This window comes from Desulfosporosinus sp. Tol-M2, from assembly GCF_059735615.1.
Window position 1 is genome coordinate 1 of the sequence record NZ_JCAIJG010000035.1, and the last position, 57671, is coordinate 57671.

55 protein-coding genes and 2 tRNA genes (1 of these 57 running past the window's edge) are annotated in these 57671 nt (G+C 45.7%); 18 read left to right on the plus strand and 39 right to left on the minus strand.

The window, feature by feature from the left end:
- The 17 genes from AC6I5A_RS01345 to AC6I5A_RS01425 form a co-directional block, all read right to left on the minus strand.
- Nucleotides 1-437: PIN domain-containing protein (locus tag AC6I5A_RS01345; RefSeq protein WP_052167821.1), on the minus strand; the 437-nt coding region annotated here is incomplete at its 3' end.
- Complete coding sequence (locus AC6I5A_RS01350) at nt 428-673, minus strand: hypothetical protein (protein WP_034610849.1); 246 nt, start codon at nt 671-673, stop codon at nt 428-430. The genes AC6I5A_RS01350 and AC6I5A_RS01345, both read right to left, overlap by 10 nt.
- A 389-nt stretch (nt 674-1062) precedes the next feature.
- Nucleotides 1063-1884, minus strand: a complete 822-nt coding sequence (gene mutM, locus AC6I5A_RS01355) for a bifunctional DNA-formamidopyrimidine glycosylase/DNA-(apurinic or apyrimidinic site) lyase (protein WP_034610853.1) — start codon at nt 1882-1884, stop codon at nt 1063-1065.
- A 16-nt stretch (nt 1885-1900) separates the two neighbouring features.
- Complete coding sequence (polA, locus tag AC6I5A_RS01360) at nt 1901-4525, minus strand: DNA polymerase I (RefSeq protein ID WP_034610855.1); 2625 nt, start codon at nt 4523-4525, stop codon at nt 1901-1903.
- Nucleotides 4526-4607: 82 nt separating this feature from the next.
- Entirely contained in the window at nt 4608-5249 is a 642-nt protein-coding gene (locus AC6I5A_RS01365) for a DUF1287 domain-containing protein (protein WP_497900412.1), read from the minus strand.
- 240 nt (nt 5250-5489) lie between these two features.
- Nucleotides 5490-5575, minus strand: a tRNA-Leu gene (locus AC6I5A_RS01370).
- Nucleotides 5576-5631: 56 nt separating this feature from the next.
- Nucleotides 5632-6618 (minus strand): acetyl-CoA carboxylase carboxyltransferase subunit alpha, encoded by a 987-nt coding sequence (locus AC6I5A_RS01375; protein ID WP_034610859.1) that lies wholly within the window; start codon nt 6616-6618, stop codon nt 5632-5634.
- A 1-nt stretch (nt 6619) separates the two neighbouring features.
- Nucleotides 6620-7528: an acetyl-CoA carboxylase, carboxyltransferase subunit beta gene (gene accD / locus AC6I5A_RS01380; RefSeq protein ID WP_034610861.1), complete on the minus strand. Its 909-nt coding sequence runs from the start codon at nt 7526-7528 to the stop codon at nt 6620-6622.
- 3 nt (nt 7529-7531) lie between these two features.
- A complete protein-coding gene (locus tag AC6I5A_RS01385; protein ID WP_034610862.1) occupies nt 7532-7732 on the minus strand; it encodes a putative signal transducing protein in 201 nt (66 codons plus the stop codon).
- 70 nt (nt 7733-7802) lie between these two features.
- A complete protein-coding gene (gene coaD / locus AC6I5A_RS01390) occupies nt 7803-8309 on the minus strand; it encodes a pantetheine-phosphate adenylyltransferase (protein WP_034610865.1) in 507 nt (168 codons plus the stop codon).
- A 79-nt stretch (nt 8310-8388) separates the two neighbouring features.
- Nucleotides 8389-11937 carry a DNA polymerase III subunit alpha gene (locus tag AC6I5A_RS01395; RefSeq protein ID WP_052167822.1) on the minus strand — a complete coding sequence of 1183 codons (3549 nt, stop codon included), beginning with the start codon at nt 11935-11937 and terminating at the stop codon, nt 8389-8391.
- Between the two features lie 249 nt (nt 11938-12186).
- The gene (locus AC6I5A_RS01400) at nt 12187-12363 is read right to left on the minus strand and encodes an alpha/beta-type small acid-soluble spore protein (protein WP_034610867.1); all 177 of its coding nucleotides are present in this window, start codon (nt 12361-12363) and stop codon (nt 12187-12189) included.
- Nucleotide 12364: 1 nt separating this feature from the next.
- Nucleotides 12365-12508, minus strand: coding sequence for a cleavage protein (locus AC6I5A_RS01405; RefSeq protein ID WP_497900400.1), 144 nt, complete (start codon nt 12506-12508; stop codon nt 12365-12367).
- A 190-nt stretch (nt 12509-12698) separates the two neighbouring features.
- A complete protein-coding gene (locus tag AC6I5A_RS01410) occupies nt 12699-13658 on the minus strand; it encodes a glycosyl hydrolase family 18 protein (RefSeq protein ID WP_034610868.1) in 960 nt (319 codons plus the stop codon).
- A 92-nt stretch (nt 13659-13750) separates the two neighbouring features.
- Nucleotides 13751-14800: a glycosyltransferase family 4 protein gene (locus tag AC6I5A_RS01415; protein WP_034610871.1), complete on the minus strand. Its 1050-nt coding sequence runs from the start codon at nt 14798-14800 to the stop codon at nt 13751-13753.
- A 14-nt stretch (nt 14801-14814) separates the two neighbouring features.
- Nucleotides 14815-15285, minus strand: a complete 471-nt coding sequence (locus AC6I5A_RS01420; RefSeq protein ID WP_034610872.1) for a tRNA (cytidine(34)-2'-O)-methyltransferase — start codon at nt 15283-15285, stop codon at nt 14815-14817.
- A 16-nt stretch (nt 15286-15301) separates the two neighbouring features.
- On the minus strand, nt 15302-15508 hold the full coding sequence (locus tag AC6I5A_RS01425) for an FmdB family zinc ribbon protein (protein ID WP_034610875.1): 207 nt from the start codon (nt 15506-15508) through the stop codon (nt 15302-15304).
- Between the two features lie 216 nt (nt 15509-15724).
- Here AC6I5A_RS01425 and AC6I5A_RS01430 point away from each other — a divergent pair, with 216 nt between their 5' ends.
- The 3 genes from AC6I5A_RS01430 (at nt 15725) to AC6I5A_RS01440 (ending at nt 19501) form a co-directional block, all read left to right on the plus strand.
- On the plus strand, nt 15725-17644 hold the full coding sequence (locus AC6I5A_RS01430) for an aconitate hydratase (protein ID WP_034610877.1): 1920 nt from the start codon (nt 15725-15727) through the stop codon (nt 17642-17644).
- Between the two features lie 193 nt (nt 17645-17837).
- Entirely contained in the window at nt 17838-18335 is a 498-nt protein-coding gene (locus tag AC6I5A_RS01435; protein WP_034610880.1) for an Lrp/AsnC family transcriptional regulator, read from the plus strand.
- A complete protein-coding gene (locus AC6I5A_RS01440) occupies nt 18332-19501 on the plus strand; it encodes an aminotransferase class I/II-fold pyridoxal phosphate-dependent enzyme (RefSeq protein WP_034610883.1) in 1170 nt (389 codons plus the stop codon). Before AC6I5A_RS01435 ends, AC6I5A_RS01440 begins: the two co-directional genes overlap by 4 nt.
- A 13-nt stretch (nt 19502-19514) precedes the next feature.
- Here AC6I5A_RS01440 and AC6I5A_RS01445 read toward each other — a convergent pair whose 3' ends face one another.
- The 5 genes from AC6I5A_RS01445 to AC6I5A_RS01465 form a co-directional block, all read right to left on the minus strand.
- Entirely contained in the window at nt 19515-19898 is a 384-nt protein-coding gene (locus AC6I5A_RS01445; protein WP_034610884.1) for a YbgC/FadM family acyl-CoA thioesterase, read from the minus strand.
- A gap of 248 nt (nt 19899-20146) precedes the next feature.
- A complete protein-coding gene (gene queG, locus AC6I5A_RS01450; protein WP_052167825.1) occupies nt 20147-21103 on the minus strand; it encodes a tRNA epoxyqueuosine(34) reductase QueG in 957 nt (318 codons plus the stop codon).
- 106 nt (nt 21104-21209) lie between these two features.
- Nucleotides 21210-22802 (minus strand): tRNA nucleotidyltransferase/poly(A) polymerase-related protein, encoded by a 1593-nt coding sequence (locus AC6I5A_RS01455; protein WP_034610886.1) that lies wholly within the window; start codon nt 22800-22802, stop codon nt 21210-21212.
- Nucleotides 22803-22838: 36 nt separating this feature from the next.
- Nucleotides 22839-23720, minus strand: a complete 882-nt coding sequence (locus tag AC6I5A_RS01460) for a diacylglycerol/lipid kinase family protein (RefSeq protein WP_034610888.1) — start codon at nt 23718-23720, stop codon at nt 22839-22841.
- A 37-nt stretch (nt 23721-23757) separates the two neighbouring features.
- Nucleotides 23758-24876, minus strand: a complete 1119-nt coding sequence (locus AC6I5A_RS01465) for an aminopeptidase (protein ID WP_034610889.1) — start codon at nt 24874-24876, stop codon at nt 23758-23760.
- Between the two features lie 144 nt (nt 24877-25020).
- On the opposite strand from AC6I5A_RS01465, the gene AC6I5A_RS01470 reads away from it, so the two are divergent.
- The 7 genes from AC6I5A_RS01470 to AC6I5A_RS01500 all read left to right on the plus strand — a co-directional run bounded on the left by AC6I5A_RS01470 (nt 25021) and on the right by AC6I5A_RS01500 (nt 29964).
- Nucleotides 25021-25959: an RluA family pseudouridine synthase gene (locus AC6I5A_RS01470; RefSeq protein ID WP_034610891.1), complete on the plus strand. Its 939-nt coding sequence runs from the start codon at nt 25021-25023 to the stop codon at nt 25957-25959.
- A complete protein-coding gene (locus AC6I5A_RS01475; RefSeq protein ID WP_497900401.1) occupies nt 25934-26293 on the plus strand; it encodes a GIY-YIG nuclease family protein in 360 nt (119 codons plus the stop codon). Before AC6I5A_RS01470 ends, AC6I5A_RS01475 begins: the two co-directional genes overlap by 26 nt.
- 423 nt (nt 26294-26716) lie before the next feature.
- Complete coding sequence (locus tag AC6I5A_RS01480) at nt 26717-26932, plus strand: acyl-CoA carboxylase biotin carboxyl carrier protein subunit (protein WP_034610894.1); 216 nt, start codon at nt 26717-26719, stop codon at nt 26930-26932.
- Between the two features lie 94 nt (nt 26933-27026).
- Nucleotides 27027-27842: a TerC family protein gene (locus AC6I5A_RS01485; RefSeq protein WP_034610896.1), complete on the plus strand. Its 816-nt coding sequence runs from the start codon at nt 27027-27029 to the stop codon at nt 27840-27842.
- Between the two features lie 60 nt (nt 27843-27902).
- Complete coding sequence (locus tag AC6I5A_RS01490) at nt 27903-29153, plus strand: sodium ion-translocating decarboxylase subunit beta (protein WP_497900402.1); 1251 nt, start codon at nt 27903-27905, stop codon at nt 29151-29153.
- Between the two features lie 47 nt (nt 29154-29200).
- Nucleotides 29201-29338, plus strand: coding sequence for an OadG-related small transporter subunit (locus tag AC6I5A_RS01495; RefSeq protein WP_497900403.1), 138 nt, complete (start codon nt 29201-29203; stop codon nt 29336-29338).
- Nucleotides 29339-29535: 197 nt separating this feature from the next.
- Nucleotides 29536-29964, plus strand: coding sequence for a hypothetical protein (locus AC6I5A_RS01500; protein WP_034610898.1), 429 nt, complete (start codon nt 29536-29538; stop codon nt 29962-29964).
- A gap of 191 nt (nt 29965-30155) precedes the next feature.
- Here AC6I5A_RS01500 and AC6I5A_RS01505 read toward each other — a convergent pair.
- From AC6I5A_RS01505 to AC6I5A_RS01550, 10 genes are all read right to left on the minus strand, one after another.
- Nucleotides 30156-30230 (minus strand) — tRNA-Gln (locus AC6I5A_RS01505).
- Nucleotides 30231-30366: 136 nt separating this feature from the next.
- Nucleotides 30367-31305 (minus strand): TIM44-like domain-containing protein, encoded by a 939-nt coding sequence (locus AC6I5A_RS01510; protein WP_034610945.1) that lies wholly within the window; start codon nt 31303-31305, stop codon nt 30367-30369.
- A gap of 71 nt (nt 31306-31376) precedes the next feature.
- The gene (locus AC6I5A_RS01515; RefSeq protein WP_034610900.1) at nt 31377-32063 is read right to left on the minus strand and encodes a PspA/IM30 family protein; all 687 of its coding nucleotides are present in this window, start codon (nt 32061-32063) and stop codon (nt 31377-31379) included.
- Between the two features lie 505 nt (nt 32064-32568).
- Nucleotides 32569-32817: a hypothetical protein gene (locus AC6I5A_RS01520; RefSeq protein WP_497900404.1), complete on the minus strand. Its 249-nt coding sequence runs from the start codon at nt 32815-32817 to the stop codon at nt 32569-32571.
- Between the two features lie 220 nt (nt 32818-33037).
- Entirely contained in the window at nt 33038-34000 is a 963-nt protein-coding gene (locus AC6I5A_RS01525; RefSeq protein WP_034610902.1) for an acetyl-CoA decarbonylase/synthase complex subunit delta, read from the minus strand.
- Nucleotides 34001-34190: 190 nt separating this feature from the next.
- Nucleotides 34191-35522 carry an acetyl-CoA decarbonylase/synthase complex subunit gamma gene (acsC, locus tag AC6I5A_RS01530; protein WP_034610904.1) on the minus strand — a complete coding sequence of 444 codons (1332 nt, stop codon included), beginning with the start codon at nt 35520-35522 and terminating at the stop codon, nt 34191-34193.
- A 51-nt stretch (nt 35523-35573) separates the two neighbouring features.
- On the minus strand, nt 35574-37754 hold the full coding sequence (gene acsB / locus AC6I5A_RS01535; RefSeq protein WP_034610907.1) for an acetyl-CoA decarbonylase/synthase complex subunit alpha/beta: 2181 nt from the start codon (nt 37752-37754) through the stop codon (nt 35574-35576).
- Nucleotides 37755-37779: 25 nt separating this feature from the next.
- Complete coding sequence (gene cooS, locus AC6I5A_RS01540; RefSeq protein ID WP_034610909.1) at nt 37780-39798, minus strand: anaerobic carbon-monoxide dehydrogenase catalytic subunit; 2019 nt, start codon at nt 39796-39798, stop codon at nt 37780-37782.
- Nucleotides 39777-40574, minus strand: a complete 798-nt coding sequence (locus tag AC6I5A_RS01545) for an ATP-binding protein (RefSeq protein WP_034610911.1) — start codon at nt 40572-40574, stop codon at nt 39777-39779. Before AC6I5A_RS01545 ends, cooS begins: the two co-directional genes overlap by 22 nt.
- Nucleotides 40575-40616: 42 nt before the next feature.
- Nucleotides 40617-41480 (minus strand): DegV family protein, encoded by an 864-nt coding sequence (locus tag AC6I5A_RS01550; RefSeq protein ID WP_034610913.1) that lies wholly within the window; start codon nt 41478-41480, stop codon nt 40617-40619.
- Nucleotides 41481-41694: 214 nt separating this feature from the next.
- On the opposite strand from AC6I5A_RS01550, the gene AC6I5A_RS01555 reads away from it, so the two are divergent.
- Nucleotides 41695-42180 carry a hypothetical protein gene (locus AC6I5A_RS01555; protein WP_034610916.1) on the plus strand — a complete coding sequence of 162 codons (486 nt, stop codon included), beginning with the start codon at nt 41695-41697 and terminating at the stop codon, nt 42178-42180.
- Nucleotides 42181-42345: 165 nt separating this feature from the next.
- Here AC6I5A_RS01555 and AC6I5A_RS01560 read toward each other — a convergent pair whose 3' ends face one another.
- Nucleotides 42346-42891: a hypothetical protein gene (locus AC6I5A_RS01560; RefSeq protein WP_497900413.1), complete on the minus strand. Its 546-nt coding sequence runs from the start codon at nt 42889-42891 to the stop codon at nt 42346-42348.
- Between AC6I5A_RS01560 and AC6I5A_RS01565 the strand changes: the two genes are divergently transcribed.
- Nucleotides 42817-43164: a hypothetical protein gene (locus tag AC6I5A_RS01565; RefSeq protein WP_052167824.1), complete on the plus strand. Its 348-nt coding sequence runs from the start codon at nt 42817-42819 to the stop codon at nt 43162-43164. The two genes, AC6I5A_RS01560 and AC6I5A_RS01565, sit on opposite strands and share 75 nt — an antisense overlap.
- A 345-nt stretch (nt 43165-43509) precedes the next feature.
- Nucleotides 43510-44262 carry a hypothetical protein gene (locus AC6I5A_RS01570; protein ID WP_034610919.1) on the plus strand — a complete coding sequence of 251 codons (753 nt, stop codon included), beginning with the start codon at nt 43510-43512 and terminating at the stop codon, nt 44260-44262.
- A 257-nt stretch (nt 44263-44519) separates the two neighbouring features.
- On the opposite strand, the gene AC6I5A_RS01575 is transcribed toward AC6I5A_RS01570, so the two are convergent.
- The 4 genes from AC6I5A_RS01575 to AC6I5A_RS01590 all read right to left on the minus strand — a co-directional run bounded on the left by AC6I5A_RS01575 (nt 44520) and on the right by AC6I5A_RS01590 (nt 48674).
- On the minus strand, nt 44520-45986 hold the full coding sequence (locus AC6I5A_RS01575) for a 4-hydroxyphenylacetate 3-hydroxylase family protein (protein ID WP_034610922.1): 1467 nt from the start codon (nt 45984-45986) through the stop codon (nt 44520-44522).
- A 177-nt stretch (nt 45987-46163) separates the two neighbouring features.
- Nucleotides 46164-46340: a YgjP-like metallopeptidase domain-containing protein gene (locus AC6I5A_RS01580; RefSeq protein ID WP_497900405.1), complete on the minus strand. Its 177-nt coding sequence runs from the start codon at nt 46338-46340 to the stop codon at nt 46164-46166.
- Nucleotides 46341-46471: 131 nt separating this feature from the next.
- Nucleotides 46472-47263, minus strand: a complete 792-nt coding sequence (locus AC6I5A_RS01585; protein WP_497900406.1) for a TVP38/TMEM64 family protein — start codon at nt 47261-47263, stop codon at nt 46472-46474.
- Between the two features lie 247 nt (nt 47264-47510).
- The gene (locus AC6I5A_RS01590) at nt 47511-48674 is read right to left on the minus strand and encodes a THUMP domain-containing class I SAM-dependent RNA methyltransferase (protein WP_034610923.1); all 1164 of its coding nucleotides are present in this window, start codon (nt 48672-48674) and stop codon (nt 47511-47513) included.
- Between the two features lie 185 nt (nt 48675-48859).
- Here AC6I5A_RS01590 and AC6I5A_RS01595 point away from each other — a divergent pair, with 185 nt between their 5' ends.
- Nucleotides 48860-50182 carry an aminotransferase class V-fold PLP-dependent enzyme gene (locus AC6I5A_RS01595; RefSeq protein ID WP_034610925.1) on the plus strand — a complete coding sequence of 441 codons (1323 nt, stop codon included), beginning with the start codon at nt 48860-48862 and terminating at the stop codon, nt 50180-50182.
- 58 nt (nt 50183-50240) lie between these two features.
- Nucleotides 50241-50717: a DsrE/DsrF/DrsH-like family protein gene (locus AC6I5A_RS01600; protein ID WP_034610927.1), complete on the plus strand. Its 477-nt coding sequence runs from the start codon at nt 50241-50243 to the stop codon at nt 50715-50717.
- A 3-nt stretch (nt 50718-50720) separates the two neighbouring features.
- Here AC6I5A_RS01600 and AC6I5A_RS01605 read toward each other — a convergent pair whose 3' ends face one another.
- Nucleotides 50721-51350, minus strand: coding sequence for a ribonuclease H1 domain-containing protein (locus tag AC6I5A_RS01605; RefSeq protein ID WP_034610930.1), 630 nt, complete (start codon nt 51348-51350; stop codon nt 50721-50723).
- A 146-nt stretch (nt 51351-51496) separates the two neighbouring features.
- On the opposite strand from AC6I5A_RS01605, the gene nifJ reads away from it, so the two are divergent.
- Nucleotides 51497-55021, plus strand: coding sequence for a pyruvate:ferredoxin (flavodoxin) oxidoreductase (gene nifJ, locus AC6I5A_RS01610; protein WP_497900407.1), 3525 nt, complete (start codon nt 51497-51499; stop codon nt 55019-55021).
- 235 nt (nt 55022-55256) lie between these two features.
- Here the strand turns inward: nifJ and AC6I5A_RS01615 are convergent, their stop codons facing one another.
- Complete coding sequence (locus AC6I5A_RS01615) at nt 55257-55424, minus strand: CDIF630_02480 family spore surface protein (RefSeq protein ID WP_497900408.1); 168 nt, start codon at nt 55422-55424, stop codon at nt 55257-55259.
- A gap of 122 nt (nt 55425-55546) precedes the next feature.
- Here AC6I5A_RS01615 and AC6I5A_RS01620 point away from each other — a divergent pair, with 122 nt between their 5' ends.
- Together AC6I5A_RS01620 and AC6I5A_RS01625 are read left to right on the plus strand one after the other, a co-directional pair.
- On the plus strand, nt 55547-56986 hold the full coding sequence (locus tag AC6I5A_RS01620; protein ID WP_497900409.1) for an MFS transporter: 1440 nt from the start codon (nt 55547-55549) through the stop codon (nt 56984-56986).
- Nucleotides 56987-57540: 554 nt separating this feature from the next.
- Nucleotides 57541-57671: the start of an acetyl-CoA hydrolase/transferase family protein gene (locus tag AC6I5A_RS01625; RefSeq protein ID WP_497900410.1), read on the plus strand. It continues 916 nt past the right edge of the window; 131 of the gene's 1047 nt are visible here — the first part of the coding sequence; its start codon is at nt 57541-57543; its stop codon lies beyond the right edge, outside the window.

The window sequence follows — 57671 nt, forward strand, 5'->3', positions numbered from 1 at the left end:
AGGCGTTCCGAGAATCCAGGTAATATATAAACTCTCTTGTTGTCATAAATCTCGAGTTGTTTATCATTGGTTACAAAAAAATCACAATCATTATGTTCAAAGATAGCTAATTGAAGAGCATCAGGCACCTTGAACCCAAATTCTGCCCTTATCTTTGCAGTCAATTCTGCGATACCGGTATTAATGCTCATAACAGAGAATCCCTTTGAATTGGAGAAGAAATCCTTGTAAACGTCAACTATATAATTTTGCCCAAGTTTATATGGCTTTGTCAGAACCTCTATCAGAGTAATAACTGATGTAACTACCTGTACAGTTCCTTCGGCTGTTCTAGCAAATATATCGGAAACTTCATTGATGTAAACCGGATGTTCCTCAATAAAATATATAATCGGTGCCGTATCTACAAAAAGCTTAAAGCCCTTCTTCAGCTCCATTCGTTTCTCTCCTGAGTAACGTATTTCTGAGCGTCAATATCTTTCCATATCTCTTTGCCGATTCCTTTAATACCGGAAAAATCCTTTCTTTTCCCTTCAACAACCTTCAATATTAAAACCCCATCCACTTCGTCAGATAAAACCTTTAATTCCATTCCTTCCTTCAAATTCAGCTTGTCTGAAACCTCCTTTGGAAGCTTAATGGAATTTCTATCTATAACGTATGCATAATCCATATTATCAATCTCCTTTGCTGTACTCTCTCGACTATATTATAACCGTTGCAGCCAATATTTGCCACATCAAATAATTACACACACTGCAAACCGATAATCACATTCAAGCCTGATCAAGGAAGAGTTTCAGATTCAGGAATCCATCCCTTAAAATTTAAACTCTTCTTTCTTTCTCTCAGGAAGCCTTTCGAGTACTCTCTCTAGCGTTCGAATTAATATTTCGTCATTTCTTGTCTTCGCTTTCATAAAATTTACTATGCTAATCAAAAAGAACAGTATCGAGACGAAAAATATCAAACTAATAATTTGAGCAAATGCTGTCATTTCATATCCCCCTTTTGCTTTCGTAAATTTATCTCGATTCATATACTTTCGCCACATTCCCAGCACTACCTCTGACACCTTGAACAATAAACCGTGCCCCGCCCGGCAAGGCGTTTGCGTTCTAACACCTGCCCACAGACTTGGCAGGGCTTCCCGCCCCTTCCGTATACCTGGAGCGCTTCTTGAAACGATCCTTTTTCGCCATTGGCGTCCCGATAATCTCGATAGGATGTGCCCCGGGCATCAATTCCTGCCTGAAGGACATTTTGGATCGCCTGGTGCAGTTTTGAAATTTCTTGCTCGGAAAGGGTGTCTACCCTACGGTCTGGAGATAATCCGGCGAGAAAAAGAGCTTCATCCACATAGATGTTACCCATTCCCGCGAGGACAGTCTGATCCAGTAATGCCGCCTTTAAGAAGACTTTTTTCTTTCCGAAACGTTTTTTCAGCACTGCGGGTGTGAATTCATCTTCCAATGGTTCGGGACCGAGTTTGCGCAGAGAGGATTCGCTAAAACACAATGGTGTAGGTATGGCTTGAATACGTCCAAATTTACGCACGTCTGAAAAATGCACTTCGCCGCGTTCCAACCGAAAAACCACATGCGTATGTTTTTCCGGTTCCTGATGATCCGCATAATAATTTAAATGGCCGGTCATCCGCATATGCGCGATTAACGTCAAATCATCTTCAAGCAAGATCATCAGGTATTTACCGCGGCGGTCTATCGTTTTGATCCGTCGTCCGGTAACAAGATCTTCGAACTTTTTATCTTCCCATCCATGAACCGCAGCGGCCCAGATGAGCTTGATTTCTTCGATTTTTAAATCTGTCACGTGTTCAGCCAAAGTCCTTCGAATCGTTTCAACCTCAGGGAGTTCTGGCATGTTCTTACCTCATTCCTTAATTCATCGGCTTAAACGACTGCATATCATACCAATTCGGCCCGACTTTGCAGTCTACCGTCATGGGCACTGACAAGGGAAAAGCATTTTCCATTTTATCTTTCAGCATCCGGGCGACACTTTCCAGATCCTCAGGGGCAACTTGAAGCAACAATTCGTCATGAACTTGGAGCAGCATGGCCGCCCGAAAGGGTTTCAATCCTTCAGCTACTTTAAGCATGGCTAATTTCATGATATCCGCGGCTGTACCCTGCACAGGTGTATTCATAGCAATCCGCTCTCCAAACTGACGTTGAACCCGGTTTGAATGAAGCAACTCCGGAATACGTCGCAGGCGATTGAACAAGGTACGGACTTGTCCCTCCTTTTTAGCCTGAGCAACAACATCTTCAAGATAACGTTTAACCCCGCTATAGCGTTTAAAATATTGCTCTATGTAAAATTTCGCTTCTTTACGAGGAATCCCTAAATCCCTCGAAAGACCAAACTCAGTTAATCCGTACACCAGCCCAAAATTAACCGCCTTGGCACTCCGGCGCATGTTCGGGGTGACTGCTTCAATCGAGATGCCGAAGACCTCCGCTGCCGTTCTCGTGTGGACATCCTGTCCCAGCGCAAACGATTCGCAAAGCAGGGGATCTTGCGAATAGTGAGCTAGAATTCGAAGCTCAATTTGTGAGTAATCGGCTGAGAGGAGGACCCACCCGGGTTCCGTGGGATGAAAGACTTTTCTTAATTGTCGTCCCTGCTCAAGTCGAATAGGGATATTCTGCAAATTCGGTTCCGTGCTTGACAAACGGCCTGTTGCCGTCACCGTTTGTTGAAATGTGGTATGAATCCGGCCATCTTTCACTTGTGCCAGCAACCCATTCACATAAGTTGACATCAATTTATTCAATTGCCGATAGTCGAGAATCTTCTCCACGATTGGGTGGGCTAAGCGCAGTTCCTCTAACGTCTCCGCATCAGTGGAATAACCCGTTTTGGTTTTTTTAGCCTTTGGCAGGCCTAATTTCTCGAAAAGAATTGTTCCCATCTGTTTCGGAGAATTAATATTAAAGGTTTCTTCAGCTAAGGCATAAATGTCTTTTTCCAACTGTTTTAAAGTGAGACTAATTCCTTCACCGAAAGCCGTCAATTGCTCGACGTCAACCCCAATCCCCAGACGTTCAATATCCGCCAGTACCATGCTGAGCGGTTCTTCGATGTCATGCAGTAAACCCGTCAACCCCAACGAATCAACTTCCTTCAGAAAATTGGGGGCAACTTGGGCCAACGCAGCGGCTTCTTTTGCGCTGTTCAAGAAGACTTCCTGGTTCGGCACATATTCTTTGACCAAATCCAGTGGGGCAAATTTAGTCCGATTGGATTGAATCAGATAAGCTGCTAAGCACAGATCCAGCTTAACTCCCTTTAAGGAAGCGCCTTCATTGGCCAGCAATAAAGCCACTGTCTTACTATCCGCCAAGGTTTTGGGGACCTGATCATTACCTAACAGTTCTAACCACGCTTTGATAATACCTTGCGATGCTTCCGAACGTGTCAGCGTTAAAGCCTCACCCCCAGCGGCGATTCCCCATTCTATCCAGCGGCCGCCTTGTAATCCCGTTCTTTCATAACGACAAGCTAAAGTGAGCGGAACCTTCCCTGATTGCCACTTTTCAATCTGTACCAGCCAACCTTCCTCCGAAAGTGTGCATTCAGGCCAATCCTCCAACAACTCATCAGAACTTTCCCCCGGCGATTCCAGATCGTCCTTATGGCGCTCCTGCCACAAACGGGTCACATTCCTGAGATCATATTTTTGCAGGGCGGGAAGTACTTTGGTCGCTTTGGAACGGCGATAAACAAAATCGTCGTAAGTAAAGGCCAACGGAACTTCGCTCAGCATAGTCGCTAACTTTTTACTAAGCATTGCCTGTTCAGCAAATGCATTTAAGTTACTTTGTACTTTTTTCCCAGATACTTTATCTGTATTCGCCAAAACACCCTCAACTGTTTCAAACTCCCAGAGTAATTTCAGCGCGGTCTTCTCACCGACGCCCGGAACCCCGGGGATATTATCTGAGGAGTCTCCCATAAGACCCTTCAGATCGGTGATTTGGTAAGGTCGGAGCTGATAACGTTCCCATAGGGCATGTTCGTCATAGCATTCAATCTCACTTATCCCTTTTTTAGTCAAAAAAATAATCGTCTTGGGAGATATAAGTTGAAAAGCATCTCTGTCCCCAGTATAAATCTGAATCTCCATCCCCCGGGCTTCCGCCTGTTTGGTTATTACGGCAATAAGGTCATCTGCTTCATAGCCCGCCAGTTCGAGTATGGGTACGTCCATTTCTCTCAGGATTTCTTTGAGGTAATCAAATTGCGGGCGCAGTCCCTCCGGGGTTTCTTTCCGTTGGGCTTTATACCCGTCGTATTGTTCAATCCGAACCGTGGCCTTGGTTTTATCGAAAGCTACCACCCAGTAATCCGGGTGTTGTTCTTGTTCCAATCTCAAAAGCATGGTTAAAAAACCATGTAATACATTCGTTGGACGCCCATCAGCCGTGGTCAAGGGCGGCAGAGCATAAAAGGCGCGATTCGCAAGGCTGTTTCCGTCTAAAATTACCATTCGCGGCATCATGAAAACCCCCAATCTTTCGCATTTTACTATATCATACCCCCTGTTTCCTAACAAATGATTGAGGTGCGTGTTCTAAAGCCTAAAACTTCGGGAACCGGAAATGTCCGGTTATTTGAGAAGGCCAATCTTGCAGTTGATCTGTCTCACATGCGTACGGCCCAGCATTGTGTAAAATATATGGCACGCCGTCCTTGCGTCGTTTATCAGAAACTATGGCGATATGTTCATGAGGATAGCCATAAGTAACAATATCCCCGGCCTGCCAGAGATAGAGATTAGCAACATCACCCGGTTTTATCTCTTTAGTAAGTTCCACTGCATGCTTGCGAAAGAATACAATAAGGTTAGGTACTCGGCGAAAATCAATATTTGGATCCGGTTTACCTGCAATACGAGGATAACTTGCACTATTTTCGCGAATATCTTTATCTACCAGAGTCTTTAAATCATAACCTGCATCACGCATAGCTCTCCACACAACATCGGTACATACTCCTTCGGTTTCCGGCGGAAAGCCTCCTTGGTAATAGGAACTGAGATACTTGGGTTTTCTCATGACTTCTGACCTTGCCCCCTTGACAATGTCCTCCATATCATTTACCCCATCGTTATCTTTGTCACTTGGGCAGAAAATATTTGGAATCTGAATGGCACTAGTAGGAATTGGAATCAATTCCTCAAACGGAGAGTTTGGTTGCGGGGATAATAATTTTATCCCCAGCCAAATAATAAGACCTAATAGTATTAAACTGATAATTACTGCTCTTGACCTAATAACCTTGTTAATAAAGTCCACCTCATTATCGTTCGAATTCTATACAAGAAGTATTCTCTAAACAGCGCGACAATCCCTTGTATTCTGCTGCCACATTGTTTAAAAAACCAGAGAAATAGTCATTCGATTAAGACTATTTAGGATATAAAAATAGAGCCTTCACAGGCTCTATTAATAAATTCATCTTGGTGGGCGAAGGGGGACTTGAACCCCCACATACTCACGTATATCGGATTTTGAGACCGACGCGTCTGCCATTCCGCCACTCGCCCAATTAGTTAAACCGTTGATTAAAGATGACTTAGGTATGATACATTAATTTTATGATTTAGTCAAGACCGTTAGCTGAACTTAGGGTGACATTTTCTTGATAAACCCCAATTGCCTGTAACTTCTGATATCGTTTTTCCCGCAGTGCTTCCGGAGTCTCTGCTCTCAACCGCACGAGGTACTTTGAAATAACCGGCGCTAATTCTTCCGCAGTTTGATTTAGGTTGTAATGGGCGCCGCCTTGGGGTTCTCGTATTATCTCATCTGCTACCCCAAGTCTTAACAGATCCTGAGCCGTAAACTTTAAAGCTGCCGCCGCTTCATTCGCCTTGGTCGTGTCCTTCCAAAGAATTGATGCACAACTTTCCGGGGCAATGACCGAGTAAAAGGAGTTTTCCAGCATCAAAATTACATTACCTACCCCCAGGGCGAGTGCGCCGCCGCTTCCGCCCTCACCGATAACCGTACTGATCACCGGTACATGATAGCCCGCCATCGCCAAAAGACTCCTGGCAATGGCCTCACCCTGTCCTCGTTCTTCCGCACCTAAGTCGCAGGCGGCTCCAGGAGTATCGATAAATGTTAAGACCGGTCGGCCGAATTTTTCGGCCTGATCCATCAGGCGCACCGCTTTGCGATATCCTTCCGGATATGGCATGCCAAAATTACGCTTCATATGCTCCTTAATGTTTCTTCCCTTAACCTGGGCAATCACCGTCACTGCTGTGCCTTGAAAAAGGGCAATTCCGCCCACAACCGAGCGATCATCCGCATAGTGACGATCCCCTTTGAGTTCTATAAAATCTTCAAACAGAAGCGGAGCATAGTCATAAAAATTTGGCCGCTCCGGATGTCTGGCGATCTTAACTTTTTGCCAAGGTTCAAGGTTATTGTAGATCTCCATCTTCAAAAGAGCCACTTTCTTTTCAAGGGTAGCAACTTCCTGGGACAGGTCAATACCCTTGTCAGCAGAGAACTTCTGAAGTTCCGAAATCTTCTGAACAAGTTCGGAGATTGGTTTTTCAAAATCGAACACTTTTGCCATACTAAGCCCCTTCCTGATGGTATAGCAACAAGCGTGCCAAAGCCGAGCGCATCTGAACACGTCCCACGATCAGATCAATCAAGCCGTGCTTCTGATTAAACTCCGCCGTTTGTGCGCCTGCAGGTAGTTCTTGCCTAATGGTCTGCATGATCACACGCGGTCCTGTAAAGCCAATTAAAGCATTGGGTTCAGCGATGATAATGTCCCCGAGTGAAGCATAACTGGCTGTAACCCCTCCGAACGTGGGATTTGTAAGTACCGAAATATACAATAACCGATTTTCAGCCAACCGGCCCAGAGCGGCGCTGGTCTTCGCCATCTGGTAAAGAGAGAGAATTCCTTCCTGCATCCGGGCACCCCCGGAAGTAGAAAATATGACCACCGGTAAGCGCAAACCAATTGCCCTTTCAATCGCCCGAACAATCTTTTCTCCAACCACAGAGCCCATGCTGCCCATCATGAAACTCGCTTCATTGAACGCAAGCACAACAGGAATTCCCTCTATCTTGGCCCGTCCCGTAAGCACGCCTTCCATCATACCTGACTTTTCCTGTGCCTCCAGGAGCTTATCTTGATAACCCGGAAACTCCATGGGATCCAGTGAAAGCAGCTCGGTATTCCATTCCTCAAAACTGTTTTCATCAACCAAAAGCCGCAGACGTGCCCTGGCGGAAATTCGAAAATGATACTCACACGCCGTACAAACCCGTGCGTTTTCCTCAAGATTTTTGGTGGAGAGAACTTCCCCGCACTTCGGGCATTTAACCCAAAGACTTTCATGAGGTTCTTTTTTCCTTACGGTCATAGGTTCTGGCTGAGAAACATCAGAGGGACCAGGTTTCTGCACTGGAGCAGTTGGAGTAGATTGAATGGTAACGTACTTAGTTTTTTTGAATATATCTTTAAGCATATATTAGCTCCCTATGTCGCCGGTAATGATTTCATGCGCTTCTTCGGCTTCTAATTCCGGAACGAGAATTTCGACTGAAGCATGATCACCCAGATGCGCTGAACCAATCGGGCGAAGTTGAACAAGCATCCCTTCTTCTGTGAGGATTGCTTTATACTTTTCCGCAATTAACTTATTGGGTGCAATATAAATGACGGTCCACATTCGAAAAGCCCCCTTATTAAATCCGTATTATGATACCATAGCACTTCTGATTGTGCAACAAAGGTACCTTTTAATCCTCACTATTTAAATCAGTGCGTGAGCCAGAATATTTAGAGAATAATGCCTTTTCGACATATGCCGGTACAAAATCCGAAACTCCGGCATGTAAACTGGCCGCCCACTTGATCGTGCTGGAACTAATAAAGGAGAATTCACTCTGGGTCATCAGGAATATTGTTTCAATATCTGAGGCTATCTTCTTGTTCATTAAGGCGAGTTGAAATTCATATTCAAAATCGGATAAGGCGCGTAATCCCCTAATAATGGCTACAGCTCCACATTTTCGTGCAAATTCAACTGTCAACCCTTCAAAAACACTGACCCTGACATTCGGCATGTCTTTCGTTGCATTCGAGAGTAGTTCCATTCTCTCTCCTAGCGTAAACAAGGGTGTCTTATTACTATCTGCAGCAATGGCAATAGTTACTCCGTCAAATAGCTCTGTTGCGCGGTTTAAAATATCGAGATGCCCATTAGTTACCGGGTCGAACGTTCCTGGATAAATTGCAGTACGCACAATGTGTCTCCTTTTTTCAGATTATTTTTAGAATTGAATTTCGCCTTAAAAGTCCAGAGTCCTGCTGCTCAGAACACAATTAAACGAAATTTTTTTCCGATTTCCAAACCACATTACTACGGCCCATCACTTCATAAAGTACAGTCTCCAGGTCATACTCGTCATTTACCCAAAACTTGCGTTCTCCTTCTATGACTTTCTGGGTGTCTTCAAAGAAAAAATACACCGGTTGGCTTCCGGGAAATCGTTGGAGGATGTTCATGGTCGCTTCCATCAGATCATCTTTTTCCGTGGCAAATCTTAAAAATAGACGTTTTCCAGCCGTTACCGATGGAGGGGGGAGCTTTTTCCGGACCGGGGTAGTAGTTAGTTGAGAGAACGGCGATGACTCTTTCGCGGATAATAAGTCCTCAAGGGTTGTTATTTTTTCAGCAAAGATTTTTTTCTCTTCATCCCGGATGATATACTTCCCGACAACCACGATGACTTGGTCATTGCCTAAAGCATGGGTTTGCATATAGACTCGCGGAAAAATTAAGACCTCAATCCCTCCCGTTAAGTCTTCCAGCACAAAGCTGGCCATCATCTCACCTTTTTTTGTCACATTCTGCCGAAAGCCGGTTATTAATCCGCCGAGAGCAACTTTCTTTTCCTCCTCGCCTTCAAGACAGGTCAAAATATCGGATGATATAAAGGGCTGAAGTTGAAGCAGAACTGAGGAAAGAGGATGCCCACTTAAGTAGAGCCCAAGGTATTCCTTTTCCAGGTCCAGGATCTCTCGCTCTGAAAAATCCGGAAGTTCAGGCAATTTAATCCCTTCATTCAGATCTTCGTCCAGATCGAAAAGAGAAAATTGACCAGAAATTCGATCTTTTTGTCTACGCCCGGCCATATCTAAAACCTGATCAAGAACTGCTAAAGCCTGAACCCGGGAACAAATCGAAGCAAAGGCGCCGGAGCGGACTAAACTTTCCAAAACACGCCGGTTTAAAACCTTTTGATCAACACGCAAGCAGAAATCATCGAGGGATTTAAAGCAGCCATCGGTCCTGACTTCTAAAATCTTCTCCACGACATTGACTCCCACATTGCGGATGGCTCCCAAGCCAAAGCGAATGGCTTGCTCTTCAATGGAAAACCCGGCTTGACTATACTGCACATCCGGGGGAAGCACCTGAATCCCACTTAACTTGGCATCTTGAATATAAAACGATATTTTATCTGACGAGCCCATCACGGTACTTAAGAGCGCCGCCATAAACTCTAAGGGATAGTTTGCTTTTAAATAGGCCGTTTGATACGTAATCACGGCATAGGCCGTGGCATGTCCTTTATTAAAGCCATATTCCGCAAATTTAGCCATTAAATCGAAAATTTCTTCCGCTTCACGAAGAGTCAACCCAATCCGCAGGGCGCCCGGGATAATCCATTTCCCATCCTTATCTTGCAGCCCCTGAGTGAAATTCTGACGTTCTTCTTCCATAATTTCTTTTTTCTTTTTCCCCATCGCCCGACGGAGTAAATCCGCACGACCCAGAGAATAGCCCCCAATGTCCCGAGCGATTTGCATGACTTGTTCCTGATAAACGATAATTCCGTAAGTGGATTTAAGAATAGGTTCCAGTTTGGGATGCAGATAAGTGATCTCCCCTCCGTTTTTTCGCCGGATAAATTCCGGGATCTGTTCCATCGGACCCGGCCGATATAAGGCCACGACAGCGATAATGTCTTCAAAGCAGGTCGGCTTGAGTTCCTTAAGGATCGCGCGCATACCACCGCTTTCCAGCTGGAAGATCCCGGTACTGTTTCCCGAGGCTAATAATGTATATGTCTGGGGATCATCCAAGGTCAGAGTCCGTAAATCCAGTTTTAACCCACGCGTCTCTTCAATCCGGCGCACGGTCTCCTGCAAGATTGTTAAGTTGCGCAAACCCAAAAAGTCCATCTTCAGAAGCCCAATTTCTTCGACCGCTTTCATCGGGAATTGGGTCATCACAAAGCCCTCTGACGTCCGCTGGAGGGGGAGGTGATTGATCAGGGGTTCCTGAGAGATGACGATTCCGGCAGCATGCGTTGAAGCGTGTCTGGTCATGCCTTCGAGAGACCTCGCTAAGGTGTAGAGCCTTTTAATTTCTTCATCCCCTTCGACCATACGGGCTAAATCAGGAGATACGCTTAAGGCTTTATCTAAAGTCATACCTAAATCCGAGGGAATGGCTTTCGCTACTTTATCGACCCGGGCTAAGGGCATCGCCAAAACCCTTCCGCCATCTCTGACCGCCGCTTTAGCCCCCATGGTTCCAAAAGTTATAATTTGGCATACCTTATCCGCACCATATTTTTCGGTAACATAGCGGATCACACGTTCGCGGCCGTCTGGGTCAAAGTCTATGTCAATATCCGGCATAGAGATTCGTTCCGGATTCAAAAAGCGTTCAAACAGAAGATCAAAGCGCAGCGGTTCAACCGACGTGATCCCTAGTAAATAAGCAACCATACTCGCCGCCGCGGATCCCCTCCCAGGACCGACAGCCACGCCGTTTTCCTTGGCAAAACGACAAAAATCGGCAACAATCAGAAAATATCCCGCAAAACCTGTCTGGAAAATGACTTGGAGTTCATAGTCCAAGCGAACCCGTTCCTTTTCTGTCATTTGAGGGTAAAAATGTGGAAAAGCCTTGCGACATTCTGCTTCAAGATAACCATCTAACGTATACCCTGCGGGAACTTCAAAAACCGGTAAAAAGTTACCGCCAAATTGAAACTCTACTTGACAGCGTTTGGCGATTCGTGCCGTATTTTCCAGCAGTTCAGGGTGTTCCCCAAACAGAAGCGTCATTTCCCGTTCAGATTTGAGGTAGAACTCTTGACTGGAAAAACGCATCCGTGCGGTATCCGCTAAGGTTTTACCGGTTTGGATGCAGAGCAAAGCGTCTTGAACAAAAGCATCCTCACGGTCCACATAATGCACATCATTGGTTGCCACCATCGGAATCCCCGTGTGTTCATGCATCTTCCATAGTCCGGCAATGACTTTGCGTTGCTCCGCCAAACCGTGATCCTGGATTTCGAGAAAAAAATTTCCCTTCCCGAAAATCTCCTCATACTCGAGAGCGCTCTTGATAGCTGTTGCTAATTGGTCCCGCAGAAGGCAGCTCGCTACCTCCCCTGCCAAACAGGCACTAAGCGCAATAAGTCCCGCGGCATGCCGGCGAAGGATTTCTTTATCTACGCGAGGTTTATAATAAAAACCTTCGATATGGGCCATCGACACTAACTTAATCAGGTTGTGATATCCTTCCTTATTCTCAGCTATGAGCACTAAGTGATGATTGGCATCATCCTTTCCCGGCGTCCGATCCGACCGTTTATGGGGGGCAACATAGACTTCGCAGCCGATGATCGGTTTAATCCCCTCTTGAAGGCAAGCCTTATAGAAGTCCATGACTCCATACATGACTCCATGATCAGTTATGGCCAAGGCTGTCATCTTTAATTCAACCGCACGCTTAACCAAATTTTTGATCCGTGCTGCTCCATCAAGCAGGCTGAATTCCGTATGGTTATGGAGGTGAACAAAGCCATATTTGGAATTATCAATTTTTTGAATATTTACAAGGTTCACCATCCTTCCCCTTTGGATATCCTAAGAAACAATATGGTTATACGAACTTTTCAATCTTCTTTTGTTAATTTTTGTTTAATATTTTGATCTTTATAACTTATTAATTGTATCGTGAAATTGACGAATTGTCTAATCAACTTATGCTACAGAAAGTAAGTAACTAAAAGTTATACTTTCTAAAATAAGTACAGAAAAACCCGTCTTAGGGACGGGCTCTTCCACTCCAATCTGGTTTCCACATTATCGAACAAATCATTTTTTTCGTCTCCTTTGAGTCATAAGCCCTCCGATTTTTCCTGCCTCTTTGGCGCTTAAAGAATGCCACCCCTCACTATTAATCTGATTGAGTAAACCCAATTCAGCTGCAATCTCCATTTTCAACGGTTCAAGTGGATCTATTCGCTTTACCTTTGGTTTTGACTGCTTCATACTAGATTCTCCCCCTACTCATGATATCGAAATCTTCTTCATAATGCGGACAGGTCGCTCCCCGCCGCTCTCCGAGAAGGTGTTCTAAGCGGCAGTGTCCTTCAACCGCATAAAGACAACGTGTCGAACATGGTATTCTTGTCATCAGCTCATCTCCTTTCGATAAAAGTTTTACCGTTTTTGCATAAAAATATCCCGCCTGAAAAAATCAAGCGGGATATTTAAATATTTAAACCTCAAATATATCACCGGGCTTTAACGCCCTGAGTTGGCTTTCCGGAGCCTAACGTTGCAGAAGACGCTGGAACTCTCCCCCATCTACCTCTCCTATTTGCTTATAGCCGCTTAACGTATGTTTGAAGTACATCCCAGAAACCAGGATAGCTAAGGTTCATTTCCCATAGTGCCACACCACGAATACCCAGCTGCAAAGCAATGTCCAGCTTGTCTCGTAAGCTACGGGGATCCTCGAAATATACGGTATGGCGGACCCGCATAGTCTCGTAACGGAAGTATGTGCTATATTGCCTTGCATCCCATTGCAGCGGGGCCCCATGCCGTCGTGCCAGCTCTATTGCCCGTTGATAGCCGATAACACGACCGGCTCCTGTCTCCGGCCAATCGTACCCATAGATTGGAATTCCCATATAAATTTTCCGGCGTGGAATATTGGCAATTGCATGCTGCATCACTCCGGTAACCCAAGGAATTGAGGCGACAGATCCCGGTTCACTTGCTGCCCAATGCTCTTCGTAAGTCATAATAATTACCTCATCGACAGCCTGCCCAATTGCTCGATAATCAAAGGATCCCTTCCATTCATCCAGTGGTTCATCGGAAGACTTAGCCGGTACATCGATTGAAACTAAGAAATTCTCCCGTTTAAACCGAATCGACCAGTCTCTGATCAGCTTGCTGAACAGGGGTCGGTCCGCAGGTGCCGCTTTCTCCAAATCAAGATTAACCCCATCACACTGATACTCAACCAAGACATTTCTTATATTATGCCAAACAAGGTTGGCAAAATCTTGATCACGAACCAAACGTTCGATTAAAACGGTGGAAAACTGACCTTGGGGGGTTAAATTACTAACGACCAGGAAAACTTTGTTCCCCATAGCATGGGCCTCATTAATTAGCCGTCGACTTGGACGCCCAAGGAGTGTTCCGTTATTCTGAATAGAAATCTCAAAAATAGCTAATTGGTTGATGATATTCCCGTAGCGTTGAAGATAGGGATAACCCTTTGTTTGTTCTATTAAGCCATTATAAAAGGTAACCACTTTTAATGGCATACTTATACCCCCTTTCTCACCATCTTATGTGTTGGTAAAAAATGAAGTGTAATAATGCCTTTGCGCCAGGGATGTAATATTTGGCAAACGAGTCACTTTGAATGACGTCGGCTAAAAACCGCCAGCATAGCTGTTCTACGCATTAGAATGATAATAAGCAATGTAAAAACTACAAAGAGAACAGCCAAGGCCCAAATCCATTGCCCTTTGGCTCCAAGCACAGCGGCCACGCCAAAGCAAGCACTTATCCCATACATTGAAAGCACTGCCGACCGTTGAGTCAATCCGGCATCCAGTAAACGATGGTGCAGATGCCCTCGGTCAGCTGTCGCCATAGACAGTCCTCGCAGCTTGCGACGAATAATTGCAAAGGTTAGGTCTGTAACCGGCATACCTAAAACAAGAAGTGGAAAAACCAATCCCAGAATCGTCGCCGTTTTGAGCAGACCCATGATCGAAATTCCTCCAATTATGTAGCCGAGGAACATGCTTCCCGAATCACCCATAAAAACACGCGCCGGGGGGAAATTAAAAAATAAAAACCCGAGGAGCGCTCCTGCCAAGGCCAATGTAAGATGGGCGGGAGCAACCGTTGGTTGAACAATTTGGTTCGCCGACCAAAACAGCAAAAGTGCCGCTATAAAACAAATTCCTGCGGCTAAGCCATCGAGTCCATCTGAAACATTGACGGTGTTCACCAAGCCGACAACCCAAAAGAGCATTAAGATAAGACCAACTGCACCAAAACCTGGTTTATCGAAATGAATATCCTTAATAAATGGCAGGGAGATGGTCTTCATAGAAAAGTCAAAAAAGATTAGCACTGCTGCCGCCGCGATTTGCCAAATAAACTTAACTAAAGGTCGCATGCCGCGGACATCGTCCCAAATCCCTACCCCCAAAATAAGCGTACTTCCCAGGAATAAGCCCAACATTTGTTGATCCCACACTTGCATGATCAGGGCTGCACTCCAAAAGGCAGCATATATTGCCAACCCGCCAAGACAAGGAATCTGCTTAGTGTGAACATGCCGACCACCCGGATAAGCGATAGCTCCCCACCTACCCGCCAATTTCATTGAAACCGGAGTAGCGATTGCCGCTATCCCGAGTGCCACGAAAAAGGTTAACGCATAGGTCATGATTGACCTCCTTTCTAGACAAGTTCCGGGAAACCCCATTGACGTAATGTTTCATAAACAACAACCGCCACAGAATTCGATAAATTCAAGCAACGAGCTTCTGCACGCATCGGTAACCGGAAGGCCGTATCCGGGTAACGCGCTAAAATTTCGGGAGCCAATCCTTTTGTTTCCTTCCCAAAAAGCAGGTATCCCCCAGGCACATACGTTAGGTCAGTATACGCCCGTCCGCCTTTTGTGGTCGCTAAGTAACGGGGGCCTCCTGGGTTTTTCTCCTCAAACTCCTCAAAATTTTCGTAAATAAATATCTCCAGCAAGTGCCAGTAGTCTAAGCCGGCACGTTTTAATTGCTTGTCATCGATACTAAACCCTAATGGCTTTACCAGATGAAGTGTTGCCCCGGTTGCAGCACAAAGCCGAACCACATTCCCCGTATTCGGAGGAATTTCTGGCTCAACCAGGACAATATTCAGGCGCTTGTTCAAGAATATTGTTCCCCTTTCAATGACATCCGGTACAGTTACCTCTACATCCTGATGAGCAATTCCCGCCTCCGGAGACTCCCGGACTTGCAAACCCGGCTAAATGTTTCGTGAGCCCGGCATGCCCGCACTTAGCACACGTTAACAACTCACCGTTTTCCCCCATCTTATATAATTCCGTCGTCAGAATGCCACAGCTCGGACACCCAAATTCATACATGGGCATATAATGATTACTTCCTCCCTGATTAAATCTTGACCTTCCTATTAAAATATTATAACTTAAACTATTATAACCTGAAATTATGGCAAACCCAACTTAACACTACTATGTAAGCAGATATACTTAATACTCAAAAGATATTCTGTATTCTTTCAGGAAAACCCTGGCTGTTTCGTCTTGTTTTTGGTAGAGTTAAGAACATTCGAAGGAGGAATGATCATGGGACAAAATCTGACTCAAAAAATACTAACATCGCACCTGGTGTCCGGCAACTTAGCAGAAGGAAACGAAATCGCCCTTAAAATTGATCAGACGTTAACCCAGGACGCTACCGGCACAATGGCTTATTTGCAATTTGAAGCTATGAACATTTCCAGAGTCCGAACGGAGTGCTCGGTCAGTTACATAGATCACAATACCCTGCAAACAGGGTTTGAAAATGCGGATGACCACGCGTTTTTACAGAGCGCTGCCGCCCGCTTCGGTGCCTATTTTTCCCGACCGGGTAACGGAATTTGTCACCAAGTCCATCTGGAACGCTTCGCTAAACCCGGTAAAACCTTACTTGGTTCAGACAGTCATACCCCCACTGCCGGCGGAATGGGCATGCTGGCCATGGGTGCCGGGGGTTTAGACGTTGCCGTGGCAATGGGCGGCGGAGCTTTTTATCTTCCCAACCCCAAAGTCCTGCGGATCTGGCTGACAGGGCAACTCTCAGACTGGGTTTCAGCCAAAGATATTATTCTGGAAATTCTTCGTGTGCTCTCTGTCAAAGGGGGTGTTGGGAAAATCATCGAATATGCCGGGCCGGGCGTGCAAACCCTTACTGTCCCACAACGCGCAACCATCACCAATATGGGCGCGGAACTCGGGGCATCTTCTTCAATTTTTCCCAGTGACGAGCAAACCCTTCGGTTTTTAGAAGCGCAAGGGAGAGCGGCGGACTTTATTCCTCTCTCTGCTGATCAGGATGCCTCCTATGATGAAGAGATTGAAATCGATCTTTCCCTGCTTGCTCCGTTGGTTGCCCAACCCCATAGTCCGGACAATGTACTTCCGGTAACTGAGCGCTCAGCTCTGTCCGTAAATCAAGTGGCCATCGGTAGTTGTACAAATTCTTCCTACCAGGACCTGATGAGTGTCAGTCAGATCCTGAAAGGCAAGCATGTTCATCCGGACGTAAGCTTAGTTATTTCTCCCGGGTCCCGTCAAGTTTTAAGTATGCTTGCCAATAATGGTGCCTTGACTGATCTCCTGGACAGCGGGGCACGACTGCTTGAGGCTTCCTGTGGTCCGTGTATTGGCATGGGCCAATCACCGGTCTCGAAAGGAATCTCTGTCCGAACTTTTAACCGTAATTTCGAAGGTAGGAGCGGAACCCAAGATGCCTCGGTTTTTCTGGCGAGCCCTGAAATTGCAGCAGCCAGTGCCTTGACAGGCTATTTGACTGATCCGCGCACCTTAGGACTCCCTCCCGTTGTGGATTTCCCAGAGCTGTTTCGCATTGATGACAGCATGATCTTACCTCCCGGTACTGCGGATACCCCAATTCGACGCGGTCCCAACATTCAGCCGCTGCCCCTTGCCCCTGCCCTGGCTAATACGCTCAGCTTACCCATTATCTTAAAGCTTGGTGCTAATGTGACAACAGACGATATTATGCCCGCCGGAGCCAAGATTCTCCCGCTCCGTTCGAACATACCGGCCATTTCAGAATTCACCTTTCACAAAATCGACGCGCACTTTGCTTCCAAGGCCAAGACCCTAAAACAAAGTATCATTGTTGCCGGTCACAATTACGGTCAAGGCTCAAGCCGCGAACACGCCGCCCTTGCTCCCATGTACTTGGGACTGCGCGTTGTCTTAGCCCGGAGTTTTGCGCGCATCCACCGTGCCAATCTGATCAATTTCGGCATACTTCCAATCACCTTTGTCAACGAAGAAGACCTTACTCGCATGCATGCCGGGAATATTTTACACCTCGTAAACCTGCATCAGGCAATTCTTACGCCTGCTCCTTTTGCCATTACCCTTAACAACGACTCAGACCCGGTTTGGGTTAAGCATGATCTCAGCGAACGGCAAGCTAAAATCCTTCTTGCCGGAGGACTGCTTAATGCGACGAAAGCTTCAATTTAACCCGAGTAAGTGAATCATTTCCTACTTTAAAAAATGGGAGATTACTCATCAAGTTCTTTCTCTATTGTTTTAAGGAGAGTAGAGACCCCCCACTGAATTATTTAGCGTAACGAGTTCGCCTAACCTTGTTGTATAAAAGCGTGATATAATTAAACTATGTTTGTTATGATGTTTATATAAAGAGGTGGATTAAATGCTTACTGAAGAGGATCATAAACTACTCAAAATCATCGCTGAGGATTGTCGTCTGACACCAGAAGAACTTTCCGTGCAAACCGGATTGCCTGCTGAATACATCAGACAACGGATCATCGATTGGGAAAAGGAAAAAGTCATTGTCGGCTATAAACCCATGATCAATTGGGCTCGAACCGGTGAAGAAAAGGTTTCCGCCCTTATCGAAGTTAAAGTCTTGCCCCAGCGGGGCTACGGTTTCGATAAAATTGCCAAACGATTACAAAAATTTCCTGAGATCAAAACACTTTTTCTGATGTCCGGCGGCTACGATCTATCTCTGCTCATTGAAGGTAAAACAATGCAAGACGTCGCTCTTTTTGTGGCGGAAAAATTAGCCCCTCTTGAGCATGTCCAGAGTACTGCGACCCACTTTGTGCTTCGCCGCTATAAGCAAAACGGAATCGAGCTTATGGGAGAGGAAGAGACGATTCAACGTCTCGTGGTTTCGCCATGAATCGTTACCTCGCCTCCCATGTCGCTACTCTGCCTCCTTCAGGGATCCGCAAGTTCTTTGATCTGGTGGCCACTATGCAGGATGTCATCTCCTTAGGCGTCGGAGAACCCGATTTTGTCACCCCCTGGACCGTGCGCGAAAGCGGCATGTTTTCTTTAGAACAGGGACAGACCATGTATACCAGTAATGCCGGTCTCCTGGAATTGCGTGAAGAACTTTCCCTTTACTTAAATAACTCGATGGGACTAAACTACGATCCGGCTACAGAAATTCTCATAACCACTGGAGGCAGCGAAGCCGTTGACCTCGTGATGCGGGCCGTGCTCGATCCGGGAGATGTCGTCTTGGTTCCGGATCCGTCCTATGTATCCTACGCCCCTTGCGCCATCTTAGCCGGAGCAAGCGTCTGTTACGTTCCAACCCATGCCAAAGACGACTTTCGTTTACGCGTGGAAGACTTAAACCGGGTTTATACACCGCAAGCCAAACTCTTGGTGCTCTCCTACCCGAATAACCCAACCGGGGCGATCATGCGTCGCGAAGACCTTCTCCCTATCGCCGATTTCGTGACAAAGCATGATCTGCTCGTTCTTGCAGATGATATTTATTCTGATCTCACTTATGACGGAAAACATGTCTCCTTTGCCGGCTTACCTGGCATGCATGACCGCACGCTCTTGGTCAGTGGCTTCTCAAAATCCTACGCCATGACCGGTTGGAGAATCGGGTACGTTGCCGGACATCCTGACCTTATCCAAGGGCTGACCCGCATTCACCAATACACCATGCTCTGTGCCCCCATTATGGGACAAATAGCCGCCATAGAAGCGTTACGTTCCGCCACTGAAGCTAAAAATGACATGATCACTGCTTATGATCGGCGACGTCGCCTCATGGTTCACGGCTTTCGGCAAATGGGTCTTGACTGTTTCGAACCCTTAGGCGCCTTTTATGTATTTCCGGATATCTCAAAAACAAATTTGTCCTCCGAGAAGTTTGCCGAAGAACTTTTAAAGGAAGAAAAAGTTGCTGTCGTGCCGGGGACCGCTTTTGGCCCTTCCGGAGAGGGATATATCCGCTGTTCCTATGCTTATTCGATTGAACAACTACAGGAAGCCCTCATAAGGATTGCGCGTTTTGTGGAGCGCAGATTGGGCAGGGGTTGACATTCATAATCATTTATTCTTTGAAGGCCTGTATTATCTCCTCAGGCAACCTCTGGGGTTTCATTCCCGGCCCCACGCATGCCATTATCACTTTACCGTCCGCAAGCAGTTTTCCGTCAATAGCCCGCAGCACCTGTTGGGCAAGGGTAAAAGAGGATTTTTTAATTTCCAGCACGACAGTTTCCACTCTAAGTAAATCGTCAAGTAAAGCCGGAGCGCGGTAATCAATCTCCAGGTGCACAACCGGAAAGACGAAACCTCGCCGGGCCATTTCCCCGATCAAAAACCCCCGGTCACGAAGGTATTCGGTCCTTCCACTTTCGAAGTACTTCAGATAATTTGAGTAATAAACCACCCCGCCTGCGTCAGTGTCTTGATAATAAACCCGTATTTCCATGAAAAACCCTCCGACAAAAATATTTTCCCATGCTTGAACCCTTCATAATGGTTCAAATGAACTTGTAATTAACTTTCAAATTTCCTTTCAATTTAATGGCATAGTTACTAATGGCGTCGTTACCTCAGAAATAAACCTACTCTAATTATAGTCTATATATCGAATAATAGTAAGGAGAAAAGTAAAGCCACACCACTTGGACAATGCCCTTTTGTACCAAAAGAGACCTTTTCGTATTTACCGCTAAATTAACGCCAATTTGGCGTAATGATTGGCGGTACTGATTGAAGATTGCGCAGGGCAAAAGAGGCATTTCGCTGCAGAACTCCCTTGCCACGCCAACCGGCGGCCGTAGCTTTAAAACGTCTTTGAAACTCCCCTTTGGTTAAATTAAGAGTATCTTTTAAATCGACGCCACGCCGGAGCGAGGAGGGAGAGGAAGACGCGGTTTCCTGCTCTATTCTTTTATTGTTGTGTGGGCAAACCTCCTGGCAGGTGTCACAGCCAAATATTCTTAAGCCAAGTCGCTCGCCCTCTTCAGGTGTAAGCACCTCTTTACTTTGGGTAAGATAGGAGACGCAGTGTTTGGCCGCAAACGGCTCTTTCCCGAGGATTTGCGCCGGACAGGCTTGAACGCATCTTTGACAGGTTCCACAATGGTCAGGTATAGAGGGCTGATCCGGTTCAAGCTCTTGATCCAAAAGGAGCAGCGCTAAGGCCACAAATGAACCGTATCCCGGAATAATGAGATTTTGGTTCCGACCAATCCAGCCAATCCCTGCCCGACGCGCAAAGGCTCGCTCTACTAATGGGCCGCTATCCACTTGTCGGCGCGAGGTTCCCGGCCAGTCATTGACAGCCATGATCTCGACCAGACGACTGATCTTCTGAGCCATTAAGTGATGATAATCTTCCCCCACTGCAGAACGGGCAAGAACACCCTCCCCTTCCTGCGGAAAGGACGAATATGGGAGCGGGCAGGCTAAGGCCACGATCGTCTGACAATCTGGCCAAACTGCTTGCGGAGCGATCCGTTGCCTGATTTCTTTGTTCTCGAAAGGCGTTGCCGCACCTAAATCAATACGAGCTTGTAACAATTGAGTAAGCCCGTCAATCGGTTCCGCCGAGGTAAACCCGATAGAGACAAAACCCAACTCACCTGCCCATCTTATGATGTTCGATTTCCAACGTGCCTGATCATTCATCCAAAACACCATCTTTCTCCAATAACCCATTATACCGGATATTTAAAATACGTATAAATACTCCTTATACATAGAAATGAACCCTCACTATTTGGCGGCGTAGGGTTCATTTTTGTATTTGTTTTCCCATTGAAGAACGATAGATTCCGTATTCCCGTTCAAGAAATTGTGGATCTGTCAACCTATATTTTGGGTCCATCATGATCTGGCGGCGCACCTGTTCCTTGAACCGACCGAACCGCTCGCCGGCAAGCCCTTTGCCCCGGGCAAATTCTTCGAACTGAGTCCAATCGAGCAGACCGGCCTGCTCCGCCAAGCAAGCAGAGGCCTTTCTGATTTCTCCCTGAAGCTCATCTAACCGATCTATATTTTCGGCGGCATCCTGCTTCCCGCCAAGGAAATCCGCTCGCCACAAATCCAAGAGATTTTCGAGCCTTTGTTTATTATACACCTGACCATTCCAGCCAATCTCCCATGCAAAGCGACGCGTCTTCTCGAGAAACTTAGCCTGGTCACTTTCCCCCTTTAATTCGCTCATAAAGGTAAGTGTCCCTGCCATATGATGCCCTACTAAATATTCAAGTTCTCGTTCCCCCTGACTTCCTCCGGGAAGAAACATACTCCACCGAAAGCGAGGCAAGATTTCTTTGAGCAAGCGAACGCTTTCCCTTTCGTGCCGGAGAAAGTGCCGCTTCCCCTCGGGAACCATCTCCAGGTGTTTCATTGGTGTGGCTCGCGCCGGTTTGATACGTTTGACAATGATCGTATCCGGATAGTTATCAAGTCTTCCCCCGTGGACTTCTGCTTCCTTCTTTACCCAGCGCTCCAGGTTTTTTCCCTGCAACTTAAATCCCGCAACTTCAAACCCATGATCTGTCCGGCGAATTGTTCCCCAAACGATGCATTCCCGACTGGCGGTTTCCCATTTTCCCAGATCATGAAATAAGGCCGCTAAACGCAAGATTAAGCGCGGGATCGTATTAATCACGACCTGCCGGGTATGTCCCCAAGCATCTTTGGTATGGTAACGATTCTGAACCAGTCCTTTTAACCTGGCCAGTTCCGGGAGCCAAGTCTGAAAGTACCCCAGGTCATCGAGGAGTTCTAAGGCCCGGTCTATCTTATCCAGCATAAGAATTCGTCCAAACTCCTCCGTTAAGCGTTCCGCCGCCACCTCCCCAAGAAGCGGAACATGCTCTGTCGCAGCCAGCCATGTCTCTGACTCGATTGCCAAGTCATAACGGACTGCCAGTCTAATTAGACGCATAATCCTAAGGGGATCTTCTTTAAACCGGTCAGCCGCACACCCACAGGCTTTCAGTCGTCTTGCCCGCAAGTCTCCAAGCCCGTTTAACGGGTCTTTGATTTCACCTGTCCGAACATCTTGATATATAGCATTCAGGGTGAAATCCCTACACCGGGCATTCGTTTCAATCTCTCCTGAGAATGCTGCGATGTCCACTCGTTCTGTCCCCTGAAATAAACTGACCGTCTGCTGACGCGCGCCGAGCAGATGGGGCTTATAACCCATAGCAATCAGTTTTGTCTCTATCTCCGGAAGCGGAAGGGCCATGACCGCATCGACATCCTTCAAAGGAATCCCCAATTGCGCGTCGCGAACTGCTCCGCCAACAATATAGACCTGACTTAGCTCACTGAGTCTTTTTAAGATTTCCTGCTGAAATTCTGAGCCGATCATGGGACCCCTCCTCTTGAAGAATAAAAATACCGGTCCTTAACAGAGCACTGAAATTTTAGGTCCAATTTGAATATGCCAAGTGCTTTCCGGACCGGATTCTCCATCCAGATCTGAATTGATCGGTCGATCAGTGATGACCGTCAATTCAGAGGTGTGGAATTCCACAATTTTTTCGGCATTAACTTTTTCTCCCCTCAAAACTCTTAATAGGAGACGAAGGGTTTCCGGCCACCCAATTGCCGGAACTATTAAAATGTCCAGCTTACCGTCAGTTAGGGATGCTCTTGGCACAAGTGTTCTGAGGCCCCCTACCGAGAAGCCATTCACGGCCATAAACAAAACGACCTCTTCCGAATAGCGTTTTCCGTCATTCTCAAACTCGATATGAAAGGGACGATAGGACGGAAGGGTTTCTATCCCTTTGAGAAAATAAGCTAATTGCCCAAGCGTATTTTTGACGCGGGTATCAACTTTTTGAGAAACATCCGTTAAAAGTCCGGCGCTGGCCACATTAACAAAGTAGCGGTCATTGACCTTCCCTGTATCCATCTCAAACGTATTTCCTTTGCCAATGACTTTACACGCCTCAGGAATGCTTTTCGGCAAATGTAACGCGTAGGCCAAGTCATTCGCTGTTCCAACAGGCAAAATACCCAGAACCGGGCGCTTTTCCGCTGAAATCCGGAGTAAGCCGTTGACCGCCTGATGAATACTGCCATCTCCCCCGGCAATAACCAACCGATCCACATCCCTGCTTTGGGAAACAATCTGTTCAACATCTTCGGGAGAGGATGCCCGATGGATACTTACCTCATGCCCGCTTTCCTGAAAAATGCGGATCACAGTATCCAGTTGGGCGGTTAATTTGCGCCGACCGGCATAGGGGTTGTAGACCAAACGTAAACGTTTATACTTCATGACCGCTTGCAATCGACTCCTTATCCAAATTGGTCTCTTAAGACTTCAGCTTCTCCGGGTTCAGCACTTGAAGTTCAGGCAAGACAAAGCGCCCGTCTTTGCGAACCAACACATTATCAAAATAGATCTCGCCGCCGCCATAATCCGGTCTTTGAATACACACTAAATCCCAGTGAATAGCAGATTTGTTTCCATTGTTACAATCATCATAACAGGATCCTGGAGTAAAGTGGAAACTTCCATCAATCTTTTCATCAAAAAGTGTGTCTTTCATCGGCGTTTGAATATATGGATTGACTCCAAGAGCAAATTCTCCGACGTAACGTGCTCCCTCGTCAGTATTAAAAACGGACTCGATCCGTTCCGTATCGTTGGCAGTCGCTTTGACAATCTTTCCGTTTTCAAATTCCAACACGGTGTTTTCATATGTAAAGCCCTGGAAAAGTGATGGCGTATTATAACTGATCCGTCCATTGATTGACTCTCTTTCCGGGGCAGTAAATATCTCTCCATCCGGGATATTGGCGTGTCCATCACACTTGATGGCAGGCATCCCTTGAATTGAGAAGACCAAATCTGTCCCCGGGCCAAGAATGCGTACTTCATCAGTTTTTTCCATCAGCGCTTTCAGTGGATCCATGGCCTTCGACATCTTAGCATAATCCATGTTACACACCTCAAAGTAGAAATCCTCAAATCTTTCGATGCTCATATTTGCCAACTGGGCCATAGAGGCGTTCGGATATCTCAACACGCACCAACGGGTATGCGGCACCCGTTGCTCGCTATGCACCGGTTTCTGGTAGTAAGACAAATAAATTTTCATCGCTTCAGGGGGGATATCGGCCCATTCGTTGGCATTTTCTCCGGCCCGGATTCCAATATAGGCCTGCATTTCTTTCATGCGGGCAAGATCCCACCTGGTCATTGCTTCTGCCTGCTCCATCTTGAATTCTTTTAATACTTCGCGCATTAAGGTATGATTAACAGTAGACAAAAAGGGTAACCCGCCTGCTTGATAGGCGCAGCGCACAAGAGCTTGGGCGAGTAAAATGTCCTGTCCTATCACTTCAATAAGGATTTTCTCACCAGTTTTGAGTGCAATAGAGTAATTGATTAAGGAATCGGCAAGTTTTTCAATACGCGGGTCTTTCACTTTGGGGCCTCCTTACTATTAATAAAGTATAGCGAAGACATTTAGTTATATTCTTCATATTTCATAATTTTCCTTTTTATCATCACTTTTATGTAAAAAGTCTTTAACACATCCTATTACGGGTACCAATACTAAGGAGGCATTATGAACGCAGAACATACTTTATGGGAATACCGTTTGCAAGCGGAGGACTCCGGTCAGAAATATCTGACAATCCTGCGGCACAAATTTCATTTCTCACTCAGAATATTACAACGGTTAAAACAAGGCGAACAAGTATGGATTAACGGGAAGTTCACTTACTTAACGGCACGGGGCAAAGAAGGAGAAATGTTATCCATTCAGCTTTTTCACGATGAGAAAACAAGCATTTTAGGAGAAAATCTCCCCCTCGATATTCTCTACGAAGACGAATACCTTTTAGTAGTGAACAAACCTGCGAATCAAGTGGTTCATCCGACACACCGTTATCTCACAAACACCTTAGGAAATGCCGTCGTCGGCTATTGGGAACGCAAGGGAGAACACCATCTTTATCGTCCAATTCACCGGATTGACCGGAATACCTCTGGCGTCGTCATCATCGCCAAAAATCGATTTGCCCATCAACAACTCGCTTGGCAACTGGAGCGCGGACATATCCGGAAGCGATACTTTGGCTTCGCAGAAGGAATTGTACTCGAAAATGAAGGTACTATCGACGACCCCATCGGGTTTGCGCCTGATAGTTTCATAAAACGTCAAGTCCAACCCAATGGCCAGCCGGCCCGAACACATTACAGGGTCCTCCGCCGTTATTACAATGCAACTTTTCTGGAGTTTATCTTAGAAACCGGGCGAACCCATCAAATTCGTGTCCACTGTGCAGGCTTCAAGCACCCCTTGCTCGGAGATGACCTATACAATGGTGATACAACATTACTCTCGCGTCAAGCCTTACACTCCTCGGTGTACGCTTTTCTCCATCCTGCGACCGGACTGCCCCTGGTCATCCGAGCTCCCTTTCCCGAGGACCTGCGGAACCTGGTAAAAAAGTTAATTGAACAAGGAGGATATAATGATGGATCGCAAGAAAGAACTTAAACGGCTATACAAAGAGATAGAAATTGAGGCGGGGATCTATCAGATCAGAAACACCAAAAACGGAAAGATTCTTATTGAAAGTACCCCGAACTTAAAGACTATCAATGGTAAACGCTTTAGTTTGGAAAGGGGTTCGCACACAAACAAACTCCTTCAAAATGAGTTGCAGGAATTTGGAGCAGAGGCCTTTGTGATTGAGGTATTAGAAATCTTAGAAACACCAAAAGAGGGCATTTTTGATATCAAAGACGCCTTAAAGAAGCTGAAAGAAAAATGGCAGAATAAGCTTCAACCGTATGGGGAACATGGCTACAATACACTCAAGCCAAGGTAATACATTGTATTATTAACCGGACATATATACAGATAACCGGACAGTAGCCGGTTAAAATATTTCCGAAAAGTGATTATTAAGAAGTAACCACAAGTGGGGCTCGGATATTTAGTTACTGAGCAGAATTAATCTCCAGGTAACTTATTTTGGATGCCATAGAAAATTTTTTTCTTATTTCAGAGTTTATAAGTGGAATCATTAATAATAAATCATTATTGGCATGATCTTTGCATTATTTTGCATTATAATATGTGAATTGTATAACTATGTGATTAATTGATAGACGAACTGGACTTAAAATCCCGCGATTGACAAAATGTCAGACACATTGTTATACTATTCTAGGGTTCAAAGGTAGATTAATCAATTCGAGTCCTCTCAAACCCACCGGAATGATAAATTCAAGAAAGGAGGTCATTTGTTGTGAGTACAGCTATATATGCCCCCATGGCGGGAAAATTACTTTCCATTAATGTTAATGTTGGTGACAAAGTTGAGCAAGATGATGAAATTGCCACTTTGGAAGCTATGAAGATGGAACTTCAGGTATTTTCGACAGCTGATGGAACTGTAGCTTCAATCGATGCAGTAGCCGGTTCCAATGTTACTACGACAACAGTTCTTGTGACATTGGAGTAGTTCTAGGTTCTTCTTAATACGGCCGGAGTAAAGAAAGGTACCGGCCGTTTGTATTTTTTTGGATATTTTGTTATTGAGGAAAGGAGAGCGTGATGTGGAAACACAGGAATTAATTTTTGGCTTAATAAACATATTAATAATAAATCTTGTCTTGAGCGGAGACAATGCAGTTGTTATCGCCTTGGCCAGCCGTAACTTAGTAGCCAAGCAACGGAAAATGGCTATTTTCTGGGGCAGCGCCGGAGCTATTATCTTGCGTATTGTCCTGACTATTGTGGCAGTTTTTCTTTTGAGAATCCCTTATCTGCAAGCAATCGGGGGGTTGCTGCTCATTTGGATCGGCATTAAGCTGTTGACTGACGAAGAAGACGAGGATGAAATGGAAGCCTCCAGCAATATGATGACGGCTATTAAGACGATTATCATAGCCGACCTGATTATGAGTCTGGACAATGTACTTGCCGTTGCAGCAGCTAGTAAGGGGAATTATTTGCTGTTGATAATCGGTCTTGCTGTGAGTATCCCGATTATTATTGTCGGCAGTCAGCTGCTTGTTTGGTTAATGAATAAGTTCCCTCCCTTTGTCTATATCGGTGCCGGCCTGATAGCCTGGACTGCCGGTGAAATGATCAATACCGACAAAAAAATTGCTCCCCTGCTTTATAACTTCAGTCATGCCAGCGGAGAAGAAGTTGCCAAATTCTTCAACACTACCGCGCCGGAATTGGCCAAGTATTACAATACTACAGTTGATGGAATTATCCAAGCTATGCCTCATTCCATCTTAAACATGCCTGAGAATCTGGAATGGGTACTTCCGGCCGTGATTACGGTACTGGTCTGCGGCAGCGGCTGGTGGATTAAAAGCCGTAGGAAGGCTGCGCAAGCTGATAAAAGCTCGGCAGCTTAATAAACCATGTTGCTTAGTTTAGTGATAAATAATTCATAGATAAAGAGGCGGTATAAGAGAATGGGAATATTAGATGTTGTGACTCAACAAAGTTTTCTAATGAATCTTTTAGCCGGATTTACGCACTTAACCTGGCAATCTATTGTCATGATACTTATCGGGTTAATCTTGCTTTATCTGGGTGTTGCCAAGGATTACGAACCATTATTACTGGTACCTATCGGTTTCGGCTGTGTTTTGGCCAATTTACCCTTAACGGAATTAATCCATGTACCACGTGAAGGGTTTATATTCCATGATAGCGTGCAACATGTATTGGGCCTACCGTTGCAAGCAGGCCAACAACTTGTTGATCAGGGAATCCTTGATGTTCTCTATAATGCAGGAATCGCCAACGAACTGTTCCCTTGCCTGCTGTTTATAGGTATCGGTGCTATGACCGACTTTGGACCGCTGCTTCAGAACCCCAGAATCCTTCTCCTGGGTGGGGCAGGCCAGTTCGGTATCTTCTTGACTTTACTTCTGGCCCTGGCACTTGGTTATGACAAGATGGAAGCAATCTGCGTTGCTATTATCGGTGCTTGTGACGGTCCTACATCTATCTATATGACTTCTAAATTTAACCCCGCGCTGCTTGGTCCCATTTCGGTGGCCGCTTATTCCTATATGTCACTGGTGCCGCTGATCCAACCGCCGGTGATGAAGCTCTGTACAACGAAAAAAGAGCGGGAAATGAAAATGTCCTATGATATGCTCAAACCGGTTACACAAAGAACCAAGACCTTATTCCCGATAGTGGTTACCATAGTTACCCTCTTGATTGCACCATCAGGCGCGCCCTTAATGGGAACTTTGATGCTGGGCAACTTTTTGCGTGAATGTAAGGTAGTCGGCAAATTAGTACAATCTGCTGAAAACGAAATTGCCACTATTTCCACCTTATTCCTGGGCCTTACAGTTGGGGCTACCATGAATGGAGACGTTTTCCTGACTGTGAAGACTTTGGGTATTTTATGTCTCGGTTTTATCGCAATTTGCGGTGATACTGCGTTTGGTGTTATGGGCGCTAAAGTTATGAACATCTTCTCCAGAGTAAAAGTCAACCCCTTAATTGGCGCCGCCGGCATTTCAGCTTTCCCGATGGCGGCCCGCGTAGTGCATAAAGTAGGGACCCAAGCCAACCCCCACACATATCTGCTGATGCACGCCATGGGTGTGAACACCGGAGGGCAGATTGGCTCGGTGCTGGCAGCCAGTATTATGATTGCTGTTATCACTGCTCTACAGGGTATGGGTATAAATTTGATGTAACAACGAGATACCTTCATTAATCTAAGAAGTAGGTGATAAATGTGGAAATGTCCAATATGACATTTGGCTGGTTGTTAACTGTCGTGGCCGGAGGTTTAACCATGGTTTCCCTGGGGATAATTATTCTTTGTACGAAAATATTAAAAAGCTTTCAAAAATCAGAAACTGCCCAGAAGACAAACTGACCGTTTGAGTATTGGAAGCATATAAGATTATTGATATTATTGAAAGCCTCATAGTTAAAGAAACTGTGAGGCCTTTATTAACTTAATTTAACGGGATCCAATTGCTAAAAACTCAAATAATCTCTAAATCACAAACAGGATTTGGGCTTCTCAAGCCGAACTATTAAATTGTAACAAACAAATTTGGGGTGATACTTGTGGCCAATAAGCAAGAAATTCTTTTTGAAACTAAACACCCACCTTACACAGCAAGTCTGAAAAGAATACTTATTGCAAGTATTTGTATAAATCTGTTTTTCTCAATTTTATTTAAATGGTCCTGGGTCAGGGTTTTAGATATTTTTTTCTTGGTTGCCCTGATGGATTTTGTAACATTCTATTTTCCCGCAGTCACCAAAAGATATATTATAACCAAGGATAGTTTAAGCAGAAAAGGCTGGTTCGGCTCGAAAGAAGTTCCTTTTAAGCAAATAGGAAATATTTCAGCTGCCAGGAGTTCAATCCTGGTTCTTTCGACCGAAGGAAAGGTTTTATTTAAAATTTACGAAATATTTTTGGATAAATCGGTTAGAGAAAAATTCAAAGATATATTATTCGATCGCTTTGAAAAACTATGCAATGATTAATTTACAATGGACCGGTATAAATGTTTCTACCTCCTAAAACATTTTCTGCGACATAAACAGATAAGCCACAGCATAAGCTGCGGCCAATTCCATTACATTGCCTCTTTCGGATTGCCAATGAACCTCATCACAGGATTTGCACAAGACGTCAAGTCGGGCTTTGACGCTTATTCGACGTCGAGAAAAACGATTGGCAGGGGTGGCTGGATTCGAACCAACGAATACCAGAGTCAGAGTCTGGTGCCTTACCGCTTGGCGACACCCCTGTAAATAGGGTTACACATAAGAATACATAAATAATAATATGTCGGCCTGGAATTGTCAAATACGATAATTTACCCCTTTACATCTTACCGGTTGGGCGCGTACAAAGGTGCACAACGGGTTCTTTAACTAAGAACATCACTCTTCCTCCCCACGAGCAATTTTGGTAACTTCCAAAGCATCTTCCTGGTAAATATTCGAAAGCAACCACCGATCATCCTGCCAAACAAACTCCCAGAATTCAGTATAGTAGAGCCTGTGCGTATTATCGCCGGATATCAGCCGTTCAGAGGTATCGACGGTATAATCAATTAAACTCGCTGAAACCATGGCTATTAAATGTTGCGTTTGTTCATCCAACTGGCTATGGATGAATTCAATGTCCTCTGTGTTCAGCACAGGTTCCTTGATCATATTGCGTTCTCCGCGCGCTTTCATCCCTTGCAGATCTGTCCGGTACTTATTACCCAGGGCTGTTGTTAAAAAATCATTGGCTGCCGAAAGGTCTTGGCGACTCCAGGCATCCTGCAACCAAAAGAAGACCTGACGGACCCGCCCAATAATGAAATCCCGATCCCATCGTGGAAAGGTTTCTGCAAAATAGCGCATGTTTTCGCGCGTAAAGTCGATTGATTTAGCAAAGCGCTGAAGACTTTCTGCATTCGTAATCGGTCGGCCGGTTAAATCCATTGGGTTCTCGCCGGAATAGTCATTCAAATCTCCATCGCCAAAACCACGACCCCTCATCTTCCTTCTTCGACCCCCGCTACTGAAGGTGCGCCATGCTTTATAAATGAGGTAGAAGATAACCATTAAGAAGATTAAACTGAAAAATCCCCCGGATCCTCCGGAAGTACCCCCGAAGAAAAAGAATGGGAAGGGGAAGAACCCACCGAGTCCCCCACCTCCGGAAAGACCACCTCCGGAAAGGCCACCCCCTGAGAAAGACCCGCTCGAACTTTTTCCCAGACTTCCGCCCACTCCCCCGCCCCCACGTGCCAAGGTAAGTGAAGCCTGGCTCGCGATGAGCATGATAGTTGTAATGGTAACCCCTATTCGTTTTGTCCGCGAGTTCATGCCAATCACCTTATCCTTACCATTTCCTTGTACGATTTGCGTCTATAACCACCCAATGGTGTATATTTGGTTTATTCCTTTTCCGGCTCTTTCTTAAACCCTGCTTTAAGCTTAGCCAATTCATCTTCGACTTCCGAATCCGCTTTACTCTTTTCCAATTCCGCAAATTGATCCTCAATCGTGTTGGTGTTCACCATTGTGCGGGAAGCCTTGGCTTCCGCCTCCGTACGTTGAACCCGGTCTTTCATCCGATCAATATCTGCCAAAGGATCATGGGTGGAGAGCCCAGATATTGCTTCATTAGCTCTTTTCATGGTTTGCGCACGACGTTGGCGCATGACAAGGTTATTGCGTTCCGTCTTTGCCTTTTCTAATTTCTCCGTAAGAACGCGGAGGTTCTCCTGAAGGTCTTCCACTACTTTAGCCTGGTCAACAAGTTGAGACTCATAATCTATTTTGCTGGCTTCTGCCTGTTTTTTATAAGTCAAAGCAGCCCGGGCTAAGTCATCCTTGCCCTGTTGTACGGCTAGCGCTGCCTGACCAGTGCGCAGTTCAATTTCCTTATTTAAACCCTCAATGTTCTCCTCAAGTTGAATCTTATCCGCTACGGCACGGTTAACTTGAATATGAAAGTTGCGAACCTCTTCTATTGCCCGGTCTACATAAAGATTTAACATTTTCTCAGGATCTTCCGACTTGTTCACCAAATCCATAATATTCGCTTGAAATAGATCTTTCACTTTGCTAAACATACCCATAGGTTTCAATCCCCTTTCATTTCTGCAAACCCACATTTGAGTTCACTGCACACGCTTTTTTCATTCAATGCAAGTCTACTTCCTTTGACCAACAGAACACAAAAGCTATTCAACTTACTCACCTTTATGCGAGGTCATTGAGGAAGGAGATCCGATAGTTTAATTATAGCACAGTTTATGATTTTATTCCCGGACATACGTGCTTAATTCACGCAATTATTTCCTGCGTACCATCCTTCATTTCCTGCATGAAAATTCCTTTTTTGCGAACGTCAAAAAAATGGAGCGAAAAGATTACCGTCTACGAAGACAAATTTACAGTGGATTCAAATCCGGCGCGACGGTAGATGTAGAATAATAAGACTGAAAACGGGCAAGGCACTCTACGAAATTTAATCGTAGGGTGCCCCTGTGAAATGTTATTTATTTGGTGTTTATTGTTTTCTAATAGTACGGCTTGCTGACTATCAAAGGTGGTTGAACCATTCTTTTCTTGACAATTGCATTAAGCCTTAACACCTAGTTCTCTATAATTTTTAATGGTGTAAGTTACTGTTATTCCATAAACGACAAATGCTAGCAGACTTGCAATTATTGTAGATGCGCCTTGTGTCCAGTGGGCATTAATAGTGCCCTGTGTTGAGTTGATTGATACTAATATTACCCAAACAATAGCCCCGCTCCAGAATCCCTCTTCACATACGGAAATATTAGTTGATATCGCCGTTCCCTTGTTTTCCGAAACAATATCCAATATGAAAAATCCATTATCTTTAAGAGACGTGTGTATTTTTGCAAGCAGTATGTTTAGTTCATCTGTGTTTAATGCACAAAAATCAAAAAATATGAGCGTTACAATATCAAAGGATTCTTTAAAATTGATATCAAGATAATTCCATAACGGGTTACTCTGGGTAATAAAGCCTCTACATCTGTACCAATCACTGCTGTACCACCCACCACAATAGTATGTCTCACTCGCTCATCAAATCGGCAATGTTTTTCCGGACTAGCCGTACTGCTGCCGGGTTGCGCATAACAAGAATACTGGCTCCGACTTGGAGGACACCGGAAGCGGTTACTGCTTCCCAAAGCACGCTGCGGTCGGCGAGATCTCCCCACCCGGGATACTCCTCCGCAGATACATAAGCCTCTTTGCAGCGATTCGCCTCAGAGCCAATGTTACAAATCATGGGCATGGAGAGCATTTTGTCATTGGCCAAGGCTCCAAGGCGAGCTCGCTCCATAATAGAATATACATACTCGATACCGAATCCGAGCCCCGCAACAGTTGGATCAATAATAATTTTGTTTAAAGGTAAGCCCATTTCATTGATTAAAATATTAAGCTGTTTACAGATGTTAATATCCAGGGGGGAGCGCGCAATCAAAGTATGTTTATGAACCATCGCTGCAGCCACTATGGACTTGTAGTTATCCTGTTCCGCAAAACCGATCAACAGGTTTTCGCCTGCGGCAGCTTCGGCAATAGCCGTCATTACCTCATTGTTTTTGGCCGGATCGTCACACCCTTCGACAATGAGCGGAACGCCGACGGCAGCCAGGACTTCCCGAACAATCCGGGCACAATCCTCGGGTGAGCGATTTTCACCTTCCGGATCAGCGCCATCAAATTTCAGGAAAATAAGATCCGCGCCAAACTCGTCTACACATTTTTTAGCCCAGGCCGCAGGGTCATTGAGGACATCTCCAATTTGCCGCGTAATCAGCTCCTGCCATGCGGGCACAATATCGGTTACCTCCATGGCGATTACCGGACGGTTAGGCATTTGACCTTCAAAGTGGAGAAAAGGTAAGGCGCTATCTCCCCCAACGGTCACGGTAGCAGTTCTCGTTCCTCCTTGTTCCGGCGTTGCTCCGAGCACTACCTCGCCAACTTTGCTGGCATATCTTTCTTTCACTAAGGTGACAGACATGTACTCCACTCCTTTCCACTCTGGAAAATAACCTATTATTATTATTTGATCGCGCCGACAAGCGGCAAGGGGTCTAGCCTATTAATAAATATCTTCATTCTTCCGGCGACGTCGCGTTTGTGGCCTGAAGGTTTCACTTCATCACTGCCAAGACAGTTGGCTTATTAAACATTTGTGGTTATTTTATGACTTAAGATAGGGATAAGGTCTTGGAGAAGGAAACAATTCCACTGGATTCCCGTGGGCCGACGACAACCTTCCAGCCGGATAATACCGCAAGTTTGCCCGAGATCACAGCAACATAGCCCGGAATGATCACGGTGCGATGTTTTACTTTATCGGCAATGCCACAAGCAAGCATCGCTTCGGTGATTTTCTCCGGTTCAAACTTTCCGGCGGCATAAGCAGTGAGTACCGAGGTTCCATCGGTATCAATAGGGAGAATATAGCTGGGGATTTTGGAGGTTTCCACTTCCCCTTCCACACTGTAGTATGTTAAGGAGAAGTTCGTCGTAATGTACAAGGGAGAATTTTCGTTGACATTTCCTACGGAATGTAAGCTCGGCTCAACTTGAATTGGTTTCTGAGGATCAGTATAGATATTTTGCCTTAAAGTCATTAAAGGAAGAAGGTGGGCTTGAGAACTGGTTTTCAAAACAACTGCACTGGCGTATTTGGCAACATAAATACTGGCCTCCATGATTTCTTCCAGCGGTTCAGACTTGCCGGTAAAGGCAATGACCGGATAACCAAATGGTCTGAATTTCTTCTTGATGGCCAAACGACGCAGATGGGTCAAATTTGCCAACGTTTCCACCGGTGTTCTCGAACCTGGATCCAGGACAAACTCCTTATAACCCAAGGCTTGGGCCTTCTCCACGAGATCGTTGAGGGCATCGAGACCTTCCGCCCTAATAATTACAGGTACGGAGTTTTCTTTGGCAAGGTTAACCATTGCTTCATAGTTCGCGGCCGTTGCTGCCCCAATCAGCGGCTTACGGGATACCAACTGAACCAGGGCCGCTTTGACCGCTTGGGGATCTTCACTCAGTAAAACCAGGGATTTATCCGTACTTTCAGCCATTTCGGCGGCAACTTGGGCAAAGCGCCGAGCATCGCCTGAATCATTGACAACTGCTACGCCATCAATGCTGTAGTGCAATCCGACACGTTCAAACTCTAAGTTTTTGATCTCCTGGAGTTTTACCCTCAATTCGTCGTCGCTTAAAGTATCCGACACATGGATAAGCAACGTAGTGGGGTGATAAAACGTCTTATCATGCCGGAACAGGACTGTTTCATCTCCAAGAACAGAATCTTTTCCAAACTTGACGGCTTTGATTGGAGGAGCTGAAGCAGAATTCAAAGCCTCACGCGCAGCTTCGGTAACATAAGGGCAAGCGTCCAACGCCGCTTTGCCGGAGGCCAAAGCCATGGCAAAGGCTAAGCAAGTTGGTACGCCGCATTCCTTGCAGTTCTTCTTTGGTAGTTGTTTGTAAATATCTAAACCAGTGAGAGCCATTTTGCAACCCCTTTCTAATTTATATCAAAGCCTGGACCTCTTGGGGATAATTTAGATTAGTGATTCAAGCGCAAAGCAAGGATGTCCATTTTCCTCAAGGAATGGTACGATTTCCTCTACCGTGGTGCCGACGGATTCGTCAGCAATCTTATCTATAAAATCCGCACCTAACCCCTCGTCGACGGAGCGTTGAACAAAGTCATCGCGGATGAATTCCTTCAATTCTTTGGGCATCCAGACAATACGGGCAATTCCGCCATCCGCAGAGATGAATTTCTTACTGAGGAGGTACGATCTGCCGATTCCCATAAAACCCGGGGTTTGTATTCCGCCGCCGCAAATTCCGGCCAGCGTGGAGAAGGTCATCCCACTAGGGGTCATGCCGGTGTGTTCACGGGTAGTGAGCATGAGACCATTGGCTTCAGGAACGATGGCCATGATGGCCTCGAAGCAGCCGCACGAGGTCAGTGGTTTGTCCATTAAGGTATAAAGATTAACCTCTTCTAAGGTGTTATTGGAAGCTTTATATAAATAATCATTTGTATTTTGCCACATACCTTTCAGCTCATCAAGTGCCGGCCCTTTAGGGATGAGTTGGTTTGGTCCGTTTGGGGTGATTTCGTAAGATGCTTTGGCGTCCAACCAGCTTACGGCGCCACACAAGCCCACCCGTTCCGGAGTGACAATACAGACATGGTTGGGGGCAAAGGACTGACAAAGCAAACAAGAGTAAAAGTCCTGCACAGACTCATCTGTCAAGCTCCTCATCCGATCGTCGCGCGCCCGGTAGCGCTCGCGGGCTTGAACAAGGCCTTCTTCAACGGCTGTTTGGTCTGTCAGAAGAGTAACTTGCACACGGTCCACGATTGCCGGAAATTCCTGCTTTAACTTCGCCAACAGAAGTTCCCCTAAGTGCCGAATTAAGAAACCTTTTGCCCTGGCATCTTTGGAAATCCGTACCCAGCACAAATCCCTTTGGGCCACATGCCAAACACCTTCCCCATAATTGGCAAAGTAATGAATGCGACGTTCTAAAACGCCTTCAAAATCCACCTGCATCTTGCGGCCAAAAATGTCAATCTTAATGCCCAGGGGAAGTTTGGCCCCCTCCGGAACGCTATCGATTTCCGGTCCAATAACCGTGACCTGACCGTCAACTATTTGCTCCGGGCCGACCATCTGAACGAGTTCAAAAGCCGGAGTCCAGCCGCCGCCAAATTCCACGTAGGTGTCCGCTTTGCGGATCGCTTCGCCCTCAAAAGCCGGACCGAAGTTTACCGGAATAGGAATTTCGAGGTTTGTCAATTTTATCCCGCGTATTTCCAAAGCCAAGGGAACAATTTTATCATAATCAGGCTCAGAAATATACCAATCCGGGATTTGCATATCCTCACTCAGCGGCTGGTCCGTTAAAACCGGAAAGCCCATAAAGATGGCGCCCATTTCAGCGGCAACCTTGACATCATCCAATTCTCCCAGCTGCAGAACGAAAGCCCGCACGCGGCGACGTTGATAGTCCCGATGATTTTCACGTTCTCCGGCAGGAATACCGCCGAAAGTCAGGCCCGCCCGGAAGGCATAGTTCACGGCGTGAATAACCTGCGTAAAGTTCCCGAGAGGAAAAGCGATGTAGTCTTCGCCAATTTTGACGTTCTCTTCCAGTAACTGCTCAATAACCTCATCGCAAAGAAAGATCATAAACCCTTTGCCCATTAAATTATCGACAATCTTCTTAGCCGCCGCTGCGTCTTGGGCCCGTCCCAGAATAACAGCGACTCCCGGAATCGTCCAGTCGACCATCTTAATCCCATGTTTCCGTAAAATAGGGTCACCTAAAAATCCAGTCCATGGTTTAACTTTGGGTTCGTCTCCGCGCAGATAATGCAGCGCTTCAATGATTTCGGCGGCATAAAGAACGGATTCTCCCCAAAGCCTTGCATTGTCAAAAGTAAGTTCTGAGCGAACCTGATTACGCATCCGGTTCAAAATAGGAACAAGTTCTCCCAACTGAGTCACCATTTCGCCTGAAAGACAGGTAATGACCGGGAGATAGTAAGCTGTATCCGGATAACCGATGCTTTGGTCGGGACCAAAGTCTTTGATTGCCCGATTCAGGAGGATTTCTGTATATGTCAGGGCAATAATGGTGCCGGCGTAGGCCTTACGCAACAGTTTTTTCGGTTGCTTAGCGGGGTCCTTAACAGAGCTTTCGTAAATTTGCTCCATGGACATAATCTCCCCTCCTTTCTTACCAGTCTTACCAGCCTTGGGCAACCTTTGTACTATGTTTTTCTGCTGTCATTTGATGAATGTTCAGTTTCCAAGTCCTATACTCCAGGGCATCCAGGAGTTTTGCGGCGCCGATTAAAGGCTCAACTTCAAAAATAAAATTTCCGCCAAAGACATCATGTGCGATTTGCGTAGTCAGGCCATAGACAAGGTCACTTCCCTCCACAGGGGGCAACGAGCCAACATGGACAGGCAGGCCCATAGTGACCGCCCAAGTACCGATGGCGATTGCTTTTTCATGCATAGCCTCCGGAGCAGACACGACGAAAGGAACTTTAGGAATATCTACACCCAGTTCATTGGCCATGGCGATTGCCAAATCCATACCGCGGCTATTATCAACACAGGCCCCGACGTGGAATACCAACGGTAGCCCGGTTGACAATTGGGGGTTTGCTCCTTCAAGCGTATTTAGAAATGATTTTAGTCCTGCCCCGGCATATGCGTCCACGGCCAAGGGGGACATCAGACCAAATTTAGCATAAGCCCCGGCGGAGCAGCCGGTGGCAATGACAAATACGTCATTTTTCACAAGCTCTTTGAGAATATTAACATGGGATTCATCTTGTAGTCGTTTGAGGTTGTTGCAGCCGGCCATCAGGGCAACCCCTTTGAGCTGACCGCTGAGGATGGCCTCAGTCAGCACAGATATTGGACGCTCGGGACAAAGATTGGCGAAAATGGCCCTGAGCGCTTCCAGACTGAAACCTGCCACAAGCTTGTGACGCTCCGGGGGAATGGAGATTTTCCTGGGATCCCGCTGCCTGTAGGCCTCAAGAGCTATGCTGATCAGCTTTTGCGCATCGTGCAGAGCAGTTGCCGGATTAAAGGCGATATGTTGGGCTCCCGGGATCTTCATTATCAATTCTGTCGTTACAACCTTCGTATGGTAACATTCGGCAATAGTTTGCACGGAGGGATAGATACATTGAATATCGACTACCATGGCATCCAAGGCGCCCGTCAGGATAGCCATTTCCTGCGAAGCGGAAGAGGTCGCCAGATAGACCCCCTCCCGCATGAGCAGTTCATTACCCGTACAGCAAATCCCGACAATATTGATTCCCTCGGCGCCAACCTTCCGGGCGTCATCTTGCCTCGCCCGGGCCGCTGCAACAACTATTTCACTTAACACCGGATTATGTCCGTGGACGGCAATGTTCACCATTTTGGGATTAATCACCCCGAGATTGGCCTCGGAGACGATGGGTTCGGGAATTCCGAACATTACATCACTCAGAGTTGTGCCGATATATGAGCCGGCTAAGTCGGCGAGGGCAGTTTTCAGTCCCCCAAAAATAATATTTACCGGATCAGCGTCCACGCCCATAGCTGTTTGCGCTATAATTTCCGTGACCGCACCATCAATGGCGCGCGGCATGATATTGGTGTGTTGGAATTTCCGGCGGCGTCCTTCGGTAATGAAGCTGTCCAGGAAGGCCAGCGGCCGATCCTGATAGCGGCCAAAATCTGCATACCCCAGCTCCACTACGTCTTGAAGGATTTCCTTGTCCTCGCGGCCCAGAGTGCCGAGCCCTAATTTCTCAGCTAATTTTAAAAGCTTGGCCGGTGATTTAAGCTCATAATCCGGGGCCCGCCCTTCAACCAAAGCATGAGCGGCATGCAGGAGCTGACGGGCATGCTCGGAGTGGGAGGCAGTCCCTCCGGCAATATATCTGACCAGGTTGCGGGAAACAATTGTGTAGGCGGATGCGCCGCAGATGCCACGACTCCCGGGACCATCTTCCTTTTTAATTCGGCAGGGGCCGGCAATACAAATGCGGCAGCATATCCCGTTATAGCCAAAAGTACACTGCGGTTGTTGGGCAACTACGCGGTCATAAACCGTCTCGGTTTTCCGATCCTGAATCATGGTCAGCATTTGCAGGACACCGGGATCTGTCGTCCGCAGGGAACTCTTGGGCTCGACGACTCGCGGCGCCGACGACGGCTGGGCAGTATGGGTCAAGTCCCGATATCTGGGCATCTTCCACCCTCCTCTTCTCCCTCATTTTCAATCCTTTGGAAAATTGTCGTGAGTTGAACCCCCAGTGATCCTCCAGGCAATTGGTCACTACCTGTATTGATAGACATTTCCAACAGTTCGTCGCAGTAAGGGATGCTGCCAATCAGCTGTTCCGGAGAAAAACGCTCGCGCAGAAAATCTTCATCCTGGAGATGGCGTACTTTATTCCCGACAACGACAACCCGTGGGATACCCAAATCAAGAGCCAGTTTCTGTATTGCTTTTACGGTTTGGACACTGACTTTCGTCGCTTCAGTAACAATGACCAGGACATCGACGCCTTGTGCCGTACCCCGCGTGAATTGTTCTATCCCTGCGCCCATGTCCACTATGACCGTATCTTGTTCCCCCAGGATCAGGGAATTGACCAAAGCTTGGAGAAAGCTGTTTTCTTTGCAATAACAGGAGGTTCCTCCCCCTTTGATGTTCCCCATCCGGAAAAACCGAAGGGGTCCTAAGGAGACGCAATAGTTATCTAAGATATCATCAACCTTGGGGTTGAGAGGATAATAGGTTCCCCTGCCCCCCATGCGCTCTTCAATCAATTCTTTCATCTCGACAATCGGTTTTAAATCCGCAAGCAGATCATCGGATATGCCCAGCACTGTTCCAAGGTTGGCATCCGGATCCGCGTCAACCGCCAAAACAGAGATTCCCTTTTGCGCTAACCAACGGGCTAAATTGGCGGCAAAAGTGGTTTTTCCGACGCCGCCCTTGCCAGAAATTGCAATTTTCACTGGACCTCTGCTCCTTTTTGTGTATAGATTCGTAAATCCAGTCTACATAGCTTGGAAAGGCCAGGGGTGAAACGCAAGGCCATAAGCTCCATGTCCGACATGAGTTGCAATAACGGCTCCAAGTTCAAACAAACGAACCTCATGTTCCGGATAACAAACCTTTAGTTCGTTGAGTAGGGTTTCTCCTTCTTCCGGTATATTGACATGCATAAGACAAATACGGTAACGTTTTCCCGAAGATAAGGCACGGTTTAATTCGTCAAGCACACGCTGCCATGCCCGGGAACGCGAGCGAACTTTATCAAAAACATCAATTTGGGCCTGTTGATTAAAGTATAGAATCGGTTTTATATTAAGTAAACTCCCGACCAGGGCGGCGGCTCCACCGATTCGTCCACCTTTTCGTAAGTTTTCAAGCGTATTAACTACAAAATAAAGCTCTGTCTGTTGTTTTAAGTTGTGCAGCTGTGCCATAATTTGTAAAGCACTCCAACCTTGGTCCGCCCATTCTGCCGCAGCCCAAGCCAGTACACCTAGACCCAGCGCAGTGGACCTGGAATCAAAGAGGTGAATATTTGGACTGGAAGCTAAGTCTTTTGCCATCTGGGCTGAAAGAAGCGTCCCGCTAATGCCTGAAGAGATATGAATACTGACAATATCCTCGAAGCCTTCCGAAAACATAGCTTGATAGGTTTCCGAAAATGCGCCAACGGAAGGTTGAGAGGTTGTCGATAAACCGGAGATATGACTTAACTTTTCAAAATAAAGAGCACTGGATAGTTCGGTTTCAAAAAATACTTCGTTCCCAATATTAACAATCAGAGGTACGACTCGAATTTGAAACTGCTCCAGGATATCATTTGATAAATATCCTGTAGAATCCATCACAATTCCGACTTTTTTCAATTCTCTTCTCTCCCTCTTCTTTAAAACACCTTGGATCATTGGTAAGGTATAGGTGTATAAAGTATATCCTAAAATAAAATGGGTGGCAATCAAGAAGGTGCATTTTAAAGTATTGGGAGGATCATAACCGGAAGAATAGTTGAGAAGCGATGGTCTCTGCTGAAATCAAGCACATATAATTAGTTGTTACTGATTGATCCGAGGAGGTATCTGTGTGAAAAGAGGTATCTGTGTGAAAAGGGGTATCTGTGTGAAAAGAGTTTTCATGGTGGCTTTGTTGATCATCGGGCTGGTAGGATGCTCTGCGCCCGGCCCAATTCAACTTGGTCAAAAACAGTCTAATTTTGTCCATCAATCCCTCGAACCGGAAGAAGTAGCCCTAAGATTTTATGATGCCCAGAGGAGCAGCTCATATAGTGAGGCTTGGAATTATATGTCACCCGCTTATCAGACTTTTTGGAAATCTTTTGAGTATTATGTCGACTTTATCAGCCGAACGAGGACTGTCATTACGGAATACGCCACCATTCGTTTAAATGATAAACCCGCAGAAATAAAACAAGACGGACCGGAACATATTATGTTGTGGTACAGTACTACAAATAATGATTATTTCTTCTTTAACCTAATAAAAGTGGACTCCCAGTGGAAAGTATTTTACACCGGAGGGGTTGCTCAAGTTGGTGATTTACCAAAATAATCTCCTGTAGTGTTTTTTTATCTTTCAACCTTATGGCAGAAGCAAACTTAGCAAAGGCCTTGAAGAGGATTTCTCTCCAAGGCCTTTGCCATTTAGCAGCTTACTTAGTTGCTGCTTCAAAATATTTCCGAAATGACGTTTGAAGGTTTCATTTCAAAAGCAAGATCAGGGAATAGCAAGCGCTTGAAAAGTAAGCATCACTTGAACAATAACGACCATCTTCTCTTGTATGGTCTTGAAAACGCCTTCTTCGAAAGGCCCTCCTGCCAATGGTACACGGTCAAGAGCATCATCCATTTCGTTGATTTGGCTATAGATGAGCTGACAAGTGGGCAGCACATTAAGGAATTTATTGCTAATGACATTATGCTCCGACAGATCACCCATCATCAGCTTATCTTTTGCCGAGAACCCGGAAGGAAGCGGCAGCGTTTTTAAATACTCATATTCTTGTTGTCGGTCGAATTGGAGAGCCGGTACGGCAAGGGAAGTACCAAGATCAACTACACACGAAATGGGGATATCGACGACAAAATCCCTAATCACACCATCCACTGTAGTTGCCGTTTGATTCTTTACTCTCGAATATTGAATATCCTTGCGTACGAAACCTCCCAGGAACAGCTTGGGAGTATCTTGTGGCGCACCAACTATAATGGGGGCAGGAGCGTTAAAAAACCTGCACTGGGTTATCTTAAGATTTTTTTTAATTTTTTAATTTCCAGGGCATGTCTTGGTAAAGTAATTATCGCTTCCGCCGGAATCGAAACTGTCACAAATACACTATTACCCGTTTGCGTAACTGCTAAAGGAGTGCACGTTGCCAATGCCGCAGAGACCGGCACAACAGGATTCGGTGTAACCGGTGGTACCTTCTTCTCACATGGGTTTTGCACTGTCGTGCACGAAGCTTGCGCGGTCATACAAGGAGTTAATCTAGTGCCAGGGGGAATCGGAACGGATGGTATCCGCACGCAGGAATAACCTATTTGTCTTTCCATATAACTGCTTCTTCCTTTCTCTCAAATAATAACCGTGCAACTGCTTTTTTAAGTTGCACATGAACAAGGCACGTTTTATCTATCGTTTGTAAGCAATAGTAGTAATGATTTGGTGCCCACGCCCGACAAGTCCACCGCCTTCTATTGGTAGTATATGCCTGTTTAGGTTAATTGTCCCAGTTAATCTCGTATGCTTCTAATGAATAGATGTAAATAAATATTTAAATGCTTTAACCTCTTCCGGTTTTCGGATAAAATAAAGCGTAAGCGTGCTTGGGGTATTCGGTCGTGACTGACTGCCATCGGAAGAATATTTAGGAGGAAACCTATGAAAGCTTTACTTACGTTAACATCCAGTGAATCAAAACGACTTATTGCCAAAGGGGTCAAGGCCCTGCCCAGCGTTCTGAACGCTTTGGCAAAATATACGATTATTGTGGCAGGCAGTACTTCGAATGCCTTTGTGGCGGAAGAGTTACTTGGAGTCCGGATTGAGGACAAAACCGGCTATACCGTGGGCATCGTCACCAAGGGAGAGCTGGGAATCAGTCAGTCTTCTAAGAAAACATTTCCTTATGTTCTTGCCAAGGGACAAGCCCTGGAGATCTCCTGGAAAGAATATTTGCCCAAATTACAGGTTGGGGATATCTTCATTAAAGGCGGCAACGCCGTAGACCACACCGGTTTAGCTGCTGTAATGGTTTCAGATTCCACGGGAGGTACTATCGGGGCGGCTCAAGGGATCCTTTATGCCCGAGGGATTGAACTGATTGTTCCGATCGGTCTTGAGAAAATGATTCCCGATGTTCGAGCAGCTGTTGAATTTATGACTAAATCCCCCGTTGACGAATCCTTTGGCCATAAAGTTGGTCTCATTCCTATGCTTGGCGCTACCGTTGTTACGGAAATTACTGCCCTGGAAACACTCTACGATGTCCAAGCGCGATGCATTGCTGCAGGTGGGGTCGATGGCTCGGAAGGTGCGGTTACTATTGCCATTAAAGGACTTGATGAAGAAGTGCAAAGGGCAATTCGAGACGTTAGATCATTTAAGGGCGAGCCTCAGGTTTCCGTTCAATAAACAATAAATACAAGCATGGCAATTGCCATGCTTGTATTTATTTAATTTAATTATACTTGCTTCGCTCGGGGACGCACCTCTGCACAATTTAAGAACTGCGAACTACGATTTAGCTCATGGCAAATCACATGTAAAATAGTCCCCACTCCTAGCTGAGAAGTTACACTAATTGTACCACCTATCTCTTCCAAAATGTGTTTCACGATACTTTCTGGAGCGCATTGGAGACTATTGTACAAATATTGCGGAAGAGATTGTTAATCATGGACCATCGAGTTGGAGCTGACTTGGATTCCGGCAAGTTTTTGAGCCAGGCTCTTTTTCCTATCCAAATTGGCTTGGCGCAGAATCATAACTCTTTGAGCTTGGGGTGAACCGGCTCCATGCATACTTTCGACGAGGGCTGTCCCGCCCGTCATGTTTTCGATAAGTCTGGCCATGCGAATTCGATCGATAGTTGGCACTGAGTCAACACCTTTTAAGTATTTTTCAATATAGGGTCCTATTTCCGGATGTTTCAGGTCTTTTTCGGAGGGCAATGTGGCCATAAAACCACCCGCTATATCATGGGCCAAGCGGCAGATTTCATAAATATAACGTGTAACATTTTGCTTTACAGTATTTGCAAGCATGGGATCCACCAGATAGGCACCGGACGGAGTCGGTACACCTTCGCAGGAACAAGCCAGAGACCCACTGTAAAGAGTTTCAGTAAGGTGCACCATTTCTACGATTTTATCCCGGACATGAGAGGCCTTTGCTGCCCCGTTATACTCGGCAATCGCTGCGGCAGCTCCTATGATGACATCACTTACTCCGCCTTTACAGCCACCATAGTTGGAACGATGTAAAGAAGCAAATCTTTCAACGAGTAAACCCGCAAATTGATACTCTTCACACATAAACACTCGCTCCCATGGAACAAAGACATCATTCAGTATAGTCAATGCCTCTCCGCCGACAATTCCATACAGAGCATTTCCTTGATCAATTTCTCCTTCGAGTCGCCGTTGGTCATTAGTTTGTCGTCCAAAAATATGCAGAACTCCAGAAGCATCTGAAGGGATTGCGCAGACTACGGCGTATGCTTTGTCATTTTCCGTCATAGCCACGGTTGGCATGATTAGCATTTCGTGAGAGTTAATAATTCCCGTTTGATGAGCTTTCGCCCCGCGAATAACAATTCCTTTGTCATTCTTTTCGACGATATGGACAAACAGATCCGGATCTTTCTGCCGACTGGGTATTAAGCCCCGGTCTCCTTTAGGATCGGTCATCGCACCCGCCACCATTAAGTCATTTTCCTGGATATATTCCAGATAACTGCGGAATCTTTCATGATAATTCGTCCCTAACGCTTGATCTATTTCATAAGATACGCTATATGTTGCATTCAAGGCATCAAAACCGACACAACGTTGGTAGCAAGTTCCTGTCCGGTTCGCTATCATGCGCAGCATTTTGACTTTCTTCAGTAAGTCCTCAGTGCTTTGATGGATGTGCGTAAACCGGCTTATTTTTTTCCCCGTGATATGGGAAGTCGCTGTTACGAGATCTTCAGTACTCGCATCATGAGCCAATTCATAAGTTATAGCTGCGGAATTAATATGAGGACGAAAAAGCGGATAATCAACGATGTTTTCAATTCTCTCGCCAAAGGCATAGACATTAAGTTTTAGTCCTCTAAGACTTTCTATATAGTCGTTTCCATTTTTTAGTGACATAAAGTTTTCCTCCTATCCGCACGAACTTCTTGATTTCAAATAATCCAGGCTTTATTTTAGTATAACATATCGCAAGTGGGCATCCATCAACAAATTATTCCACGTTATCATGTTCAATGTTGTAGGGGACTAACGGGTTTCCTTTATCTAATAATTCCAGTCTTCATGTTTTACCACTTATCTGTTAAGCTCATCTTTACAGCAGCGCCACTTTGGCAAATATTCATTCATGTATGCCCTAAATACTGCATTATGCTTTCTGACCAGAAGATGAACCATTTCATGAACTACGATATTTTTAATGTTCTTTTGTTCAACATCAATGATGATTTCTCCAAGGTGCAATTGTGACATAATTAATATTCCCCCTGCTAAGTCCTCATTGCATACTCAATACCTTGGCAGTCTGGTCTGCTCCTGGTAGAACTCCTCCACACCGATCTCCTTCATCCGCCGATTAAACCTTTTTTACTGCTGGATTGGAATCACAGTAGCGCTTTGTACAGAAATATTACAATAATTATTATTCCAAAAGACCACAAGGTGACTTTTAGCCACGAACCAGACCATTGCTCTTTAACCCATTGAATACGGTTATTATGCTCCACAAATTCACGAAGCCACAGGCGATTCCACCAAACAATAATCAATAGCATAATTAAAGCCGACACAATAACTACAACAGGATGCATATTTTCATAGACTAACCTGCTACCCGTATAACTAAGTATAGCATATCCGGGGAGTCGTCCCGCTATGGAGATTAGAACGAGAGTGCTAATTTTAATTCTGGTAAGTCCAGCAATGAAACAGATCATGTCATCCGGAAAAGCCGGCAGAAGAAAAATCAAAAAGAATACCAATACTCCTTTATCCTCAGTTAAGTGGTCAAACTTCTCCAATAATTCTTTTTTAATAAAGAGTTCAACAAAAGGTCGCCCTAGTTTTCGCGTCAGGACAAAAATCAGCGTAAAGCCAATTCCAGCACCGATGAGTGTATATACTAATCCCCAGGAAGTTCCAAATAAATATCCGCCAACGAATCCGATGACCTGTCCGGGTATTGGGGCAATAAAGGCTTGTGCGACCTGAAGCAATATATAGACTACTGGACCCCATGCCCCAGCTCCTATAATTAAGTTCCTCGTCTGCTCTGGATTATTCAGAATTGAAAGATACGGCCATGCGAGATAGACCATAACACCCAGAATCACGACAACCACCAAAACCGTTACGATAAGTGAGTTGTTGCGTTGTTTTAGTGGGACTTGACTCATGATAAGTATCATTCCTTTCGCTGTGCTCAAGGCACAAAATTCGTTACTCACGCATGGATTTTGCCCGACAACTGATACATTATGTACATAATTTAGCTTAAGGGGATATCTGAAATAAACGCAATAGCCGAAGGGAATCTTCTTGATCCGCGCATGGTAGCGCGCTGTTAGGCGAAGGCTTTGTCCCAAAAGAAAACCCCAGGAAATTATGCATTCTCCCAAGGTAGAGGTTTCAAAAATGTCAATATTAGCCTTGATCAATGGCGTTTTGGTATGCTTCCCGAGGGGGACGTGGGCCGAAGAACTGGAAGTAATGGCATTCCATTCGTCCGTTATAAAGCTTTCGGCTTTTGTCCCAACGCCGTCCGATGAAGCGTTCTGGAAATTGATGAGTGGTAAGCATATGCAGGGACCAGTTTTGCAAACGCTTAAACGTTTCTCCAAGTTCAAGATAGAGTCCTTCAATCTCTGTGACATCCCCAAGTCGCTCACCATAGGGCGGGTTGGCAATCATATGCCCGTATTTAAACCTGGACCGCACATCGGCCACCGCTAGTCGCTGAAAGTGGATTGCATCTTCTACCCCGGCCTCAAGAGCGTGTGTGCGGGCTAAAGCCAAAGCTTTCGGATCGATATCTGAACCGTAGATATGTAAAGGTACGTGGCAATTCCAAAGATCGAGTGCTTCCTGCCAAGCTTCTTGCCAGAGTGCTTTGGGAATTCTGGGCCATTTCTCGGCTGCAAAACTACGTTTCAGGCCCGGCGCCCGGTTCTGGGCAATAAATGCCGCTTCGATGGGAATTGTTCCGGTCCCGCAAAAAGGGTCCAGTAAGGCGCGACCTTTGTGCCAGTAACTTAGTAGAATCATTGCCGCTGCCAAAGTTTCTTTTAAGGGCGCTTGTCCGGCAAGCTGCCGATAGCCGCGCTTGTGTAAACCTAAGCCGGACGTGTCTAAGGTCAGGGTCACAAGATCCTTGAGCAGGGCGACTTCGATCTGATAACGGGGTCCCGTCTCTTCAAACCAGCTTCTACCATAGCTTGCTTTGAGGCGTTCCACAATCGCTTTTTTTACAATAGCCTGGCAATCGGAAACACTGAACAACTGGGATTTAATAGATTTTCCTTGAACGGGAAAGTTCGCTTTCTCGGGAAGCCACTCCTCCCAGGGCAATGCTTTCGTTTGTTGAAAAAGCTCTTCGAATGTTCGAGCTTTGAAAGAGCCCATTTTAAGAAGAACACGATCAGAACTGCGTAACCAGAGGTTTGTACGACAAATCCCCAGCTCATCAGTGCTGAAAGAGACTCTCCCGTTTTCGACCACTAAATTATCATAGCCAAGTTTTTTTAGCTCACGAGCCACAATGGATTCCAAACCAAAAGCGGCTGTGGCGATCAGCTCAATTTTTGCCATCCGGATTCAACCTCTGCTTTCAATGTTACCAAACAATAATAAGCAACATCCATTTAGGATGATACCATTAGTCATCCCGGCGGTCAAATTGCCCTTTCATTAACTGTCACCTTTTCCTGAAAATTAAATATCATGCATGAAGAGCAGATACTGATTTATATATCTGCTTAGATTGAGGTGATTGTATGAATTATAAGTTGACGCAGTCCAATTACAGGCATCTGGTTGTAGGGGCAGACACAAAGATTCCTCTGCAGAACGGTCAATTTACAGCAGCCATAAACTTCGATAACGCGGCTTCAACCCCTCCCTTTGTTTCGGTTATGGAGGAAATAAATAACTTTTCAACTATGTATTCTTCTATCCATCGAGGCACCGGTTATAAATCAAAGTTTTCTTCCCAGCTCTTTGAAGCGGCAAGATCTGTCGTCTTAAAATTTGTTAATGCCGAACCTTACCACGATACAGTGATTTTTGTTAAAAATACGACGGAAGCGATTAACAAATTATCCTATCGTCTCTGGCATGGAAACAAGAAAAGTGTCATCCTATCGACCTGGATGGAGCACCATTCCAACGATCTCCCGTGGAGAAACAAGTTTCATGTGGATTATGTTCAAACAGATACCCATGGAAAATTAAGTCTTGAGAATTTAGAGTATAAATTAAAAAAACATAAGGGCAACGTTAAACTCGTAACCGTGACCGGAGCCTCCAATGTTACCGGATATGTTAACCCGATACATAAAATAGCTGAACTGGCCCACCGCTATCAGGCGAAAATACTGGTTGATGGCGCACAGTTAGTCCCTCACCATGCCGTTAATATGAAACCAAAAAATCCACTCCAACATATCGATTATCTTGCTTTTTCGGCTCATAAAATGTACGCCCCCTTTGGCACAGGAGTACTCATTGGCCCGCAGGAAACGTTTAAACAGGGTATCTCTGAATTTGTGGGCGGAGGTACCGTAGAAACCGTGAATCATGATTGGGTAGTGTGGTCTAACCCCCCACATAAAGAAGAGGCGGGAACCCCCAACGTTATGGGGATTGTTGCTCTCGTGGCAGCGATTAATACCTTAACAGCCATAGACATGAGAAACGTCGATTACTATGAGCGTGAGCTTACCAATTATGCCAATCAAAAGTTAAAATCAATCCCCGGGATTACGCTTTACTCGCATACCGCCCCAGATGAACCTAGAATTGGAATTATCCCATTTAATATTCAAGGAATTGCTCACCATCAGGTTGCAGCTATGCTGTCCAAAGAGGCGGGCATCGCAGTTCGCAGCGGCTGTTTTTGTGCTCAGCCCTATATTCAGCAGCTTTTATCCATTTCCCCGCAACAAATGGATTTCTACAAAAATAACGCGGATGCTCCCCGCCCAGGTATGGTTCGATTAAGCTTCGGCTTATACAACGACTTCAGTGAAATTAATGTTTTAACCCACTTTCTTAAAAGAATCAGCAAGCACCCTACAACTTTCAGGAACTTGGTGTAATATAATTCCCATTTCTACGAACAATAGGTTTGTAGAAAACATTGAAGGGGTGCGTGAATTGAATAAGAAAATGAACATCCTCATGTTTAGCGGAGAATATGATAAAGCTTTAGCCGCTCTGGTACTTGCCAATTCTGCCCGGGAGTTGGAGGTCGACGTAACCATGTTTTTTGCGTTTTGGGGACTAATGCTCGTTCGTGACCCTGAAAAAGGGACATCCGAGGACAAAAGTTTATATGAAAAAATGTTCGGGATGGTTACTCCCAAGGGACCTGAGGAATTGCCCCTCTCCAGAATGAACATGGCCGGACTTGGCAAACAAATGCTTTGTGAGATGATGGAAGATGACCAAACCCCCACTCTGACAGACTTTCTCAATGGAGCGAGGAAAAAGGGGGTTAAATTTTATGGGTGTAAATTATCCGTTGATGTCATGGGCTTTAAAGAAGACGAACTGTTACCGGAAGTTGAAATCATCACGGCAAAAGAATATTTAGACGATGCCCTGACCTCTGACATTCAACTTTTTATCTAGTTACTATGTACTTATTCCCAGAGCTTCTTTGGCCAGGCGATCTACGTAATCGTTAAATTGATCTCCTGAGTGGCCGATAACTTTTCTAAATTCGTAAATTCCCTGATGCGCTTTCATAAACGCGACGTAGGCTTTGGTAAACTTATTTTTTGCTTGCCAATCTCCGCTAACCCAATGAGAAATTCCGGAATAGTCGTGATAGATCAGAATACGGGCATTAAGCGTTTTGGCTTTTTCCACAGCATGTTGGACCGCTGCCAGTTCGCCGGCGACATTCCGCATACTTGCTGCCTCAAGGTCTTCCCCAACCCCTTTGCTTTCAAAAACGACCTCGCCATCCTTGATAAAGACATAACCATAGGAATACCTGCCATTGCAATAGCTGCCGTCGGTATAGACTTCATAGTCAATAGGGCCTTTAGCATCAAGCGGACCATTCACCTTGCTGCTTTCGTTAAGATCGTTAGAAGTCCTAACGCAGCCGTTGAACCACTCCAGGGCTGCAACTTTCGTTTCAAACCCTTTATACACTGCTCCTTTATACCCTTTAACAGAGGCCAGGCATTCCGGCCAGTTATTAAAAATCCCTACCTTAGTTCCTTCTTTAACCGCGTAGTAATTTTTTTTACCCAAAGCTTGTTCCTCCTTAAAACTTTGGCAATCTCGCCGGTTAGTCCGATAATAACCTTTTAATGAATGATATTCGTCCAATAATAAAATAATAGGTTAAAGCTGTACAAAACACAAACCGTAACCACAAATGAAGGAGGACTGTCCCCGTGACTAAAGTAATAAAAACGATGGATGGAAACCAGGCCGCGGCCTTAGCTTCTTATTCCTTAACCGAAGTGGCCGCGATCTTTCCGATTACCCCGTCTACTCCGATGGCGGAAGATGTCGACGAGTGGTCTGCACATGGTATGAAGAATATATTCGGTCAACCGGTAAGAGTGTCCGAACTACAGTCAGAGGCCGGTGCCGCCGGAGCCTTGCACGGTTCTTTGGCAGCGGGTGCACTCTCGACTACTTATACTTCTTCTCAGGGTCTGCTCCTAATGATCCCCGATATGTATAAAATGGCAGGCGAACTTTTACCGGCGGTGTTTCACGTAAGCGCTCGGGCAATTTCTACGCACGCTTTATCTATCTTTGGCGACCACCAGGATGTTATGGCTTGCCGGCAAACAGGCTTTGCCCTACTTGCTTCCTCAAACGTTCAAGAAGCGCATGATTTTGCTTATACAGCCCATCTTTGTACGATTAAATCCCGGATTCCTTTTCTCCATTTCTTCGATGGATTCCGAACCTCACATGAGATTCAGAAGATCGAAGTGATCAATGAACAGGATATTATCGGGATTGTCGATTGGCAGGCGATCCAAGCCTTTCGTGACCGCGCTTTATCACCTGAACACCCGGTAGTCCGCGGGACTAACCAAAATCCCGACATCTATTTTCAAGGCCGGGAAGTCGCTAACCTTTATTATCAAGCAGTCCCGGACATTGTGGAAAACTATCTCCAGGAAATCAAACGGATTACGGGCAGAGAATATCATCTCTTTGATTATTACGGTTCCCCGGATGCGGAATTTATTATCGTCGCCATGGGCTCTGTCTGCGGAACGATTGAGGAAACAATTGATTACCTCATGGCCAAAGGAGAAAAGGTTGGGGTTATTAAAGTCCGCCTCTATCGACCGTTCTCCGAAAAATATTTCTTCCAAGTTCTCCCCAAATCAGTCAGGAAGATTGCCGTCCTCGATCGCACCAAAGAGCCGGGAGCGCCTGCCGAGCCCTTATGTTTAGATGTAGTTCATATGTTCTCGAAAAGTGAGATCAAACCGCAAATAATAGGCGGCCGTTACGGCCTGGGCTCAAAGGATACCCGTCCAGCCCAGATCATGGCGGTCTATGACAATCTCAAACAAGATCAGCCTAAAGATGGGTTTACGATTGGAATTACTGATGATGTCACGCATACCTCCCTTCCTGAAGGAGAGCCGGTTAAAACAAATCCCGAAGGAACCATCAGTTGCAAGTTTTATGGCTTAGGTTCTGATGGGACAGTGGGGGCTAACAAACTAGCGATCAAGATTATCGGCGATAATACCCCCCTTTATGCCCAAGGTTATTTTGCTTATGACAGTAAAAAATCCGGTGGCACGACTATTTCCCACTTGCGTTTTGGCAAGAAGCCCATAAAATCGACCTACTGGGTGTTTCAGGCGGACTACATTGCCTGTCATAATAAATCATTTATTTACAATTACGATTTAGTAAAAGGACTCAAGCCTAACGGAACGTTTGTCTTGAACTGCCCTTGGAAACCGGAAGAACTGGACAGGGAGCTTCCCGCTTCGCTGCGAAGATATATCGCCGAAAATAAGATCAATTTCCATATAATCGATGCCGTTAAGATTGCCTGCGATATTGGTCTGGGCGGCAGGATCAATATGATTATGCAGGCAGCCTTCTTTAAGCTGGCCAATGTTATTCCGGTTGATGATGCCGTAAACTACTTAAAAGAGTCCCTCGCCAAAACATACGGTAATAAAGGTCAGAAGATTGTGGACATGAATATTGCGGCTGTGGATCGCGGCATAAAATCTATACAAGTGGTAGCTATACCTCAGGCCTGGGCTACTGCCGAAGCAGAGGATACCCCGGCGGATGACGAACCGGCTTTTATCAAGAATATTCAACGTCCCATGGCTCGCAATGAAGGAGACGATCTCCCCGTCAGTACTTTCCTGGGAAGTGAGGATGGCACCTTCCCCATGGGGACAACCGCTTATGAAAAGCGGAGGATTGCTGTTCTGATCCCGGAGTGGCAAATTGACAAATGCATTCAATGCAACCAGTGTTCCTTAATCTGTCCGCACGCCACTATTCGCCCCTTCCTGCTAAGTGACGAGGAACTGACCAAAGCCCCAGCTGCTTTCCGGACGAAAAAACCGCTTGCTAAAGGTCTCAAAGACTTTCACTATCGCATCCAAATTGATCCCCTGGATTGTACGGGATGCGGCAACTGTGCCGATATCTGTCCGGCACCGGAAAAAGCCCTGATCATGCAACCGGCTGCACCTCAAACGAAGGCCCAAGCGGAGAACTGGTATTTTACCTGCACCGTTACAGAGAAAAATAGCCTAATGGATCCTAAAAGTGTCCTAGGCAGTCAGTTTCGGCGTCCGCTCTTTGAATTCAGCGGAGCTTGCCCAGGGTGTGGAGAAACACCGTACATCAAGCTGATTACTCAATTATTCGGTGATCGCATGATGATTGCCAATGCCACGGGTTGCTCTTCTATTTACGGAGCCAGTGCTCCCTCCATTCCATTTACCATAAATACCGAGGGCAAGGGTCCTGCATGGGCTAGTTCGCTGTTTGAAGATAACGCCGAATATGGGTATGGGATGTACCTTGGCGTTAAACAAATTCGAGATAATTTGACGAATTTAGTAAAACAATCTTTAGAGACCCCCATCCCCGAAAACCTGAAGGTAGCCTTCCATGAATGGCTTGCCGGGAAAGATGACGGAGAAGCCTCAAAGGCTGCTACCGCCAAAGTTTTCGCTGCCCTAGGGACTATGCCGGAATCCGACAAGGCGCTCGTCCGAGCGATCCTGGCGAAAAAAGATTACTTCATTAAACGGTCACAATGGATGATCGGCGGGGATGGCTGGGCTTATGATATCGGCTACGGAGGATTAGACCATGTCCTGGCTTCCGGGGACGATATCAACATTCTCGTTCTTGACACAGAAGTCTATTCCAATACAGGCGGCCAGTCTTCTAAATCCACGCCGACAGCTGCCGTTGCCAAATTTGCGGCAGCCGGTAAAAAAATCCGCAAAAAGGATCTCGGCCTGATGGCCATGAGCTATGGCTATATCTATGTAGCTCAGATTGCTCTGGGAGCTAATATGCATCAAACGGTCAAAGCCCTGACGGAAGCCGAAAATTATCAAGGACCCTCTCTGGTCATTGCCTACTCTCCCTGCATCAGCCATGGTATTAAGAGCGGTATGGGCACCTCGATGGCGCAAGCAAAGAAAGCAGTTGAGGCCGGATATTGGCATCTCTACCGCCATAACCCCCTACTAAAAGAAGAAGGAAAGAATCCTTTCATTTTAGATTCCAAAGAACCTTCCGGATCATTCAAGGACTTCATCCTTAGTGAAGTCCGTTACGCGCAATTAAGTTCCACCTTCCCTGACATTGCTGACGAATTGTTTAAGGTAGCTGAACACCATGCCTTGGAACGCTATCAAAGCTACAAACGCTTGACTGAAATGCAATATTAGTGTAGGAGTGGGAGTCTCTCGATTGGATAAACTTCGATTAGTAAACTTCGATCAGTAAGTTAAGCAGCGGGCGACTAGGGCACCCGCTGCTTAACTTATTTGTTATGCGTATTTATTACACATTTTCAAGTTTTCAAGACCCCCACTTCTATAAGTGGGGGTGGGTTCTTCGTAACTTCAGGTGGGGTAGAGTCCCCATCTGAAGCCTCGATGTTCAGCTTTAGCGTAAGCGAGTTCACTTCTGATTTGTGTCGACCCAGTCTTTGGCATTCCACACTTCAAGTTCACTGGGGATGGTCACATTCGATATTTCCTTCAACTTCTCGATATTTGCCCAAGCTGCCGTTGTATGCTGTTCGATTGGTCTAAGCATAAGGTCTTCCTTCGTATTTTGGTCACTCATAAATTGACATCCCTCCTTCTGTTCTTTAGTATGATCAGTCCGAAGGAATAACATTCCAATCGCATGCGTTATATGATATATTTAAATTTATCTTTAGCTATCGGAAGGAGACCGAAAATCAAGTGAAGCTGGCAGGTAATAATCTGGTATTAAGTCTAAAAAGCTCCCCTCGGTACCGCTGGTATATTCTGGCGACAGCTTCCATTGGTACGTTCATGTCTACCTTAGATAGCAGTATTCTTAATGTGGCTCTGCCCACCATTTCTGGAAAATTAGATGCAGATCTTGCAATCTTACAATGGGTCGTTACCGCTTATTTATTGACAATCTCCAGTTTACTCCCTGTTTTTGGGCGAATAGCTGATCTATTAGGGCGTAGGCGGATTTTCTCTTTGGGTTTTTTGGTCTTTACCCTCGGTTCTATTATGTGCGGATTGGCGCCTAATATTTGGGTTCTGGTTGGTATGCGTATCCTCCAGGCCATTGGGGCATCTATGCTAATGTCTAACAGTGCGGCTCTTATTATTGCGAACTTCCCTCCTAAAGAGCGAGGACAAGCCTTAGGAATAATCGGGACTGTAGTTGCTCTCGGAAGCCTAACCGGTCCGGCGCTCGGCGGAATTTTAGTAGGACTCTTAAACTGGCGTTCCATTTTTTTTGTCAATTTGCCAATCGGAATTTTTGGTTACCTTGCCGCTCGAATCGTTCTCCCCCAGGATAAACTTCTGCAAAACAAAGAGACCTTCGATTTTGCAGGCGCTCTCTTCTTTATATTTGGTATAATCAGTCTTATGTTTGCCATCAGCACCGGTCAGAGTTGGGGTTGGCATTCTTACCCAATTCTTGGAGGGTTAATTCTGGGAACACTTAGTTTGGCCTGCTTCTTCTATACCGAGGTTCGGGTACCTAATCCCATGATTGATCTGACAATGTTTCGCATCCGTCCATTTTTGATAGGGAATATTACAGGTCTTCTCTCCTTCGTAGCTATGTTTGCCAATGTGATGCTCATGCCTTTCTATCTCCAACATGTTTTAAATTATAGTCCAGCCCAGGTGGGATTACTAATGACCGTTTTTCCGCTGACGATGGCGATCAGCGCTCCGCTCAGCGGACGTGCCTCTGACCGCATTGGTCCGATTTTCTTGACTACCTGTGGCCTGGTCGTTACCGGAATAAGCTTTGGTTATCTTTCGACTTTGACTGCCACCTCATTATTTTGGCAAGTTGTACTGGGTCTCTTTCTTACGGGTTTGGGAGTCGGCCTTTTCCAATCTCCCAACAACAGCAGTGTCATGAGTTCTGTACCTCCTCAAAAATTAGGCGTCGCCGGTGGAATTAGCGCCCTCGTCCGGAATGTGGGCATGGTTCTCGGCATCGCCTTTTCCGTCTCCTTATTTCAAAGCCGAGAAGCTTCACTACTCTCAGGTGTAAACAACCCAACCCCTCTCCAGCAAGTCACTGCTTTTGTAGGTGCTTATCATACTGTTATGCTCGCAGCACTGAGCATCGCCCTTGTTGCAGCTCTGATTTCCCTAAATCGAAAAGGATACACCCCTTAAACTATGCTTAAGATCCACTACGTAATTCGGAACAAAAAGTAAAGCTAGGATGCTTCTATATACTATTTATGCACATTCAGGAAAAATGTATAAGGAAGGTATAGAAAATGGATCAATCGAGTGTAAATAATGGAGCATGGTGTCCTGAATGTGGTAAGTATCGCAGCAATCTGCGAGCTGATTGCAAAAACTGTTTCGGTTTGTGCTGTGTTGCACTGTACTTTTCCGCTTCGGAAGGCTTCCCCATCGACAAGGACGCAGGTCAGCCCTGCCTTAATCTGCACAAGGTTACCTTCTTCGCTCACTCACCCAACGCAATGGAGCTAATCCAAGAGGACAACCTTTTCCAACGAGTTTGGTCTACCAATTAAAGCCGGTCCTATTGTGCCACTTTTCTGATTTTGCTAGCAGGAATTTGGTACTCTATTACGAACTATTAGTGCAAGAAGTTTTTTTCACCACATTTTAGTTGAGCAGTGTCGGCCAGCTTCCAACTTGTAGTCGATTTCTTCATGCTTGTCAATGGATGATGAAAAAGGAGGAATATAAAAGCGATGAGACAAGTTCAAGAACTTTACAACAACAAAAAACGCGAGGCTAAAGAGGCTATCAAACTAATCGAAGATGGGGATTCCATATGTGTGCCTTTAGGTGTCGGTGAACCCCCCACAATATTAACTGCGTT

Excerpts from the sequence above, each read along its gene's own strand:
- AC6I5A_RS01415 (WP_034610871.1), bottom strand. The coding sequence starts at position 14,800 with ATGACCTATGCGTTAACCTTTTTCGTGGCACTCGGGATAGCGGCAATC.
- acsB (WP_034610907.1), bottom strand. The coding sequence starts at position 37,754 with ATGTCCATGGAGCAAATTTACGAAAGCTCTGTTAAGGACCCCGCTAAG.
- AC6I5A_RS01455 (WP_034610886.1), bottom strand. The coding sequence starts at position 22,802 with ATGATCGGCTCAGAATTTCAGCAGGAAATCTTAAAAAGACTCAGTGAG.
- AC6I5A_RS01400 (WP_034610867.1), bottom strand. The coding sequence starts at position 12,363 with ATGAAGCAGTCAAAACCAAAGGTAAAGCGAATAGATCCACTTGAACCG.
- AC6I5A_RS01395 (WP_052167822.1), bottom strand. The coding sequence starts at position 11,937 with ATGGTGAACCTTGTAAATATTCAAAAAATTGATAATTCCAAATATGGC.
- AC6I5A_RS01440 (WP_034610883.1), top strand. The coding sequence starts at position 18,332 with ATGAATCGTTACCTCGCCTCCCATGTCGCTACTCTGCCTCCTTCAGGG.
- acsC (WP_034610904.1), bottom strand. The coding sequence starts at position 35,522 with ATGGCTCTCACTGGTTTAGATATTTACAAACAACTACCAAAGAAGAAC.
- AC6I5A_RS01570 (WP_034610919.1), top strand. The coding sequence starts at position 43,510 with ATGAAAGCTTTACTTACGTTAACATCCAGTGAATCAAAACGACTTATT.
- AC6I5A_RS01425 (WP_034610875.1), bottom strand. The coding sequence starts at position 15,508 with ATGCCCATGTATGAATTTGGGTGTCCGAGCTGTGGCATTCTGACGACG.
- AC6I5A_RS01410 (WP_034610868.1), bottom strand. The coding sequence starts at position 13,658 with ATGCCATTAAAAGTGGTTACCTTTTATAATGGCTTAATAGAACAAACA.
- AC6I5A_RS01495 (WP_497900403.1), top strand. The coding sequence starts at position 29,201 with ATGTCCAATATGACATTTGGCTGGTTGTTAACTGTCGTGGCCGGAGGT.
- AC6I5A_RS01445 (WP_034610884.1), bottom strand. The coding sequence starts at position 19,898 with ATGGAAATACGGGTTTATTATCAAGACACTGACGCAGGCGGGGTGGTT.
- AC6I5A_RS01595 (WP_034610925.1), top strand. The coding sequence starts at position 48,860 with ATGAATTATAAGTTGACGCAGTCCAATTACAGGCATCTGGTTGTAGGG.
- AC6I5A_RS01515 (WP_034610900.1), bottom strand. The coding sequence starts at position 32,063 with ATGGGTATGTTTAGCAAAGTGAAAGATCTATTTCAAGCGAATATTATG.
- AC6I5A_RS01490 (WP_497900402.1), top strand. The coding sequence starts at position 27,903 with ATGGGAATATTAGATGTTGTGACTCAACAAAGTTTTCTAATGAATCTT.
- AC6I5A_RS01430 (WP_034610877.1), top strand. The coding sequence starts at position 15,725 with ATGGGACAAAATCTGACTCAAAAAATACTAACATCGCACCTGGTGTCC.
- AC6I5A_RS01575 (WP_034610922.1), bottom strand. The coding sequence starts at position 45,986 with ATGTCACTAAAAAATGGAAACGACTATATAGAAAGTCTTAGAGGACTA.
- AC6I5A_RS01350 (WP_034610849.1), bottom strand. The coding sequence starts at position 673 with ATGGATTATGCATACGTTATAGATAGAAATTCCATTAAGCTTCCAAAG.
- AC6I5A_RS01475 (WP_497900401.1), top strand. The coding sequence starts at position 25,934 with ATGATGGATCGCAAGAAAGAACTTAAACGGCTATACAAAGAGATAGAA.
- AC6I5A_RS01460 (WP_034610888.1), bottom strand. The coding sequence starts at position 23,720 with ATGAAGTATAAACGTTTACGTTTGGTCTACAACCCCTATGCCGGTCGG.
- AC6I5A_RS01580 (WP_497900405.1), bottom strand. The coding sequence starts at position 46,340 with ATGTCACAATTGCACCTTGGAGAAATCATCATTGATGTTGAACAAAAG.
- AC6I5A_RS01525 (WP_034610902.1), bottom strand. The coding sequence starts at position 34,000 with ATGTCTGTCACCTTAGTGAAAGAAAGATATGCCAGCAAAGTTGGCGAG.
- mutM (WP_034610853.1), bottom strand. The coding sequence starts at position 1,884 with ATGCCAGAACTCCCTGAGGTTGAAACGATTCGAAGGACTTTGGCTGAA.
- AC6I5A_RS01435 (WP_034610880.1), top strand. The coding sequence starts at position 17,838 with ATGCTTACTGAAGAGGATCATAAACTACTCAAAATCATCGCTGAGGAT.
- AC6I5A_RS01470 (WP_034610891.1), top strand. The coding sequence starts at position 25,021 with ATGAACGCAGAACATACTTTATGGGAATACCGTTTGCAAGCGGAGGAC.
- AC6I5A_RS01405 (WP_497900400.1), bottom strand. The coding sequence starts at position 12,508 with ATGACAAGAATACCATGTTCGACACGTTGTCTTTATGCGGTTGAAGGA.
- cooS (WP_034610909.1), bottom strand. The coding sequence starts at position 39,798 with ATGCCCAGATATCGGGACTTGACCCATACTGCCCAGCCGTCGTCGGCG.
- AC6I5A_RS01385 (WP_034610862.1), bottom strand. The coding sequence starts at position 7,732 with ATGTGGACCGTCATTTATATTGCACCCAATAAGTTAATTGCGGAAAAG.
- AC6I5A_RS01375 (WP_034610859.1), bottom strand. The coding sequence starts at position 6,618 with ATGGCAAAAGTGTTCGATTTTGAAAAACCAATCTCCGAACTTGTTCAG.
- AC6I5A_RS01585 (WP_497900406.1), bottom strand. The coding sequence starts at position 47,263 with ATGAGTCAAGTCCCACTAAAACAACGCAACAACTCACTTATCGTAACG.
- AC6I5A_RS01615 (WP_497900408.1), bottom strand. The coding sequence starts at position 55,424 with ATGAGTGACCAAAATACGAAGGAAGACCTTATGCTTAGACCAATCGAA.
- polA (WP_034610855.1), bottom strand. The coding sequence starts at position 4,525 with ATGCCGCGAATGGTAATTTTAGACGGAAACAGCCTTGCGAATCGCGCC.
- AC6I5A_RS01590 (WP_034610923.1), bottom strand. The coding sequence starts at position 48,674 with ATGGCAAAAATTGAGCTGATCGCCACAGCCGCTTTTGGTTTGGAATCC.
- accD (WP_034610861.1), bottom strand. The coding sequence starts at position 7,528 with ATGCTTAAAGATATATTCAAAAAAACTAAGTACGTTACCATTCAATCT.
- queG (WP_052167825.1), bottom strand. The coding sequence starts at position 21,103 with ATGAATGATCAGGCACGTTGGAAATCGAACATCATAAGATGGGCAGGT.
- AC6I5A_RS01510 (WP_034610945.1), bottom strand. The coding sequence starts at position 31,305 with ATGAACTCGCGGACAAAACGAATAGGGGTTACCATTACAACTATCATG.